Below are 57,671 nucleotides of genomic sequence, written 5' to 3'. Positions count from 1 at the left end.
CTGGTTTCCGTTAAAGGTAAAACCATGGTGGTGTACGGTACCCGCTAGTAACCGAATAAACACACCGCATAAAAAAAGGGCGATTTTTACATCGCCCTTTTTTATTTCTACTACTGGAGTAAGCGGTCAGTTAAACATTTCCATCAGTTTCCTGCCCGGTTCCTCCTCCCGCATAAAGGCCTCTCCCACCAGGAAAGCATTGACGTTATGACCACGCATCGCCGCAACATCGTCTGTGGTATGAATACCACTTTCCGTGACCACAAGACGGTCGTCGGGGATCAAGTCCAGTAACTTAAAGGTATTTTCCAGCTGCACATCGAAAGTGTGCAGATTGCGATTATTGATGCCGATTAAGCGGTTAGGTAATGCCAGGGCCCTCTCCAACTCCCTGTGGTTATGCACTTCCACCAAGACATCCAAACCCAACTCCAAAGCGAGCCCGTTGAGATCCGCCATCTGTGGATCTTCCAGGCAGGCTGCAATCAGCAAAATACAGTCGGCCCCAATCGCGCGAGCTTCATAGATTTGGTAGGGATCAACGGTAAAGTCCTTGCGCAGCACCGGTAGGCGTACGGCATCCCGGGCCTGCTGCAAGTAATTATCTGCGCCCTGAAAAAAGTCGACATCGGTTAGTACTGACAGACAAGCCGCGCCACCTTTTTCATAGCTGGTAGCAATTTCTGCAGGAAGGAAATCCTCGCGAATCACGCCTTTACTGGGAGAGGCTTTTTTAATTTCGGCAATTACTGCAGCCTCACCAGTGGAAATCTTGCGATCCACTGCATCGACAAAGCCTCTCGCCGGTTCCTGATCCCGGGCGCGAAGGCGAACTTCGTCGGTGGAGCACTCAGCCTTGCGCTCGGCAACCTCTTGCCACTTGCGCTCGACAATTGTTTTTAAAATGGTCGGTGTACTCACGATTGAATTTCCTCTGGGCGAAACGCACTGGTAAACGCGGCAAGATCGTTAATTTTCTCTCCGGCGAGACCGCTGTCGATAGCATCTTGTGCCATAGCGACACCTTGCTCTGCAGAGTGCGCAACGCCGCTGACATAAATTGCCAGGCCTGCGTTAAGCGCAATAATATCCGCGGCTTTTTGCCCCGCCTCAGTATTGCGCTTACCCAGCGCATCGCGAATCAGGGCCAGGGAGTCCTCGGAACCAGAAACACTAAGATCAGAGAGGTCACGGCGCTGCAAGCCAAAGTCTTCAGGCTTGAGGGTATATTCCTGCAATGCACCATCCTTTAATTCCACAGCAAAGGTATCCGCAGCAATACTAGCTTCATCGAGCCCATCATCACTATGTAAAACCAGCACATGCTCTGAACCGAGCTTTTGCAAAACTTCAGCCAACAGGCGGCAGTAGCGCTTGTCATAAACACCGATTACTTTGCGCTTTACTCCCGCCGGATTTGTCATCGGCCCGAGTAAATTGAAGATGGTACGCAGTCCCAGCGCCTTGCGCGATGGGCCAACGTGGCGCATCGCATTGTGAAAGCTGGGCGCAAACATAAAGCCAATACCGATAGTCTCTACGCAACGCGCCATCTGCGAGGGACTCAATTCCAAAAATACGCCGGCGTGCTCAAGCAGGTCCGCAGAACCACTACTGGACGACACCGAGCGATTGCCATGCTTGGCTACCTTAGCTCCGGCAGCAGCTGCCACAAAGCTGCTCGCACTGGACACGTTAAACAGATTGGCGCCATCGCCGCCGGTGCCGACAATATCAACTGTGTTTTCCAGGTCGAGCTCAACCTTTACCGCCAGCTCACGCATGGTTTCCACTGCGCCGACAATTTCATCGACTGTCTCACCGCGTATACGCAGTGCTATAAGGAGTGCGCCTATCTGTGACTCCAGCGCTTCGCCACGCATAATCTGGCCCACGGTTTCGCGCATTTCTTCACGAGTAAGGTGTTCGCCATCCACCAGTTTGGCAATGGCCTGTTGAATATTCATTTTTCCCCCTTTGCCCCACTCTGGTTATTGATTCTGGCGGGACCTGCCCGCCGCGCACTTGTTCTTCCGGCCCTCAAGACTCGATAAAGTTTCTCAACATATCGTGACCGTGCATGGTGAGAATTGACTCAGGATGAAATTGCACCCCTTCTACTGCTAATTCCCGGTGCTTCACGCCCATGATCTCGTCAATTTCACCATCCTCTGTCTCAGTCCAGGCAGTGATCTCCAGGCATTCCGGTAAACTGCTTTTCTCCACTACCAGTGAGTGATAGCGAGTCGCCTCAAATGGGTTGGACAAACCGTGGAACACCCCCAAATTGTTGTGCACTATAGGGGATGTTTTGCCGTGCATAACCTGCCGGGCACGGACTACCCTGCCACCGAAGACCTGTCCAATACTCTGGTGCCCCAGACAAATACCCAAAATAGGGATACTGCCGGCAAAACGGCGAATGGTATCGAGAGAAATACCCGCCTCATTGGGGGTACAGGGACCCGGCGAAATCACGATTTTCTCTGGCGCCATTGCCTCGACTTCATCCAAGGTAATTTCGTCGTTGCGTTTTACCACCACTTTTGCACCCAGCTCTTCCAGGTACTGCACTACATTCCAGGTAAAGGAGTCGTAGTTATCGATCATTAAAATCATTGTGCGGCCCCCTTAGCCTCTGGTTGATAAGTGGATTCTTCCATTCTTTTTTGTAGGCGTGCGAGAGAGGCCTGGGTTGCGCGGAGTTCGCGCAGGATTTCGGTCTGGCTTGGAGGCAGACACATTTCATCCATTCGTCGCAATTTGGCCTCTTCCAGATTATTCAAGACTACACCGATAAAGAGGTTAATCATTACGAACGCCCCCATGACCACAAAGCTGACGAAGTAAAGCCAGGCCCAAGGCATCGAATCCATCGCTGTATACATAATATCCGTCCAGTCCTCAAAGGTGACTATGCGGAATAAACTCAAAAATGCGATGGGTAAAGTGCGCCAGTGAGTTGGATCAATATCGTGAAATAGGAAATAACCCGCTACACCATAGATATAGAAAATGATGCTCATCAACAAAGCAATGTGCATCATGCTTGGCAAACTGCGCAAAAGCGTGTCCACCAGTGTGCGGAGTTCCGGGAATGCAGACACCAGCCGCAAAACCCTTAATACCCGCACCAAGCGCGCCAGGGTAGCTAGCGGCCCTGTAGCAGGAATCAAACTCAGTGCAATAATAGTAAAATCAAAGCAATTCCAACCACTGGCAAAGTAACGCCAGGGACGGGCCCCATGGGCAAAAATTTTAACCAGCGCCTCAATAACAAATGAGGCGAGAATCAGTTGATTAATAGCGCCCAGCAGCGTACCAAAGCGCTCCGTCACCCAAGAGGAAGTCTCCAACCCAACAGCGACAGCATTGAGCAGAATCATTCCGATAATGATTTGGTTAAATAACGGCGCTGCGACGAATCGCTCGCAGCGTTCAGCCAGGGTCAACTTTTGAGAAATACTAACTTCGCTCATCTTGCTCGATCTTTAAAGGGTCACTACTCTTGGCCAGCGCCATACCGGCAGCGCGAAAAAGCGCTCGGGCCTTATTCATTGTTTCATTCCACTCTGACTGTGGATCTGAGTCCGCCACCAGGCCAGCCCCCGCCTGCACATATAGTCGGCCATCCTTGATAACTGCGGTACGAATGGCGATAGCGGTATCCATATTGCCATTCCAAGCCAGGTAGCCGACCGCCCCACCGTAAATGCCACGCTTTTCTGGCTCCAGCTCATCGATAATTTCCATAGCGCGAATCTTGGGGGCGCCCGACAGGGTACCGGCCGGCAGTGCCGCGCGCAGAGCATCCATTGCGGTGAGGCCCGGCTTTAACCGGCCGACAACATTGGAGGTGATATGCATCACGTGGGAATAGCGCTCGACAAACATTTGATCGGTGACTTTAACACTGCCAGTATCAGCCACCCTGCCGATATCATTGCGCCCCAGGTCAATCAGCATCAGATGTTCGGCGAGTTCTTTGGGATCTGCCAACAGCTCTTCCTCCAGGGCAAGATCCTCCTCCTCAGTGGCTCCCCGATGGCGGGTTCCCGCCAGAGGTCTCACAGTCATTTCTCCCTCTTCTAAATGCACCAAAATTTCTGGGCTGGAGCCCACGACATGGTGGTCACCCAGATCGAGGAAATACATATACGGCGAAGGGTTCAAACTGCGTAAAGCACGGTAAAAATTGAGTGGCGGCGCATCGAAAGGCGCAGACAGGCGCTGGGAGGGCACCACCTGCATCACATCGCCGGCAAGCACATACTCTTTAACCCGGTCTACTGCGCGCTTAAAGTTGTCCTCGCCAAAGTGGGACTGGAATTCGCTCTCATCAATGCCGCGCCCATGCAAATCGAGGGGTACAGTATCCGGCAGCGGTTGTGCCAACTGGCCAACCAATTGGTCCAGACGCTGCTGGGCTTTTTTATAGGCTGCTTCTTCAGCGGTATTTGCGTGGACAATCAGAATTACCGCACCGGCAAGATTGTCAAAAACCACTAATTCATCGCTGACCATCAACAGGATATCCGGGTTTCCCAGGGTATCCGGCGGAGTACTGACGGCCAGACGCGGTTCGATATAGCGCACGCAGTCATAGCCAAAATAGCCCACCAACCCGCCGTTAAAACGGGGCAGATCCACTAATTCAGGCACCTGATAGCGCTGCTGAAACTGCTCAACAAACTCCAGAGGGTCGGCGACGCTGTAGCTCTCTACAACCTCACCATCAGTTTCCACGGTGATGTCAGTGCCCTTAACCCTGAGCAGAGTCCGCGCAGGTAAACCAATAATGGAATAGCGTCCCCACTTCTCCCCGCCCTGGACCGATTCCAGCAAATAGCTGTAACGGCCTCCGGCCAGTTTCAAATAGGTGGACAGTGGCGTTTCAATATCCGCCAGTACGCGCCTTACCAGGGGGATACGGTTATAACCCTCAGACGCAAGTTGAGCGTATTCAGTAGGGGTCATGGAGACTCCGATCAATTTTTCATTCTTTATGATTGGCGCCAGAGTATAAGCAGCGCCCACGGGAAAGGTGCCTCAATCGCCAAATTCGATTGGGCCTCAGCAGGTCAGTGGCGCCATCGCCAACTGTTTGTCAGGGAGAAAGAGTGGTTCACGGAAATTCCCTCAGTGCAGGCGCACAAGTTAACAAATCCCGTCTATGGCGGGCAAGAGATTGCCCGCCAGTTTTGTAAATTAAGCCAAACTCTTACGCATGGCTGCAATCACTTCAGCGTAGTCCGGGGTATTGAATATGGCAGACCCAGCGACAAAGGTATCTGCTCCAGCTGCAGCAATTTCGGCAATATTGTCACGATTCACACCGCCGTCGATCTCAAGGCGAATATCAAACCCAGACTCATCAATCAACTTGCGGGCTTCTTTTAACTTGGTCAGGGTATTGGGGATAAACTTCTGCCCACCAAAGCCCGGGTTCACCGACATCAGCAGGATCATATCCAGCTTATCCATTACATACTTGGCCGCATCGAGGCCACTAGCTGGATTGAACACCAGCCCGGCTTTACAGCCGAGACTGCGGATCAATTGTAGGGAGCGGTCCGGGTGACGAGAGGCTTCTGGGTGGAACGTAATATAGGTAGCTCCGGCATCGGCGAACATGCGAATCATTTCATCCACCGGCTCCACCATCAGGTGCACATCAATCGGAGCCTCAACACCGTGTTTGCGCAGGGCCTGGCATACCATAGGGCCAATCGTGAGATTTGGCACATAGTGATTGTCCATCACATCAAAATGCACCCAGTCCGCTCCGGCTGCCAACACATTGTCCACTTCCTCACCCAAACGTGCGAAATCTGCGGAGAGAATAGAGGGGGCGATCTTGTAATCTGACATCAAAATATCCTTTGGTAACTCAACTTTCGCCAGTCAGTCGGCGATCTAAATTTTCCAGGCGCTCGGGGGTTCCCACATCGCACCAGTCCCCCTCATAGAGTTCAGCTTGTAGCTTATCCTCATTAAAGGTGAACACTTCCCCAAGCCCAAAGCATTCGCGACGCTTAGGGTATTCAGTGAGGGTTTCAGCTCGCAGCCAGCTAATACCCGCAAAGGTATAGCGGGGCTTGGCTGTACCCGACAGCAAGCCACCTTCTATGCCAAAATCTCCATCGGGGTTATGGGGAGGATTAAGGACCATCAAAAGGCGTCCAGGGCAAGACTCCGGCAGCGGCCTCTCGATCCATTGCGACAGGTCATAGTCACACCAGACATCACCATTAACCACTAGAAATGATGAGTCGCCGATCAGTGGCAGCGCCTTGAGAATCCCACCGGCAGTTTCCAGTGGCTCCTCCTCATGCTCAATGGAGTAGTGAATATCCAACCCCCAGCGGGAACCAGAACCGAGCTGTTGACGAATTTTGGGTCCCAAGTAGCCCAGGTTAATCACGACCTTTTGCACACCAATAGCTGCCAAGCGCTCAATTGCATATTCAATCAGAGGCTTACCGGCAATCGGTAACAGAGGCTTTGGAGTTTGGTCAGTCAGTGGGCGCATACGGCGCCCAAAACCTGCTGCCAATACCATGGCAGTCAAAGGGGAATTCTCTTTGGGTTTGCTCATTAAATTAATCTGTACAGTTTTCGTACGGCCTACTTCGGCTAGTCACCGGCACAGCGGTAATCGCTGTACCAGGGCAAAGGCTCTATCTGCGGCAGTAGGGTGCCGCTGAACCAATCAGTAAACGGCTCCAGCTCTGGGTAGCGCTCAACGGTTTCCAAAACATAGCGAATCACTAGCGGCAGGTGCTGCAAGTATCCCTGCTTTCCATCACGCAGACTGAGGCGCGGGAACAGACCCAGCACTTTAATATGACGCTGTAGCCCCATCCAGTCGAACCAACGAAGATAAAGTTGTGGGTCCACAGGCTGCATAACACCCGCCGCTTCAGCGGTCGCAACGTAAGCTAGCACCCAACGCTCTACCCGCTCGCGGGGCCAACGGATATAACAATCTTTGAGCAGAGACACCAGATCGTAGGTGGCGGGCCCCCACACTGCGTCTTGAAAATCGACAATCCCCGGCCTTTCCCCGTCGCGAATCATCAGGTTGCGACTGTGGTAATCCCGGTGAACAATAGTGTGAGGCTGTTCCTCCGCACTGTTAAGCAACAATTCAAAGGTTTGCTCCAGCAGCTTTTCTTCCCGCTCTGAAAGCTGGTAGCCAAGTAGCTCTCGCATCAGCCACTCAGGCATAACCTGCATTTCCTTATGAAGTAGCTCCCGGCTATAAGCTGGGAATAATTGTTCCTCAAAAGGGATTTGCTGCAGGCACAAAAGTTCACTCATCACCTCTGCGTAGAGTCCTTCAACACTGTCGCTGTTGAGCACGCTATATAACTGGGTATCCCCCAAATCTTCCAGCAGCAGGTACCCCTCCGCGGTGTCTGCAGCAATCACCATCGGAGTATGGATACCGTTGCGGCGCAAGTAATCAGCCAGAGCCACAAAGCGGGCGGGGTTAGTCAATTGGGGGGGAGTATCTACCGCTATCAGTGACGGCTCGGTTAGAGTGCGAAAATAACGGCGAAATCCAGCATCCCCCGCCAGGCTCGATAAATCAGCCGGAGCCTCCATACCCAGGGCCACGCCAACCCACTCACTCAAGGCATTGCGTCTGGGATCGGAGTCGATCTCGCACCCTTGCTCAACTTCACTGCTCGATCTTAGGCTCATCTTATATTCCAACTGTTTCTAGCTGCATTTTAACCCCGAGCCTCTCTGCGTCCAGAGACGCCATCACTATATTAATTGGAGCCCCTACTTTGCCTCAGGTAAAAACAGAACACGAGTTCCAGGTAATTTGCGTTTCGAAGCTGAGCCTCTAGCTGTAACATTACGGCTTCAGTACGGCTATTAACCACATCTACATTCAAGTAGAATCGGACGATGATTTTGCGCGCCCCGGCTCGAAAGCTGTCGCACGTATCTATCGATAAAGAAACACTAAAAGATAGCTGGAACATATCGTTTGATGCTTGAAGTCTCCCGGTGGCGTCGCCTCGCTCTGGCGATTGCTAATAACTCCCAAGCCCGCTCCATCGCTCTCGGTCTGATCGCTGCTCAGCCCTTGTGGGCGCAAGCCAATCAGGGCGAACCGTATCCTGATCCCGACTACAACCCCTATTTGTACTTGGACTGGTTGCCCCGCTCTGAGCTAACCCCGGAGGAGCTAGCCAATTTACCGGCGGTGTGCTCTGGCGCCTTTGTGGCGCCTCCGCGCAACTATCCCGGTTCTGACCTGCCCCCTGGGGAAGCCCCGCTCAGAGCAACTGCTGAGAAATCCCAGTGGCTGGAAGATGGTTCAGCCGAGCTGAGCGGGAATGTACATATTACCCAGGGTTACCGGCAGCTCTTCGCCGACCAGGTCAAACTGAATCGCCCGGAAAATATCGCCACTTTAGATGGTGCGATTGAGCTTCGGGAGCCCGGTTTGCTGATCCGTGGTTCCTCCGCCGAAGTTCACACCGAAAGCGAAGCGGCTTCTGTTGAGGATGCCACCTATGTGGTGCACGATGCTTTTATCCACGGCGGGGCCGAGCTGGTTGCGCGTCAAACCAGTGGTGAATTGACCCTGACCGAAGGGACATATACCCGCTGTGAACCCGGTCGTGAGTTCTGGCAACTCACGGGCCGCGAGATCAATATTGATGAAGTAGAAAGCCAGGGTACTGCACGAGATGTGCGCCTGAAGATTCTGGACGTACCTGTCTTATACCTGCCGTATTTCCGCTTTCCTGTGGGCGATGCACGCATGTCCGGCTTCCTGTTTCCCACACTCAGCAACAGCGACAAGAATGGCTGGGACCTCGCCATTCCCTACTACTGGAATATTGCCCCGCAGATGGACGCCACCATTTCCCCGCGTTACATCCAATACCGTGGAGCCGGGCTGGAGGTAGAGTTCAGGCACCTGGCAGAAATGTTTAGTACGGAAATCCGCCTGGCCGATCTGCCCGACGACGATGGCGGCAATATTGACCTTGCTCAGGAGCTGATTGATGAGGGCTTTCCAGAAGACCTAGTTTTACCCAACAAAGGGGAAGATCGTTGGTTAGCCAGTATGGAACAGCAAGGCGGATACAGCGGCAGTATCTGGCGCACTGACATCGACTACACCAAGGTTAGTGACCCGGACTACTTTCGCGACCTAAGTCCCGCCAGCCTAGATATCAATGCGGAAACTCAAGTCAGCCAGAAATTCCAAGGACTTCTGCGTAGCGAGCACTGGCAGGCGACGCTGCGTACCCAGGACTATCAAATATTGGAAAACGACAAATTCGACGAATTTGCCCAATACCCCCGCTTTGATATTGACGGTACTTACCGCTGGGATGACTGGCTGCTGACTATGCAGAACGAAGTCACCAGTTGGGATCACAGTGATACACAAACGATAAGGTTTATTGAAGACACCGATGATCCCGATAGTGTCATAACCAGGACTCGAGACTTTATTAACGCTGATCGGCTGCGCCTCGACTATGAGTTCTACTGGGATAAAGAGTGGCTCTGGGGATATTTCAAGCCAGGACTAGCTGGGCGCTACTTAGCATACAGTGTCAGCGATCTATTTCTACCCGAGGATGCCGACGATACTCCAGATGCCTCTGCCGCCCAGTTTATTCTGGATACAGGTCTCTACTTTGAGCGAGATAGCCACTTGTTTAATCGGGACTTTATCCAGACGCTGGAGCCACGGCTGTTTACCCTAATTAGTAGCAATGCTGATCAAAGTGATTTCTTTGATATTAGTGATGATGCCGAAGATATCGACCCAGATAGTAACAACCTGCTGTACGACACGTCACTTTACACTTTCAGTTACGACCAGTTATTCCGTGATAGCCGCTTTACCGGGAATGACCGGATCGATGATGCAGACAGACTTGCCCTGGGCCTGACAACCCGCTTTCTAGATCCAGTCAGTGGCCGGGACCTCTTCTCAGCCAGTATCGGGCAGGTCTACTACTCCAGTGACAGGCAAATTGGTCGCACCGCTTACATTGAGGATACCCAACGGTCAGAATTGGCTGCGCGAATCGAGAGTCGCCCTTTCGAATCCCTGCGTCTGGGGACTGAGCTGGTCTATGAAGATAGTGAGCACAATATTAATCGCGGCAATTTCAGCCTGCGCTATCTTGACGACGACTTCCGCATTTTTAACTTGAGCTATTACTACGAACGCCCCGACTCGACGGATGACGAGGATGAGGACGAAGATGAAGATGAAACCGTAAGCCAACTAAATGCCTCAACCGTCCTCCCGCTTGGTACTCATACCTCACTCATGGCTGGTGCCAGCTATGATCTTACTTTAAATCGGGAACTGGAGTACCTTGCAGGTATCGAATATGACGACTGCTGCTACCGTACCCGATTGGTGTGGCGACGCACACTGGACAACTATCTAGCAGGGGTTGTATCTGCTGAAGACCTTGAGTATGACGAAGGTATCTATCTTGAAGTCGAACTCAAAGGATTAGCGGGCTTTGGTTCAACCGTGACAGAAATGCTGACCCAGGGGATTGCCAACTTTGATCAGAGAGAAGAGCTGAAACAGTGATGAGAATAATTAAGAAATTCGTACCGAAACTGGGCCTGGCACCCGTACTAGCAGCTGGCGCTCTGATCGCCATCACTGCCACCGCACAAGTCAGAAACCTTGACCGGGTAGTCGCTGTTGTTGACGACGATGTTGTAATGGCCAGTGAATTGGCCCAGCGCATGAATACCATCGCCAGCCAAATCCAAGCACAGCAGGTGCAGGCTCCTCCAGTGGATGTTTTGCGCCGCCAGGTTCTCGAACAACTCATTATCGAGCGTTTGCAACTGCAGATGGCCTCTCGCGCAGGTGTTACCGTTTCTGAATCGGAGTTGGACCAAGCTATCGCCCGTGTCCAACAAAATGCCGGAGTCAGCCCCGAAGAATTCCGCCAGCGGCTGCTCGCTGACGGTATGAGCATGAAGAGCTTTCGTCAGCAGATTCGCCAAGAGCTGATGATTCGCCGGGTCGAGCAAGGCAGCGTTAACCGCCGGATTCAGATTACCGATCAAGATATCGATAACTTCCTACGCTCCAAGGAGGGGGAGTTTTGGAAGTCCCCTCAATTTGAGCTGGGCCATATTCTGATCCCCGTAAGTTCCAGTGCCCCCAGCAGCGAAGTTACCCAGGCACGGGAAAAAGCTGAAGACCTAGCTCAGCAAGCCAAAGACGGCGCTGACTTCCGCCGCCTGGCGATCGCAAACTCTGCCGGCCAAAATGCACTTACCGGTGGTGACCTAGGTTGGCGCAAAACCGTCGAGCTTCCCACTCTTTTTGCCGATGCCCTTACCGACTTAAAAGCCGGTGATGTTACCGAGCCTTTCCGCAGTGATGCCGGCTTTCACCTGTTAAAGATTCACGCGCAGAAAGGCGCCAGCGAGCAGTTGGTGGAACAGACAAAAGTTCGCCATATCCTGCTTAAGCCGTCCGCTATTCTTACCGATGACCAAGCTTACAATAAGCTGATTGAGTTGCGTGAAGAGGCCATGGCCAGCGATAACTTTAGCGAGCTCGCGCGCGAAAACTCAGAGGATATAGGTTCTATGCTATCCGGTGGCGATCTTGGCTGGTCTATGCCCGGACAGTTTGTGCCAGAGTTTACCCAGGCTATGGATGCAACTGAGATTGGCAGCATTAGCCTGCCTTTCCGCAGCCAGTTCGGCTGGCATATCCTGCAGGTTGAAGATCGGCGCAAACAGGATATGACCGACAAATATATCCGCAATCAGGCAGCCAATTTGCTGCGCAACCGCCGCTATGAAGAAGAACTGCAAAACTGGCGCCGTGAGATTCGCGACCAGGCATACGTTGAGATTAAATTGCCGGACTCTGAGACCACCGAGGACTCAGGAAACCAATAGTAAGCCGCTTTTTCAGCGGGAAAGACCGGGCCCTGTGCCCGGTTTTTTTTTGTAGCTACAGGAAAGTTATATAGCAATGGCTCCTAAAATTGCCTTCACCCCCGGAGAACCTGCAGGTATTGGCCCTGAGCTCGCTGTGAAGATTGCACAAGAGAGTTCTCCAGCACAGATTGTCGCAATTGCTGATCCCCAACTACTGACAGAGACCGCTGCGGCATTGGGGTTGCCTCTTCAGCTCCTTCCTCTGTCCACAGCAGGCAAAGAGGGGACACCTGCCGGTGCTCTCTACATACTACCGGTCCCCATAGCCGAGTCAGCTAAACCAGGCCTACTGAATGCAGTCAATGCACCCTATGTATTGGAAACTCTTACAGTTGCGGCAGAGGGGTGCCTGGCCGGCCAGTTTGATGCCGTGGTTACAGGGCCCGTACACAAAGGCATTATCAATGGTGCCGGTACTCCATTTAGCGGCCATACAGAGTTCTTTGCTGAAAAAGCCGGTGTTGAGCGTGTCGTTATGATGCTAGCAGCAGAGGACCTTCGAGTTGCTCTAGTGACAACTCACCTGCCCCTCAAAGAGGTGAGCGCTGCTATCACCCCCCCGCTTCTAGAGCAGATTATTACCATCCTCGACGCCAGTTTGCGGGAACATTTCTGCATCTCCAATCCTCGTATTAGCGTTTGCGGCCTCAACCCCCATGCTGGAGAGGGGGGACACTTAGGCCATGAGGAAATAGAAATAATTGAACCCACACTCGAACACTTGCGCCACCAAGGTATATCACTGAAAGGTCCACTTCCCGCAGACACTCTTTTTACCCCGCCGCATTTGTCGGAATGTGACGCCGTTTTAGCTATGTATCACGATCAGGGGCTTCCAGTGTTAAAATTCAAGGGTTTTGGCCACGCCGTCAATATCACTTTGGGGCTACCCTTTATCCGCACTTCAGTAGACCACGGCACAGCTCTCAATATCGCGGGCACAGGCATTGCAGACTGCGGCAGCCTCAAAGCCGCACTGTCTCAGGCTGTGGCGATAGCTAAATTGCGCAGTTCCTAACCAGTGCCTAAAACCTGCTTGGAGAAAGTGTAAACCATGCCCTCACCACGTGAGCGCAGTGAAAGGCCCTAAAGGGTATCCAACTGAAATGCTCACTAGCACCCCAAGGCTTAACCGCAAAATTAATCATCCAGGTTACAGATATATCAATGGATAACTTCTTTCAACACAAAGCCCGCAAACGCTTTGGACAAAACTTTCTCGTCGATGAAAATATTATCGAGCGCATTGTTCGTGCGGTAGGCCCTAAAGAATCAGATACGCTAGTGGAAATTGGCCCGGGTCAAGGGGCAATTACAGAGTTACTACTAAAACGGTGCCCGTCTCTAACCGCTGTCGAACTGGATCGCGACCTGATTCCGATGCTGGAATTTAAATTTAGGGAATACTCGGAATTTAGCATCATTGAAAAGGACGCATTAAAATTTGACTTTGGCACCTTTGCTGGAGATAAGCAGCTACGCATTGTCGGTAACCTTCCATATAACATATCCACACCGTTACTGTTCCATCTGCTCAGTTTTCGCGGGCAAGTCCAGGATATGCATTTTATGCTGCAGAAAGAGGTGGTAGATCGGCTCAGCGCCACGCCTTCGACTAAATCTTATGGGCGACTTAGCGTGATGGTTCAATATTACTGTCGCGTACAGGGCCTGTTCCCTGTACCCCCGCAGTCTTTCCGGCCCGCCCCTAAGGTGGATTCTGCCATCGTGAGATTGGTTCCCCACAGCACTCTGCCATTTACCGCAAAAGATGAAGGATTATTGGAAAGAATCGTCAATATAGCCTTCCAGCAGCGCCGTAAGACCCTGCGCAATGCTTTAAAACCCCTATTCCCGGATCTCGACCCCGAGCTGCTACCCATTGATGCCGGCCGCAGAGCAGAAACCTTAAGCGTCGAGGACTTTGTTAAGCTGGCCGACTACTGTACAAACTTGCAACAACAATAATTATTTTTCACATTATTGGGGGGAACCTTGGCAACTTACGCCATCGGAGATATTCAAGGATGCTTTGCAGCTTTTCAAAGCCTTCTCAAGAAAATCAATTTTAGTGCTGACCGTGACAAACTCTGGCTTGCCGGAGACTTGGTTCACCGGGGTGAGGATAGCCTGAGCACCCTTCGCTATCTCTATGAGCACCGCCAGCAGGTTACAGCAGTGTTGGGCAACCATGATCTCCATTTACTGGCGATCGCCCATGGCACTAAATCTCTGTCTGAAAAAGAGCACGACCTTGCCAAGGTTTTAAAAGCAAAAGATTCTGATAAGTTACTGGAGTGGCTACAAAGCCTACCCCTTCTAGTACATAAGAAGGGGTACACCATGGTGCATGCGGGTATCCCCCCCATTTGGAGCGTTACTAAAGCGCAAAAGCTCGCCACTGAAGTGCATAAGGCCCTCGCCGACGAAGCTATGGCAAAGGCATATTTTTATGGCATGTACGGTAATGAGCCACACTGTTGGGATGATCATTTGATCGGCATCGAACGCCTGCGGTCCATTACCAATTACTTCACAAGAATGCGATTTTGTAAGGCTGATGGCACTCTGGATCTAATCAATAAAAAGGGGGTCCAGGCCTCTCACGGTGAATACCAGCCATGGTTTAGCTTTCCCAACCGAAAAACCAGAAATGACAAGGTTATTTTTGGGCATTGGGCTGCCCTGGAAGGCCGCGCAGATACTGAGAATATCTATGCCCTAGACACAGGTTGCGTTTGGGGAGGATACCTGACTGCAATGCGATTAAGTGATGAAGAATTTTTTTGTACAGACTGCAGCTTATAAAAATCACTTCGCCCTGAAGCCTAAAAGAAGAATTTAAACCAACCGAATCTAAAAAAATAAACTGACAGTTATTATCTGGGAGTTTAACTGTCAGTTTACCTAGCTTGAATAACCTTATAAGCCATAAGTTAATTGATCCAAAGCAACTCCTACACTCGACGGTTTCCCATCAAGTAAAAGCTCAATAGAGTTAACAAGTTCCGCTGCTCCTTCCCTCTGGCTAAGAAGCACCAAGAAAGTATCAGCGCCTTTTTCTCCGCCGCCCTCGACCTCTTGACGAAAACTGCTCCACATTGAAAAAATATTTGACGGATCAGTATTTTCACTTTGCAGAAACAGATCAATTGCCCGATGTATGAGCAGACCACAGCTATAATACAGATCAAACCTGCCCCGGTTAGCGGCCTCAACCAAAGGAATCTCTTTTACACCTTTTGTACAACTTTCCTTAAAAGCCTTAATTTTATTAGAGACATATTTTGATGACTCGGGATACAAATCTAATAAAGCCAGCGCTGCTAACCAATCCGCATTCCCTTCATGTAACCACGATTCATTCGCATCACCATACAATCCTACTTCACTACCCTGCTGGTATAAATGTGCGACCTCATGAGCAAAAAACCAAATGGTTTCATTAATAAAGTTAGGGTCGGCAAATTTCCCATCAAGTTCATTCATATTCCAATGCATAAAAACCTGATGTGGCAAGGTCCCCCCTTGCCAAGAGTTATCATCGACATTCGCATATGATGCATACAAAGCGGGCTTTGTTCCACTTAGTGCCCCAAGCTTTTGCTCAAAATAACTCATTAACCTGGGAATATCTGACTCTAAAGACAATCTCAATTTTTCTGGCAAACCTCTATCAACAACAGCCACAACACTTGCTGTATTTATAGGTTCTTGAGTTCCAACATAGACATTCATTCCATTATCACGATCAATCCAGCTGGCTGTCCCAACATTTATCTTCCCGTTAATGATCATATGCTCACCTGGGGGAACCTGCATAGTTATTCGCCAGGCTTTTGCTTTATCATCACAGTTATCAATACAAGCAAAAAAGCGGCCTGTGTATATCAGACTTCCACCATCTGAATAGGGGGAGAAAGGTGCATAGTCTTTAGGAAGGGATATATAGCTAGTCGTCAAAAAAAATTCAATGTGTTCGAATGAACTTCTATCTTTTCTAACCAGAAACTCTTCACCTTCCATAGAAATTATTTCAAATTCTGGTGACACAGGCTTCCAGCGTTTTATACGAGAGGCATCCGGGTTACGTACAAAGCTAATCCGACTTGCCGGCCTATCCATTTGATAGGTAAGCTTCCAGAGCTTATCGCCCTGCTTCTCAATCGCGATATCCACCTCAGATATATCTTCAGCTAAAGCTGAAAAACCAGTTAAAACTAACAGTAAAAACTGAATATATTTCAATCTTAACTCCTTTTAGATTGAGAAAAATAAACAAAAATTGAAGTAATAAATGCTTCCATATATTGATAACTATAAATAGAGAGTTATAAATACAACCAGACAGACAAATAATTCTTATTCTTCACTAATCAGAAACGTTCAAGTCAATCAACAGGATTGTATCTATCGGTAGAATAATGGCCCCTTAACACAGGTGCTGTTGATATAATTTTATTTAGAACATGAAAGAAACTCATTGCCTGCAATATCCGCATGGAGCTGCGCAAGCAATGAGCATTATCAGGTTGATAGAAAAACCTAATCCTCTGTGAGGCAAAAAATAGGATCAAATTTCCTCAACTTAATTTTGCCTAATCTGCACTGTAGCCTTTAGGATTTTTATACTGCCAACGCCAGGTATCTTTCACCATACGTACTAAATCATACTCAGCTTTCCACCCCAGCTCTGTTTCAGCCAGCTCTGGATCTGCGTAACACTCTGCAATATCTCCGGGTCTCCTCGGAGCAATGTTATAGGGAATTTCCTTCCCACTGACACTCTCGAAAGCACGAACGACTTGTAAAACAGAACTGCCCTGTCCCGTCCCCAGATTATGGGTATAACAACCCTCAGAAATTTCTTCTTTACATATTAAGTTTAGCGCCGCCAAGTGTCCGCGAGCCAGATCAACTACATGTATATAATCTCGAACTCCAGTACCATCGACGGTATCATAATCACCACCAAAAACCTGTAGCTGCTCCAATCTACCTACTGCCACTTGGGAAACATAGGGTAGTAAGTTATTGGGGATACCACTGGGATCTTCACCAATAGTCCCACTTTCATGGGCTCCAATCGGATTGAAGTAACGCAACAAGCTCACTTTCCACTGGCTGTTCGGCGCAGCACAAAGATCGCGCAACATGTTTTCCACAATCAACTTACTGGAGCCGTAGGGGTTGGTTGCGCCAGTAGGGAAATCTTCTTTAATTGGTACTGTTTCAGGATCACCATAGACTGTTGCCGACGAACTGAAGATCAGGCGATGAACCCCAAACTCCTCCATCACCTCACATAAAGTTAAGGTCCCAGCTACATTATTCTGGTAATAGCGCAGAGGCTGCACAACAGATTCACCAACTGCTTTTAACCCCGCGAAGTGAATTACGGCGTCAATCTTATGATCAGAGAATACTTTGCGTAAACCTTCCTTATCACTAATATCCAGATGGTGAAAAGGGATATCTTTGCCAGCAATTAACTCGACCCTCCGTAGGGCTTCCTCACTGCTGTTCGATAGGTTATCCACAACTACAGGCTCAAAGCCGGCAGCAAGCAACTCGATACAGGTATGACTGCCAATATATCCGGCACCTCCAGTCACCAAAATCGCCATTTAGGTTCCTCAATATTTCTCTAATACCCAATATGGGCTGTAGTAAAGCGTAAAACAGCCGCCCAATTCAACCTATATAAGTGACATTCCACTGTCTCATTCAAAGGGAAAGCTATGCTGGAAAAGCTGGAGAGCATTCAACACTTACTCCAGCAAAGAACAAGGTTCACAACGGCAATAACGATAGTGCTTCACGCCAAGCGTATCCCAAACACGATCTGGACTTTACAGCTCATACATCGCTCGTCCCATTTGGGCAAGAGAAGCCAAGGGCGTACGACATCCTAACCAAAGCAGGAAACTGAGCTAATTCCAGTAGGCTACAGGGAGGTAGACACCATGACAATTTTCAATCACTACTTGGAAAGATACGAATCTATCCAGGACGAAGAACTCAGTATTCAGGAATACCTGGAGCTGTGTAAGACAGACCGCAGTGCCTATGCGTCACCAGCTGAGAGGATGCTGATGGCCATTGGCGAGGCCGAACTGGTAGACACCTCACGGGACCCGCGCCTGTCACGTATTTTCTGTAATAAGGTTATTAAGCGATACAAGGCCTTCAGTGAATTCTATGGTATGGAGGAAGCCATAGAGCAAATTGTCTCTTTCTTCCGACATGCCGCACAGGGTCTGGAAGAAAAGAAGCAAATCCTGTATTTGCTAGGTCCTGTTGGTGGCGGAAAGTCATCCCTTGCAGAGCGGCTAAAAGCCTTGATGGAGCAGGTGCCCATCTATGCAATTAAGGGATCGCCAGTATTTGAATCTCCCTTGAGCCTTTTCTCTCCTACTGAGGATGGCCGCATCCTTGAAGAGGACTACGGAATTGCACGTCGATACGTTAACACTATTATGTCTCCCTGGTCTGTTAAGCGATTGCATGAATTTAAAGGGGACATCAGTAAATTCCGTGTCGTAAAAATTCGTCCTTCTATTCTCGATCAAGTTGCCATCTCAAAAACAGAGCCCGGTGATGAAAATAACCAGGATATTTCATCACTGGTTGGCAAGATCGACATTCGTAAGCTTGAGGATTTCCCCCAGAATGACCCTGACGCCTATAGCTTTTCTGGTAGTTTATGTAGGGCCAACCAGGGGCTGATGGAGTTTGTCGAGATGTTCAAAGCGCCTATCAAGGTGCTTCACCCCCTACTAACTGCAACACAAGAAGGAAATTACAACAGTACAGAGGGATTGGGGTCAATTCCGTTCAACGGTACAATCCTCGCTCATTCCAATGAATCGGAATGGCAATCCTTCCGCAATAATCGCAACAATGAGGCTTTCCTGGATCGTATTTATATCGTCAAGGTGCCCTACTGTGTAAGAGTGCAGGAGGAAATACGAATCTATCAGAAACTGCTAGAAAATAGCTCCTTGTCAAAAGCGCCCTGTGCACCAGACACCCTACGGATGTTGGCGCAATTCTCTGTATTGTCGAGAGTTAAAAACCCTGAGAACTCCAGCCTTTATTCAAAGATGCGTATCTATGACGGTGAAAACCTAAAGGATACCGACCCCAAAGCAAAAACCATTCAGGAATACAGAGATAATGCAGGGGTAGATGAAGGCATGAACGGACTATCCACCCGTTTCTCCTTTAAAATCCTCTCAAAAGTTTTCAATTTCGATGCTACTGAGGTGGCGGCAAATCCAGTCCACCTACTCTATGTTCTGGAACAGCAAATAGAGCAGGAGCAATTTCCACCGGAAGTGCAAGAGACTTACCTCGGGTTTATCAAGGAATATTTAGCTCCAAGGTACGTAGAATTTATCGGCAAGGAAATCCAAACAGCTTACCTGGAATCCTACGCTGAATACGGCCAAAACTTGTTTGATCGCTATGTCACTTACGCTGATTTTTGGATACAGGACCAGGAGTATCGTGACCCAGAAACCGGTGAAATACTGGATCGCGGCGCCCTTAATGAAGAGCTTGAAAAGACAGAAAAACCTGCAGGAATTTCCAATCCGAAAGATTTCCGCAATGAAATAGTCAATTTTGTGCTCCGTGCCAGGGCTAACAATCAAGGAAAAAATCCCGACTGGAGATCTTACGAGAAACTACGTGCCGTTATCGAGAAAAAAATGTTCTCCAATACGGAAGATCTTCTGCCAGTTATATCCTTTAATACCAAGGCATCAGCAGATGATAAACGCAAGCATGCAGACTTCGTTGCGCGTATGGTTGAACGCGGCTATACCGAGAAGCAGGTTAGATTGTTATCCGAATGGTATCTACGCGTGAGAAAATCTCAATAGTAAGGTTTTCCTCCATTAAGGTCACTGGAAAAACACGAGGAAGCCAAACCCGGATACTGATTAGATCATTAACTTTTAGTGAGCACTTGAGTGATTTCACAGCATCTCATCGGGACCCTCAATGGCTCGCTATAGTGAAGATACCAATAATTGTGTTTGGTGGATTCAGCAGGAAATATTCTGAATAGATTTATGGCGATGAATGCCTGTGAGCTTTATTCAGAACAAAGGCAGAAATATGAGCTATATCATCGACCGCCGCTTGAATGGAAAGAAAAAGAGTACCGTTAATCGGCAGCGATTCTTAAGGCGCTATAAGGCTCACATTAAGAAAGCTGTCGGCGACGCCATGAATAGCCGCTCTATTATGGACATGGATAAGGGAGAGCAAATCAGTATCCCTACTCGGGATATCAGCGAACCCTTATTTTCTCACGGTAGCGGTGGGCACGTAGAGCGAGTTTTACCCGGAAACAAGCAATTTACTGCTGGTGATCGTATCCCTCGTCAAGGTCAGCGAGGCGGTGATGGAAATGGTGGTGGTGCCAGTGATAGCGGGGAAGGGGTTGATGAATTTGTCTTCCAGATATCACAAGAAGAGTTTCTGGACTTTATGTTTGAGGGGCTCCAGCTGCCCAATATGATCAAGCAACGCCTGGCCGGCAACGAGTCTTTTCAAATAGTACGTGCCGGAATTAGTAATGAAGGAACTCCAGGTCGTCTCAATGTGATCCGCTCACTCAGGGCTGCCCATGCAAGACGCATAGCCTTGACCAGTAATAAGCGAAGAAACCTGCGTAATTTAGAGGAAGATCTATCCCAAGAAGAAAACAAAGATACTGCTCTGCGAGATCAGCGCAAAATTGAGGCTCTTAAAAACCAAATCGCCGAACTTCGCAGCCGTATCAATCGAGTCCCTTTCCTTGATGATTTCGACCTGAAATATAACCTGCTGATTCGACAACCAAAACCTCGATCTAGGGCGGTGATGTTTTGCCTGATGGATGTATCCGGCTCGATGAACCAAGCCACAAAGGATATGGCCAAACGCTTCTTCTTACTTTTATATTTGTTCCTACAGCGCAGTTATGAATATACAGAAGTCGTTTTTATTCGACACCACACTAGCGCCAAAGAAGTTGATGAAGAGGAGTTTTTCTATTCACGGGAAACTGGTGGCACCATTGTCTCAAGCGCGCTCAAATTAATGCGACGCATTATAAGAGATCGCTACCCCGCCAGCGAATGGAATATCTATGGAGCCCAGGCCTCAGATGGTGATAACTGGAACGACGACTCCAGTACCTGCCACCGAATCCTTATCGACGATATTATGCCCCATGTGCAGTATTACTCTTATGTGGAAATTACTCCCAGAGATCACCAGGCCCTGTGGGAAGAGTATGAAAGTGTCCGCACTTTATTCCCCGATCACTTTGCTATGGAGCAGATTGTCGATGTACAGGATATTTATCCGGTGTTCCGACAACTATTCCGCCAAAAGGTGACTGCCTGATGCTCGACAAATTTGCCAGTGGCGCTGAAGCATCTGAATCTGAGTCGCGTCAGCCCATATCAACAAGCTCAGAATGGACTTTTGAATTAATTCAGGAATATGATCGCGCCATCGGCGCACTGGCAGAAGAGTTTGGGTTAGATACCTACCCAAATCAGATTGAAGTTATCTGCTCAGAGCAGATGATGGATGCCTACTCCTCGGTAGGAATGCCAGTGGGTTATCACCACTGGTCTTTTGGCAAGCAATTTATCAGCGTGGAAAATAATTACCAGCGCGGATTGATGGGGCTGGCTTATGAAATAGTCATTAATTCTAATCCCTGCATCGCTTACCTCATGGAAGAAAATACCATGACAATGCAGGCTTTGGTGATTGCTCACGCCTCCTATGGGCACAATTCTTTCTTTAAAGGGAATTACCTGTTTCGCTCCTGGACAGATGCCAGCAGTATTATTGACTATCTGATCTTTGCCAAAAATTATATTTCCCGCTGTGAAGAGCGCTACGGGCTTGATGAAGTCGAGGCCATTCTCGACTCCTGTCATGCCCTAATGAACTACGGTGTAGACCGCTATAAACGCCCTTACCCAATCTCGGCTATTGAAGAAGAACGCCAACAGCAAGAGCGAGAAGAGTACCGCCAGAGACAGCTCAATGATTTATGGAGGACCATCCCAAAACTCGGTGACGGTATAGAGGAGACAAAGGAGAAACGTTTCCCCGAAGAGCCTCAGGAGAATATCCTGTACTTTGTTGAGAAAAATGCCCCTCTCCTGGAAAACTGGCAACGGGAGCTGGTGCGTATTGTACGTAAGCTGGCCCAATATTTTTATCCACAGCGGCAAACCCAAGTAATGAATGAGGGCTGGGCTACCTTCTGGCATTACACTCTCTTAACCGAGCTGTACAAGCGCGGGCGGGTGACTGAAGGCTTTATGATGGAGTTTCTTCAAAGCCACACCAATGTTATCTACCAACCCTCTTTTGACAGCCCTCACTACAGCGGTATCAATCCCTATACCCTGGGCTTCAGTATTTTTACTGACTTACGGCGTATCTGTGAAAGCCCCACTGAAGAGGATCGCCGCTGGTTCCCAGACATTGCTGGAAGTAACTGGCGTGAAACCCTTCAATTCGCCATGCGCGACTTCAAAGATGAAAGTTTTATTTTACAATTCCTGTCTCCCAAGGTTATGCGAGACATGAAACTGTTTTGTATCAGCGACAACGATAAAGAGAACGATATCATTGTCAGCGCAATTCACGATGAGAGCGGTTATCGCCAGTTAAGAGAGAACCTTGCGGGACAGTACAACCTGGGCAATCGGGAACCGAACATCCAGGTATATTCAGTAGATACCCGTGGTGACCGTTCACTGACCCTGCACCACACACAACACCGCCGTCGCCCTCTTGGTAAAGATACAGCAGAGGTATTAAGGCATCTTCACCGGCTATGGGGCTTCGATATTCACCTGAACAGCTTGAACGGGGATCAAATAACGGCCAGTTGTCACTGCCCAGAGCAAGGTCGGGACCGACCGGAGGGTGAAGAAGAGTCTATGTTAATACCAAAACCCATATAGGTTTCAGCGCGGGAACTGTTGAAATACCAGCCCCGCACAGAATGGGGAAATAATACCCACTTGCGAATCGCGCTACTTAGGCATCAGCTTCCAACAAAAGCTTGGCCTTTGCAGAAAGTTCACCGTGCTCAGAACGGTGAGTTAAAAGAGCATCAGCTCCAGCATCCAGCCAACGGGCTTTCTCGCCATCGTCATCAGAAGGCACAACCAGAATGCTCAAATTTGAATACTCACTGCGGGATCTGAGGTAGTCCAGCACCTGAAACCCACTCTCCCCAAGCAACCCAGTGTCAACCACTAACAACGCAGGCTTGGCACTCGCCATCAAGATACCGGCGGAAAAACTATCACTAGCTACTTCTACTTCACACCCCATCTGCTGAAGCGCCTGGCGTCCACCTGAAGTCAGCTCAGGATCAGTCGTTAACAAAAGCACTTTTCGACTGGGAACTGCCAGGTCGTTCGGAACTGGCATTGAGTTGTCCCGCAGGAAGCCCACGAAATCCTCAACACAGATACGGTGGTCACCACGCCCTGGAAGTTTGTATGCCTTGAGCTGGCCACGCTCAATCCAGCGAATCACCGTTCGGAAGTTAACACCGCAGTACCTGGCTGCTTCCCCGGTGGTTAGCACATGTAATTCGCTCATCTTTATTCTCCCCAACAACTGCGATTAAAAAGAAGAACAGTCAACTTCCCGAAAGTATCCTCTGCCCCACAGAGTTACACGTGAAATTATCCTGCCCAGCTGAACCGCCCCTATAAATTATGCTGTTTAATGCTGCAAACCCAGCCCGAAATTCGGTCCATGTAATTTATTAACGAACAGCGGAACAACCCCCTCAAAAAATACTAATAGATATAGTTGACAGGTAAGACAGGTTTCTTAGAATGACACTAGATTCGTGACTTGGGACTTGTCACGCGATCCTTTCCAGTGGTGTGGCCGTTAAGTCAGAGCCCCCACAGTTGGCAAAGAAATGTTTGCTAAGCGAATACCCTAAGACCCTGGGCCCCCTTGTTTTTTCGGGGCCTTTTTTTTATCTTGCCGAAGCTTCTTACACTCCTACCGCTCATCCTCCGTCCAGCAGACAAACCTGGAACAACGCCGGAACAAATGGACTTATGGCAGTACAATCACCTATCAGATCACTGGACCCTCCAGCTCTGGAGCAAATGTTTTGAAGATTTACCTTGTTGGCGGCGCAGTGCGCGACAGACTTTTGAATCGTCCAGTCACCGAGCGCGACTGGGTAGTAGTTGGGGCAGATGCAGATAGAATGCAGGACCTCGGATACAGCCCAGTCGGCAAAGATTTTCCAGTATTCCTACACCCTGAAACCGGTGAAGAATACGCTCTCGCTCGAACCGAAAGAAAGAGCGGCCACGGCTATGGCGGTTTTACCGTTAACGCCGATGCCAATATCACTCTGGAAGAGGATCTCCTGCGGCGAGATCTCACTATTAATGCCATTGCAGAAGACAGAGACGGCAATCTAATTGACCCCTACGGTGGGCAGGAAGATCTTGAAGCTCGGCTTTTGCGCCATGTTTCCCCTGCATTTGCCGAAGACCCGCTAAGAGTACTGCGAGTGGCCCGCTTTGCCGCCCGCTACCATCACCTTGGCTTTAGCGTTGCCCCTGAGACCATGATACTCATGCGCCAGATGGTAGAAGCAGGTGAAGTGGAATACCTGGTGGCCGAGAGGGTCTGGAAAGAGGTAAGCCGGGCACTTACCGAGCCAGACCCCGATATTTTTATTCGGGTACTGCGAGACTGCGGCGCCCTCTCGGTACTGTTACCAGAGTTAGAGAATTTGTTTGGTGTTCCCCAGCCGCCCAAACACCACCCCGAAGTGGACACTGGAGAACACGTACTGCTAGCCCTGCGCGCCGCACCGCCAGAGCTCCCCTTGCGTTTTGCAGTACTGCTACACGACCTGGGCAAAGGACTGACTCCCGAAGAGATTCTCCCCAGCCACCACGGCCACGAGGCCGCAGGCGTACCTCTTGTAAAGGCCGTCTGTGAGCGCTGGCGTACCCCAAAAGACCTGACTGCACTAGCTGTCGGGGTCTGCGAATATCACCTGCATTGCCACAGAGCCTTCGAATTGCGCCCACAAACCATTATGAAAATGATCCGCAGTCTGGATGCCTTGCGACGTCCCGAGCGATTTGAAAACTTTCTTCGCGCCTGTGAGGCAGATGCCCGAGGTCGTGAGGGGCTGGAGAATCGAGATTATCCACAGGTGGAATTTTTGCGCGCCGCTCGAGATGGGGCAGCGGCAGTAACTGCCGAGGAGTTGATTAAACAGGGCTACCAGGGTGCGAAACTGGGGCAAGCACTGGACCGGGAGCGCATCAAGGCAATCGCCAGAGTAAAGGATAACTACATTGCGTAATGTGTTGATTACCGGTGCCGCCGCACGCCTGGGCCGTGCTATTGCTGAAGAGCTGCATAGAGATCACAGAGTTGTTATTCACTATCGCAACTCGGCTGATGCTGCCAAGGCCCTGGCAAACGAGCTGAACCAACGTCGCCCCAACTCTGCCATAGCGTTGCACAGTGAGTTGAATAGCGCCGAAGCCTGTTCCAATCTGGCCCAACGTGCACAAGAGGCCTGGGGCGGTATTGATGTTCTGGTCAACAATGCCTCAGCATTTCACCCCACACCTGTGGGAAGTGCAACCGAGGAGGACTGGGATCGGCTGGTAGGCAGCAACCTCAAAGCCCCCTTCTTTCTCACTCAGGCCCTGAAAGAAACACTCTGCCAACAACAGGGTTGCGTTGTTAATATGGCGGATATTCACGCCGAGCGCCCGATGCCCAAGCATACTATTTACTGCGCCGCCAAGGCTGGACTGGTAATGCTGACAAAAAGCCTCGCTCTGGAGCTATCGCCCCAGGTGCGGGTCAATGCAGTCGCCCCCGGTGCCATTCTTTGGCCGGAACAAGAGGCAACTAACGAAGCCAAGAAAGCACAAATCACCCAGCGCATTCCTTTGGCCCGAACCGGTGACCCCAGCGATATCGCCAAAACCGTGCGCTTCCTGATCTGTGACGCCCCCTATATCAACGGCCAGGTTATTGCCGTTGACGGCGGCCGCAACCTCAATATCTAGGGCGGTCCAACCAATATCTAAAACAGTCCAACAACGGGGCTTCACTTCAATTTCACCGGCACTCTGTCAGAATGCTTTGTAACTTCCTCTGCCACAAGAGATTTGCCGGTGCGCTCACTGAAGATATTGTTGATTGAAGATAACCCCACTATCGCCCGCCAGCTTGCCGAATTCCTGCACGCTGAGGGCTGGCAGATAGATTATGCCCAGCGGGGCCGCCAGGGCTTACAGCTGGCCCTGGAACAAATCTTCGACCTGATTATTCTCGACCTGGGCCTGCCGGATATGGACGGCTTAGAGGTCTGCGAAAAGATCAAGGCACAAGCGCCAGTTAACATGCCAATTCTGATGTTAACTGCCCGAGATGCTCTCGCAGATAAAGAACGCGGATTTGGTATCGGTGCCGATGACTACTTATGTAAGCCCTTCGAACCAAGGGAACTGATACTGAGATGCCGCGCCCTGGCACGTAGACACCAGCTGCATACCAGTGAAGAAATTAAGGTCGGTGATTTACAGATAAACCAGCGCCAGCAAACGGCCTACCGGGATAAACAACCTCTGCCCCTGACAACTATCGGTTTTCGCATTCTCACTATGCTCGCCCAGGCGTCGCCAGCACCAGTAAGTCGCTCGGCAATAATCCACCATATTTGGGGTGATGAACCCCCAGAAACAGACGCCTTAAAATCCCACATTTATAGTCTTCGCCAAACACTGGATAAGCCTTTCCAGGCCCCTATGTTGAAAACCATCACCAATCTCGGTTATCAGTTGGAAACTCCCAATGCGCGAAACCAGTAATTTACAGAGGAAGGTCTTCGCTATTTTTGGCAGTTTTACCCTGCTGCTATGCTTGGTGTTTTTTGCCATTTGTATGATGGTGGCCTATGTAGTTGAAGACCATTTATTCGATAACTTATTGGCCGGAGAAGTCCGCTACCTCGAACAGCAGGCAAGACTGACTAATACGACCCCAGAGCCACGCCTACCCTATTTAACGCTATACACTGAAAGCAAAGTAATTCCGGCCGAACTGCGCACAGCCTTACCAAGCTATGCAGAAAAGGCTGAGTGGTTTAGTGATACTGAACATCACTTCCATTTACGCAGAGTACATTTTCCGGACAACCATTCCGCCGTTCTCGTAGCTGAAGTCAGTGAATTGCTCACTGTTACCCGACAATCTTCAAAGCTTCTCTGGCTCTTTGCCAGCGCCTGTATCTTGACCCTACTCTTAGCCCTCTATTGTGCTTTTCGTATTTCCCGTAAAACCATCGCGCCTGTAGTAACCCTCGCTAAAGCAGTTCAGCAGCAGAGAAACTGCGATTCTCAAATTTCCCTGCCCTATAACAATGAACAAGATGAAATCGGTTATCTCGCAAGTACGCTGCAAGATACACTTAACCAGCTCAAGCTAACATTGCGCAGGGAAACTGAGTTTACCCGGGATACAAGCCATGAGTTGCGCACCGGACTAACCATTCTGAAAAGCACACTGGCTCTCAGTCAAAATCGGGAAATGACTTTAGCTGAGAAAAATGAGCTCTTAGAAACTGTTACCGGTATGGAAAAAACCGTTAAGACACTATTAGCCCTCGCCCGCTCTGAGTCTCTACAGTCGGAAGATATCCCATTGTGCGCTTTACTAGAGGAACGTCTTTTAGCTCAACACCAGTTAATTGTACAAAAGCATTTTAATGTTGATTTAAAGTTAGGGCACAAAGTCAGAGTCCTGGCCAATCGACACCTGGTAAGTCTGCTCTTCGACAACTTGATCAGCAATGCATTACAGCACGCTACCAGCCCTGAATTGGTTATTACCTATAAGGGGGACACACTCTTTTTTGAGAACGCCACAGACAACCAATTAGATCTAGAAACCTCCCTCTTACCCGGCCAAAAGAGGGAAGGCAGTGACGGCATTGGTCAAGGCCTTTTCCTGGCCAAGAGAATCTGTGAAGCCTTAAATTGGACCATCTCTATCCAGTGTAAAAAAAATATTTATCAGTGCTCTCTATCTTTTACACAGTAGCGTTCTAAGATTCAAATTTTTACCGTATGCGCTCGAGATGCACAGTGAATCAGCATCCATACCTTATACGATCTCGAGCGCAGCTTTTTCTTTCTTCCTAAATAGCAATTGTAATCTCACCTGAATTTCACCTTCCATCCCTTATTCTCCTACGAACTCACTAGAAGATTTTCCGTCTGCTACTGCAATTTTGGAGATTAATATGTTGAAGAAAATTGTTATTTCCCTGGCTCTGACTTTGTCCATATTTTTTGGTTTTATTATTTGGATTAAGGGCCTAATTCCACCCCAAGAGCAGGACTTTTCCACTACGACAGTAAGTGACCTGCCGTATTTACAACAATTACCCAGGGAAAGCCGAGGAAAAATCTTAGCTGTTGTCACCAGTACTGAAACGATGGGAGATAATGGCAAGGCAACTGGTTATGAATTAACTGAACTGGCACGCCCCTATTACATCTTTTCAGCCAACGGATTTATTGTCGATATTGCCAGTCCCAAAGGCGGCAAACCGCCTGCGGTGATCGATAAAGATGATCTGGGGCCTTTCGACTATGCCTTTCTCAATGACCCGGAGGCACAACAAAAGGTCAATCACAGTATTCCTATCGATCAGGTATCAGCAGAAGATTACCAGGCCGTATTTTTTGTCGGCGGTAAAGGCACCATGTTTGATTTCCCCGACAATCCCCATATTCAGTCCCTGGTGCGGGAAATCTATAACAGCGGCAAAATTATCGGAGCGGTATGCCACGGGCCAGCAGCCCTTGCCAATGTCACCCTGGATAATGGCAAGCCCTTAATCGCCGATCGGCAGATCAGTGCTTTTACTAACGAAGAGGAGCTTTTTCTTATCCCTGACGCCGAGCAACGATTTCCATTCCTGCTTGAGGATCGCTTACGTGAGCAAGGCGCGTTTTTTCAGGCTGGGCCCACTTACCTGGAACAAGTCAGCGTGGATGGCCAGCTTATTACCGGGCAAAACCCCTGGTCCACCTGGCTGGCGGCTGAGAGTATGGTAAGCGCGATGGGGTATACCCCTGTTCCACGCCAAATCACTCCGGTGGAGCAGACCGTCAAATTACTACTCACTTATGAGCAGCGCGGCTTTACCGAGGCCACAGAGAAATTACACAAGCTTCAGGAGAAAGGGGAAATAGACCAGCGCCTACTGGCCATGCACGGCGTTGTCTCTGTTATGCGTTGGGAGCCGGGCAGGGCTCTGGACATAATCAGACTGCTGTCCAAGAGCCAGGATTGATAGAGCCCCTCAAAAAGCCAGCTAGCCAGCCTGCTCTAGGGGCTGGCCATTTTCATCCACAAATAATACATCGCGAATACTGAGTTTTTGTCCCTGGGCATTCTGAACAGCCACTTCGGAGATAGGCTCACCACTGTTTTTATCGACCAGGTGTATCCCATCTTTATTGCCGTTCCAGCGCAGATTCCACTGGCGCAGGGCGATTACCACCGTAAACAGGTCCCGGCCTTTTTCCGTTAAGCGGTACTCGTAGCGAGTACCGTGTTCACCCGCATCAAAGCGTACCAGCACCTCGTTATCCACCAGACGTGATAACCGATCCACAAGGATATTTTTGGCAATTCCCAGGTTTCTTTGGAAATCCACAAAACGGCGGGTACCCAGCATCGCCTGCTTAATTATCAGCAGGGACCACCAGTCCCCCACCTCATTTAGGGCGCAAGCCAGGGAGCAATCAAGATCATCAAAGCGTTTACGTGACATACCCCTAGTATACCGACAAAAGGGTTGCAATACGAAACCAGATATTGAACTCAGCCTCGAAATAAGGTCTTATAACGCAACCGTTTTAATTGTGACCGAGCGGGACCATTGAGTCCCAATTTTGAATCGAGACATTCAGGAGAGAGATATGAGTGGTTCCCTGGACAGCCTGCTGCGTCCTTTCGAGCATAAATCCCTAAAACTGCGCAACCGGGTTGCGATGGCTCCCATGACCCGCACCATGTCACCGGGCTATTCAGCCAATGACCAAGTGGCCGGCTATTACCGCCGCCGTGCCGAGGGCGAAGTGGGACTAATTATTACCGAAGGCACCTTCGTTAATCATAAAGCCGCAAACGGCTACGAGAATGTTCCGGCAATCTACGGTGAGGCCGCTCTCGCCGGCTGGAAAAAAGTGGTAGACGAAGTACACGCTGCCGGTGGCCAGATTATCCCGCAGTTATGGCACGTAGGCTCCGTGCGCAAAGAGGGCATAGGCCCGGATAAATCAGTGCCCGGCTACTCCCCCTCAGGTCTGTTCAAACCCGGCAAGCCCAATGGCCAGGCGATGAGCAAAGAGGACATCCAGGAAGTTGTACAAGCTTTTGCAGACGCGGCGAAAGCAGCCAAGGAAATTGGGTTTGACGGTGTAGAGATTCACGGCGCCCACGGCTACCTGATCGACCAGTTTTTCTGGGAAGGTACCAACCAACGCGATGACGAGTACGGTGGCTCCATCGAAAATCGCACCCGCTTTGCAGTGGAAATTATCAAAGCGGTACGTGAAGCCGTAGGCGAAGATTTCGCCATAGTGCTGCGCTACTCCCAGTGGAAGCAGCAGGATTACGAAGCCAAGTTGGCGCAAAACCCGGAAGAACTGAAACGCTTCCTAGCACCACTGGTTGAAGCCGGCGTTGATATTTTCCACGCGTCGACAAGACGCTTCTGGGTGCCAGAATTTGAGGGTTCTGATCTCAACTTGGCAGGCTGGACCAAGGAATTGACGGGAAAACCGGTAATTTCTGTCGGCAGTGTCGGCCTCGACGATGATTTTATCGGCGGCAATAACCAGGGCATGGGCGGCACTGCCAATCCTACCGATTTAGCCGAACTGACCCGCCGTATGGACAACCAGGAGTTCGACCTGATTGCCGTTGGCCGCGCGCTATTACAAGACCCACACTGGTTCGCCAAGGTGCGTGAAGATCGCGCGGAGGAAATCACTCCGTTCACCAAAGAAGCGCTAATGAGCCTAAGTTAATTATTCCTAAAAAAAAGCAGCCGCAAAGGGCTGCTTTTTTATCTACATTTTTTAAAAATTTATTGGAATCACGGCCAAATAAATTCTACCGGCCACAATTTTTGCGAGTCCTGGTCGTACTCATTCCACAGTTGACGGTATGTTTTCTGCTCGACCGGATGCAGTACTTCCGGTGCTATCTCTGCCAGAGGCTGTAAAACAAAGGCATTTTTTACAATTTCACCTCGAGGCAATTTTACCCCGTCGACAGTTCCGGTCAGGTGGTCGTAGGTGAGGGTATCAATATCCAGGGTGCGCGCGCTGAACTTAGGCCCGGAGCGCAGGCGGCCGTTGGCATCTTCAATACCTCGCAGACACAGGGCCAGCTGCCCTACCGGCAGGTCAGTCTGTAGCCCCACAACCAGGTTGTAAAAGTTATCGCCCTGGAAACCCACCGCTTCACTTTCGAAGACCCGGGACACCTGTAATTCGCCAAACCGCCCGGTCAAGGCATCCAGCGCTGCGCGGATATATTGCGCACGATTGATATTACTGCCGAGGCTGAGATACACCTGAGCCACGTTTACACTCCCGCAGACATCGCTGCTGCACCTTTTGCCGGCCTCTCGCCGCGCTCAATAATGACACCCACATCCCTGGACCCTCTGACCGCACCCGGCTTGGACAACCGCAGTCGCAGCCAGCTTACAGAAAACTCTTCCCTAACAATTGCCGCAGCCTGCTCTGCCATGGTCTCCACCAACAGAAACTCACTGCTTTCAATAAAAGCGATCAAGCGCTTGGCCACCGCTTTATAGTTAAGTGTGTACTCGATATTGTCTGTGCGCGCCGCCTCACTAATATCGAAGGCCATCTCCAAATCGAGACTGACCGTCTGGCGCACTTCCCGCTCCCAATCGTAAATACCAATAATGGTATTCACCTTTAAATCCCGTATATAAACAATATCCATTTATCGGCTCTTTTCTTTTTACTGCCAGGCTATTCCTGGGATTTTTAAAGTTCGGTCTTGGGCAATTCTGTCATAGGCCAGCGCGGACGCACATCTACCGCAAGGCTCGTCTGCTCCCCTGCTTTTAAACGTAAACTACCGGCGTAGGCGATCATGGCCCCGTTATCAGTGCAGAATTCATGGCGGGGATAGTAGACGCTGGCCTTATCCTTTCGCAGGCTCGTTTCCAAACGCTCACGCAATAATTTATTTGCGGAAACTCCACCGGCAATCACCAGGGTTTTATAGCCGGAAGCCTTAATAGCGCGACGACATTTAATCACCAGGGTATCCACTACCGCCTCCTGGAAGGCCGCAGCAATATCTGCGCAAGTCTGCTCGTCCGGTAAACCATCCTCCAGGGCGTGCTTGCGCACCGTCGTCAGGGTGAAGGTTTTAAGACCTGAAAAACTGAAATCCAACCCCGGTCGATCAGTCATAGGACGCGGGAAGGTAAAACGTTTGGGGTCTCCTTTCTCCGCCAGGGCAGCCAAACGCGGGCCACCGGGATAATCCAGGTCGAGCATTTTGGCGGCCTTATCAAAGGCCTCGCCGGCGGCATCATCCAGGGATTCACCCATCAATTCGTAATCGCCGAGCCCCCGCACCTCCACCAGCTGGGTGTGTCCGCCGGAAACCAGCAGGGCCACAAAAGGAAAGGCGGGCGGATTATCCTCCAGCATTGGAGCCAGCAGGTGGCCTTCCATATGGTGCACCGCCACCGCCGGGATATCCCAGCCATAGGCCAGTGCACGGGCCGCGCAGGCCCCGACCATTAGCGCTCCCACCAGACCGGGGCCCGCGGTATAGGCGATACCATTGAGGTCTGAAGGGCTGGTCTCGGCCTTCTTCATTACCTGGCAAATCAGCGGCAAGAGTTTGCGCACATGATCACGGCTCGCCAGCTCAGGGACTACGCCGCCATAATCGGCATGCAGGTCCACTTGACTGAACAGGGCATGGCTGAGCAAACCGGACTCAGAATCGTAAATAGCGACGCCAGTTTCATCGCAGGAGGTTTCTATACCAAGGACGCGCACTTGATCTCATTCTCGTGACTACTTCGAGGGGTGGTTATCATACTGGAAAATGGGGTTGCGATCCCGTATAGGAGTGTTTAGAATTTGCGCCCTCGCTGTGAACCGGCCACCGGATGCAACTGCGAGAGCATTGCCGGAATGGCCGAGAGAAACGAATTTTAACAGGTATCCTAATGCCCTCTGTACGAATCAAAGACAACGAACCTTTCGATATCGCCCTGCGCCGTTTCAAGCGCTCCTGTGAAAAAGCAGGCGTACTGTCTGAAGTACGTCGTCGCGAGTTCTACGAGAAGCCCACCGCTGTTCGTAAGCGCAAAGCTGCTGCCGCTGTAAAGCGTCACGCTAAAAAGCTTCAGCGCGAAAACCGCAAGTTCCAGCGTCTCTACTAAGAGCCGCAGGCTGCATAAGCCTGTCGCAGCGAGGCGGCCGGACGGGCTTAGCCCGTAGCGGAGCTATAAAGAACGGCGTGCGAGCCATACTCGCGCGCCGTTTTTCGTTTGGGCTAACGCATTTCCCCCGCCCAACAGACAAGCTATCCTAAGCCCCTGATCCAAAATTCATTGCCAACAATCTCGGAACACTCACTATGAGCACTCTCAAGGAAACCCTGACTCAAGCCACTAAAGACGCAATGAAAGCGCGAGACAAAGAGCGCCTGGCCACCCTGCGCCTGATCAACGCCGAGATCAAACGCGTTGAAGTCGACGAGCGCATCGACCTGGATGACGCCCGCATCCTCGCCCTGCTGGACAAAATGACCAAGCAGCGCCGCGACTCCATTACCCAGTACGAGAAAGCTGGCCGGGCCGAACTGGCAGCAGTAGAGCAGGCTGAAATTGAAGTTATCCAGGAATTCCTGCCGAAGCAGCTGAGCGAAGCTGAGATCACCGATATCGTTGCCTCCGCCGTCAAAGACACCGGTGCCAACAGCATGGCGGATATGGGCAAAGTCATCGCCCAGGTTAAACCCCAGGTGCAGGGCCGTGCAGATATGGGCGCGGTGAGCAAACTGGTGAAGGCCCAACTGGCCTAAGCTGAGCGAATCCCCATGGCCGGCAAGATACCCCAGCACTTTATTGACGATCTGCTCGCAAGGGCAGATATCGTCGAGCTGGTGGACAGCCGGGTCAAGCTGCGTAAAACAGGCAAAAACTACTCTGCCTGCTGCCCCTTCCACGACGAGAAAACCCCATCGTTTACCGTGAGTGCGGACAAGCAGTTTTATTATTGCTTCGGCTGCGGTGCCAATGGCAATGCCATCGGCTTCCTCATGGAGTACGACCGCCTGCCCTTCCCAGAAGCGGTGGAAAAACTCGCGGCCACCCGTGGACTGGAAGTTCCCAGGGAACAACTGGCACCGGGGCAAGAAAAGCGCCAGCGGGAGAGTCAATCTCTCTACCAGCTCACAGAGAAAGCCGCCGACTACTACCGTGAACAGCTGCGTAACCACCCCGCCGCAGGCAATGCGGTGGCCTACTTGCGCAATCGCGGCCTCTCCGGTGAGATTGCCCGGGACTTTGGTATCGGCCTTGCGCCCCCGGGCTGGGACAACCTGCTCAATGCATTAGCCGATACCCCCGAGAAAGCGGATCAACTGGAACTGGCAGGCCTGGCCATTCGCCGCCAGGACAGTGATGGCAATACCAAGCCCAACGCGCGCCACCACTACGACCGCTTCCGCAACCGTATTATTTTCCCGATCCGCGACCAGCGCGGGCGCGCCATCGCCTTTGGCGGGCGGGTACTGGGCGACGACAAACCCAAGTACCTGAACTCCCCGGAAACCCCGATTTTCCACAAGAGCCGCGAACTCTACGGCCTGTGGGAAGCGCGCCAGGCCAACCGCAATTTAGAGCGCCTAATTGTGGTTGAAGGCTATATGGATGTGGTGGCACTGGCCCAGTTCGATATCCGCTGCGCCGTCGCCACCCTGGGCACCGCTTGTGGCGAAGACCATATTCAACTCGCCTTCCGCCACACCTCGGAACTGCTGTTTTGCTTTGACGGCGACCGTGCCGGCCGCGCTGCCGCCCGCCGCGCTCTGGAGTCGGCCCTGCCGCAGATGCAGGACGGACGCAGCCTGCGCTTCCTGCTGCTGCCGGAAGGCGAGGACCCGGACACCCTGGTACGCCAACTGGGCGGTGAACGTTTCCAGCAGCTAATTAAGGAGCAATCCCTACCGCTGGAAGATTTTCTCTTCGACCTACTGAGCGAAGATATCAACCTGCAGACCATGGACGGCCGCGCGCGCCTGTCCAAACTCGCCGCCCCCCTGCTGGACCTGCTGCCCGATGGCGTCTACCGCCAGCTGATGTTCCAACAACTGGCCTCGCGCACCGGGCTCGACAAGGAAACCCTGCAAGAGGTTATCCGCACAGAAAAAGCTCGCACGCCGCAACAGCCCCACCCGCAACCTACAGCTGCACCGGGAGAGCCAAGCCAAGCACCCTCCCCTCACGAGGAGCTGGAGCACCGCACACCGCCGGAACCCTGGCAGCGCGACAACAACTTCAGTGAAAGTGCAGCACCGAATTACGACAGTCCGCGCCGCCAAAGCCAATATCTCCTGCCGCCAGAGCGCATGCTGATCGCCCTGCTGTTGCACCACCCGGAGCTGGCAACACAAATCGAAAATCCACAGCAATTCCCCATCGACGGCAATGCAGACCTGGCATTGTTTATCCAACTGGTGGAACTGTACAAAAGCCGCCCCCAATTAAATTTCTATCAATTGATCGGCCACTGGCGTGCACACCACAGCGCAGAATCTTGCGATACCCTGGCCAAGCTCGCTATATCTCCGCTGGTATCGGTCGCGCGGCAACTCGCTCAGGATGACAGCAACCTGGAATACGATCCGCACACCGAATTTAACGACTGTCTGCTGCGCCTGAAACAAGCTGCAGACAAACAGCGCAACCGCGATTTACTCGATCAACTCAAGAACAGCGCCCAGTTGAGCCCCGAAGAACAACTGGCTCTATTAGCCAATTGGCGAAAAAAGCAGAATTAATAAGCGCCAACCCCTTGAAAACTGCGGGCTCAGCACTATATTCACTCACCCCCGCCGGGCGGGATCGGGAACCCCAGCACCCTAAACATCGCACCTACGCCGTTACTTGACAGCTAGAGTGGTTATTGCTAGTGCAAATACGCTATAATCCCGCGTCTTTGTCCCGTATTTTCATTCCCAGAATTCAGGGTTGTGCATGACCGACAAAACCCAGCAACAGTCCCGCATTAAGGAACTGATCGCCCGCGGTAAAGAGCAGGGCTATCTGACCTATGCCGAGGTAAATGACCACCTACCGGAAGATATTTCCGATCCCGATCAGGTGGAAGACATTATTGGCATGATCAACGACATGGGCATCAAGGTGTTTGAAACCGCACCGGATGCCGAAGAGTTGTTGATGGCTGAAGGCGACAGCTCCGCTGATGAAATCGCCGCAGCCGAAGCTGCCGCTGCCCTGGCAGCCGTAGAGTCCGACGTAGGCCGAACCACCGATCCAGTACGCATGTATATGCGCGAAATGGGCACCGTAGAGCTGCTCACGCGCGAAGGCGAGATCGCCATTGCCAAGCGTATCGAAGAGGGCCTGCGCGAACTGATGGCCGCCCTGGCCTACTGGCCGGGTGCAGTGCAGCAGATCATCGATGAGTACGCTCTGATCGAAAAAGAAGAGCGCCGCATCCCCGATATTATCTCCGGTTGGCTCGACCCCGCCGACGAGGTTCCGCCCGGAGCCCAGGCCGGCCAAGCCGCCGCCGCTGCCAGCGCGCCGGAGTCATCAGATTCCGATGACGACGCCGAAGACGACGACAGCGATGACGACAGCAGCGAAGAAGAAGAAGAGGAAGCTACCGGCGGTATCGACCCCGAAGAGCTCGCCGAGCGCATGAACGCGCTGATCGCCGCACAGAAAGCTGCCGACGAAGCCATCGCCGCCCACGGTCGCGATTCCAAAGAAGCTGGCCAGGCCCTCGAAGCCGTTGGCGATGTATTCCGCTTCTTTAAACTGGCTCCCCGCCAGTTCGACCCGCTGTACGGCGAAGTTCGCTACGTACTCGATAGCGTGCGCGAGCAAGAGCGCGTGGTTATGGCCATGTGTATCAAACGCGCCCGCATGCCGCGCAAGACCTTTATCAAGGAATTCCCCGGCAACGAGACCAATGATGATTGGATTCCCGCAATCATCAAGAAAAAGCGCGATTATTCCGATGCCCTGCGCCACGTCGTAGACGAGGTTGTTCGCGCCCAGCGCAAACTGGCTCAGTTCCAGGAGCGCGCTAAGCTGGACGTAGGCCAGATCAAAGAGATCAACCGCCGCATGTCCATTGGTGAGGCCCGTTCACGCCGCGCCAAGAAAGAGATGGTCGAAGCCAACCTGCGTCTGGTTATCTCTATCGCCAAGAAGTACACCAACCGCGGCCTGCAGTTCCTGGACCTGATCCAGGAAGGCAACATCGGCTTGATGAAGGCTGTGGATAAGTTCGAATACCGCCGCGGTTACAAGTTCTCCACTTATGCCACCTGGTGGATTCGCCAGGCCATTACCCGCTCTATTGCGGACCAGGCCCGCACCATCCGTATCCCGGTACATATGATTGAGACTATTAATAAGCTCAACCGTATCAGCCGCCAGATGCTGCAGGAAATGGGTCGCGAGCCCACTCCGGAAGAACTGGGCGAGCGCATGGAAATGCCGGAAGACAAGGTGCGCAAAGTCCTCAAGATCGCCAAAGAGCCGATCTCCATGGAGACGCCTATCGGCGACGACGAAGACTCCCACCTGGGTGACTTTATCGAGGATCAAAATCAATCCTCGCCGGTGGATACCGCCACTCAAACTGGCCTGCACGACGCCACCCGCTCCGTGCTTTCCGGCCTCACCGCCCGTGAAGCCAAGGTACTGCGTATGCGTTTCGGTATTGATATGAATACCGACCACACTCTGGAAGAGGTGGGCAAACAGTTTGACGTAACCCGCGAGCGTATCCGTCAGATCGAAGCGAAAGCATTGCGCAAACTGCGACACCCCTCCAGGTCGGAGCATTTACGCAGCTTCCTCGACGAGTAAGCGCTAGACTAAAGCCCGGTTCAACCGGGCTTTTTTTTGTGACATAAAGATGACCTCCCAGCGCAGGCTTAGTGAAAGCAGGAGATAAGCATGCAAAAAGAAATGGCGAATAAGCAGGAAAAATCTGAAGAGATTGCCAACAAGCCCGGCAAGAAGGGGTTTGCTCGCCTCCTGGCTGCCACTAGCTACTCCAGTCAGGGGCTCGTCGCTGCGTGGCGCAATGAGGAAGCTTTTCGCCAGGAAGTAATTGCCGCCTGCCTAATGGTGCCTCTCGCACTCTGGGCCGGGGAGACACCTACTGAGCGCGCCATATTGATTGCAGCCGTGATGTTTGTCCTCCCAATAGAACTTATCAACAGCGCTATTGAGGCGACCGTGGACCGCATCGGCCCCGAGAAACACCCGCTGGCCAAGATTGCCAAAGACACAGGCTCCGCCGCCGTCGCCGTCGCCCTCTTCGCTGCATTCCTGGTTTGGTGCTGTATCCTTATCCCTAAACTGCCGATTTAAATACTTTAGTATGAGATTTTGACCTCCATTTCGCATAAACAAGACAACTGTACCAATTACAGCTTCCAATTAAGACTACCGAACCAATTAAGGTGTTTGGCAGCTTTCGCAAGGTGGACGTCTACCCCATAAAGATTCAGTTGTTGGCGAAAGCTTGAGCAACAGGGGAAGAAGATTTCTAGAATTTGCCCATATCAGCCTTGAGTGCTAACAAAGGCATTGATTTACAAGGGAAAATCTTGTACTTTCCCAACCGCTTGCAACGATCCTCGCAAGCAATGTGTGGGCCCTTAGCTCAGTTGGTTAGAGCATCCGACTCATAATCGGCAGGTCCTGGGTTCGAGTCCCGGAGGGCCCACCATTTTTACTCCACTCATATTCCTTGTATCGACATCAGTCTTTATCTCTACTTCGAAGCGATCGCACCAATTGGATGTTAAAGAAGATAGCGAGATAGATGTGTATAGCAGCAGTTTTTTACAATAATGTTAAACCAGCCTGAAACTTATATTGAGTTCCCCTAACACAAAGCAGAACCGAGTATATTTGCACAATGGAAACAACACCTTCTTAAATTGATCCAATAAACATCAACACAATAATAAAACCTCATAATTCTGCTCATTATTAGGATTTGTATAAATGGGATACTGGACCCCAAAGTCTTGTCTTTTGTTACCCGTGATTATCACCACTATCCGCAATAGAAAATCATTACACAAATTCATACATCAAATATTTTTACATATCTTTCAAGTTAAAAATCTACATCTTTTTTACATTAAACCAACTTATATTTTATTTTAAAATTCACTTTACATAAAAATTACTCGACGCAATCAGCCACCAAAGTTATTCCTTCTACAAACAACAAAACACAAAGAAATCATATTTAGATTAATTTAATATAATCAAATATCAACATAAATATCTATTCTGGAATCACAGTATCTCGAAACAGCGGCTGATCATTCATCCAAGGAATTTTTTCAGCAACATGGCAAGTCATACAAGCAGAACGTCCAGCAGAATATCCTTGCCATGCTCGCCTGACATCCCGACTTTCAAATGACTTCAGTACATCCGCATATATACTTTTCATAAAAATGGCATCGGCATTCTTTTTACGAGCCGGTCGCCTGACATAACCATTCTCTATTGCTGTTTTGATTTTCTTCCAATGATAAATTGCAAGGTCAAAATTCTCACCTTGCAAAGCAGAATAAATCGTTTTATAACGTGCTCCAACCTCCCACATCGAAGCAGAAAACCCTCCAAGAGAGTCTTGTAACAAAATTAGACGATCCCTTTCACTTTCTGCATTTAGCAGCCAGTCACTTTCTTTACCAGTATCGTAACTCAGAGAATATGAAAAATTAGAAGCTACAACAGAGACAAATAAACAAACCAAAACCTTATTCTCGTGCATATTATTCACCGTAACTTTAACTAAGCTAGTATTTAAATAATAGAACGATAAATAAAACACTGAAAATGAAATCATATCAATCTAGGCGCATTTTTTGACGAATCAAACTAGGTAACTTTTCAAACAGTTAGACGACTACCCTATTTACTCGAGCCGGCTAGTTAAGTAAAAATTTACGACAATATTGCTATGATTTCCTATATTAAACATTGCCCTATTACAAGCGAAACTAAATTTCGACAAGCGCCTATACCCAAAGTCTGCTAAAACTGATCCTCTTAATCACAATATATAGCGGTATTACAAATAACGAAGGATAAGTAGCATGAGAGCATTAACACTAAAAACACCAGGCGGACTAGAAAATATTTCGGTTAGCGACATCGCTAACCCGGGAGCACCCGGCCCAGGCCAAATCCGTGTTGCAATTAAAGCCTCCTCCCTCAACTTCCACGATCTTTTGGTTGCCAACGGCGGTATTCCCACAGAAGACGGCCGTATTCTGATGTCTGATGGAGGCGGTATCGTGGATGCAGTTGGTGAGGGAGTTACCGATTTTCAGGTTGGCGATTCTGTTGTGTCGTGCTTTTTCCCACAGTGGCCAGCAGGTACGCCTATGGCTTCCGTGGGTAACTTTGCCAATACGCCTGGTGACGGTATCGATGGGATGGCCGCTGAGTTTGTTGTGCGCGATCAGAGCGCCTTTACCCTTGCCCCAAAAGGCTGGAGCCACGCTCAGGCGGCAACCATTACTACCGCAGGCCTTACTGCTTGGCGGGCATTGGTAGTAGACGGCAAGGTAAAACCTGGCGACACAATATTGACTCTAGGCACTGGCGGAGTATCTATTACGGTAATTCAGATTGCCAAAATACTGGGGGCCAAAGTTATTGTTACTTCTTCTTCCGACGAGAAACTGGAGCGCGCCAAAAAATTAGGCGCCAATCATGGCGTCAACTATCGCACGCATACACAGTGGTCAAAAAAGGTTATAGAGCTGACGGAAGGCAAAGGTGCGGACCATATTATTGAGCTCGGTGGCCCCGGTACACTAGAGCAATCGATCCATTCAGTCAGAGTTGGCGGCCATATTTCATTGATTGGTGTTTTAACGGGCCGCTCGGGAGAAGTGCCCACAGCACTGTTGATGGCCAAGCAGGCCCGGTTACAGGGCTTGATCGTTGGAAGCCGTAGGGATCAACGGGAATATGTCACCGCATTGGAAACCAACCAGATACAGCCAGTGATTGATAAGACTTACCCTATGGAGGAACTGGCTGCAGCATTTGAGTACCAGGCCAGCGGGTCGCACTTTGGCAAGATCTGCGTCGAGTGGTAATGGAATAGCTCTCAATCTCGCCGCACTCTTAAAACTAAGACACTTGTGAGAGCGCGGCTTAACGATTCCTACTGAAATATGAGGGGGACACACCAAATTGGCCATAAAAAGCCCGGCGAAAGCTATCATAGCTTGCAAACCCCACCTGCCGAGCTACCTGAACAAGGCTTGCTGATTCACAGGTGATTAAATCCCGCGCCCGGTTTAAACGGAGTTGGTTTAGATAATGTCCGGGGGTGCTATTAAGATGTTGCTTGAACAAGCGAGTTAACTGGCGATCGCTAACAGAAATACGCTCCGCCATATCGGAAACGCTGATTGATTTCTGGTAATTCTCCGACAGCCACTCCAATAGAGGATTGAGCCTCATACTGTCACTGGATTGCACTTTAAGCAGATCAGAGTACTGGGACTGCCCTCCCCTGCGCTGTAGATAAACCACCAGGTCTTTAGCCACACTGGCCGCAATAGTATTACCATAATCCTGGCGAATCACTTCCAGGGCCAAGTCGACTCCAGATAGAATTCCCGCTGAAGACCACAGTTTTCCGCTTTCAATAAATAAGGGGTCCTGCTCAACCTGATAATTGACTGCTTGCTCGGCAAGCTGCCGGCAATGCCGCCAGTGAGTGGTAATACGGTGCTTTTGTTCCGGAAATATATCTGTTAGCAAGAATGCACCTGTACAGATACTCAAGACACGCTCTGCTTTGTCTGCGATTGCACGTAGCGCATTTACCTGCTTAGGGCTTAAGCGCAGCTGCCGCATCCCAGTACCGCCAGTAATGACCAGGTAATCAATTTCCCTATCCTGGTAAATATCAAAATCCACAGATAGGGCTTGGCCGTACGCGGTTTTAACTGATGCATTGGTTAAACCTATCAAACAACTTTTATAGGCCTCACTAACGAAACTATTAGCCTCCATAAAGGCATCCAAGGGCCCAAAGAGGTCTAAAGCCTGGAATCCATCAGCAACAAAAAAACCTATCTTCTTGGTCATAGCATCTCCTCCACACAGGGAATTGTACTCCAGTGGGCGCGTCTGCTATGACACATTTACGACACAAAACGACATTGGTACTTCACCTGAACTAGTTCAACATAGAACTACCTCCATGAAACTGAACCACCCAATCTCATAAGGCTGACAGAAAATTAGCTAGTCAGTCCAAATCCCACAGCAATTAAAACTCTACCATTCAGCTACTCAATGTTTGTAAGGTTTGTATTACCTAAACCGTTTGTACCAAATTGGTCAGCTCTTATCCTAAGTAGGAAGTTTTACTTAATAAAAAATAATCTTTAAGAAAATACTCAATATGCAAATGAACCAACCATGATGCCGGTCAAGTAATAAAAATTAATTTAGAGTTAACCTTCAGTTTTATTTACCAAACAAACTGCAGTTGCATTTTGCACCCACACTAATTTCCCAATCTATAAAAAACAACTTATTACTCCAAAAGTACCAATACCTAAAGCACAAGAAATACAGTAAGGATGTATTAAATGGCGTTACAGAAGTCCCCCGGACAAAAAAGAAAATCGATGGTGCGTACAGTATGTATTTTAGTTTTCCTTATTCTGACTTACTTTCTGTCAAACTATTACTCTCGTGCCAACAATGAATCATTAAGTTGGGTCGAAAATCATCAAGCTCTAGATGCTGAAGTAGTAGCGTTAAGAGAGGAGGAAGAAGAGTACCGGGGCCGCAAAGGTAAAAAGCGCTATCGTACAAATTACTATATTGACTATCAGTTTAACTATGAAGATGAGGACTTTGAATCCTCCGCAGAGGTTTCAAAAGGAATTTATAGTCAATATGAACAAGGTCAACCTATCGAAGTATGGTTTCCAGAGGGCGACATCTACGGTCATGTATTGGCGCAGAATGCTCAAAGAGATATCGAAAGTAACACACCTGTAGGAAACCTGATTCAAGCAGCACCTATCACTATAGGTATCTGCCTCGTCTTATATTGGATTTTAAGCTTCTTGTTTGTAAGGGAATCAAAAAAAGCACTACCCGAGGGCTTTTATACTGAGACGTCCTGGCTTGATATTGATGATAACTACCTCGTCGCCTTAGAAGGAGATGAACTCGTCTATTTTGATATCCCGAAAAAGCAGGCTTTAACTGCTCAATCTGCCTACCAAGCGGGGAAATCCCCTGAAGAAATATATCACTTGTGTAAACCTGAGACCGCAGCCCGAATCCCTCTCAATGAAATAAGTTCACTTAGCAGTGACCACAATTCGGATGTAATAACTATCAAGCACGGGGGTAAGACCTATTCTGTTGAGTTCTTAAATCAAACAGTAAAAGCGCACGCATTAGAACGTATCGAGAAACAACTACCTGAGACAATGGATTATCAGCATATTCAGCGGTCTCGTTTGCAAGCCACCCTACCGTCACTTGTGATAGCAATACTGTTAATAGGCCTTATCTACTGGCTTGACTCATTTATTTTCCGTGCGATAGTTGGTTTTATTGGGCTAACCTCTGTGGCCCCGAATCTTTTGTCCAAATTAATTAGTCCGACAGAGACACGCCTCTGGGAGAAAGTCGAAGAAACCTCTGTAGAGCACGCATAGTGCAGAAGATGGCCAGCTTCAGCTGGCCGCTTTAATAGAGCTATCTGTTGCTCATAATCAAGCTCAGCTATACTGTCCCCAGAATAAACATAACGTCAGTCTGAAGACCCATTGGGATAGCGGAGATTATGAACTTCTCTTCATTAGCTTTTGCCATGCTCACCACAGCTACTACTCCTAATAGTTGCACAGATGGTATCGCTTTACTCCGTGGAGTAACAGCCATTGCCGCTGAATACCCTTGGCTGAGTGCAGATAAAAAAGATTATATAGTCCGAGACTACCCACGAATGTATCTCGTTCTACCTAAAATACCCGGGGAGCAAACAGTCGGTAGTGAACAGCCTAATGCTGCGGTGGATAAAGAAAGCTGCCAGGTTATTAATGTATTTCTTTCGAGCTAATCTTATTTAATATCTCAAAGCTCCCTACGGCTTAGTTCCGGGAGCTTCTCCCCTATCTACTACTACCCTTGCTCGGCATAAGTCAGTGTATTGTTATTTTCGTTACACTCATCGACGAGATTGGTAAAGTCAGCAGTTACCTCTAAAACCGCATCCGGATCAAAAACCCAGTAACCCAAAGTAAATACAATACTTACAGTGCCACCTGCTGGAACTGCAGGCGTCGCCTGTACATCATTGGCTAGCGTATCAATATCTAAAAGGCGAGCCTGGCTGATTGGCGCTGCCAGAGCACCTATATTAGTGATATCGACCACGATAATGGATTGCCCGGTTCCAGGATTCCAGATCGGATCATAGATTTGGCTCACTATCAGGTCAGGTTTATTACATACACACAGACACATATAGTGATCATCTTCTTTGACACCATAAGGAGTTCCGACATAGCAAACCGGTTTATCGTCAAACTGATTACCGTATAGCCAGTGAGATGATGGGTCATTGACAGGTTTCTCGATTATTTCAGGGTCGCGAGTTACCTTACAAACACTGGTAGATTCAAAATCATCTATCAGGTCAGTAGCAACCTCTGACTCAGGCACCCCTCCAACCCAAATTGCACAAGTCCGACGACATGTCAGTGGACCCTGTCCCTGCCAATAATTTGGAAACCAACCCGCTTCATAGTTTTGCATACTTAAATCTTGAATTGGATCTGCATAACTGCTAGAAGCTAAAATCCCTAAGATAACTACACGCAATATAGATTTAAACATAACGCCCTCCATTTAAGTGAATACACCTATAAATTTACCCATTCCAGATTCATGTAACTTAGACTGAATTTATGGGCAGAGCGATTGTAAACTGTGCTTAATGAATATCTATGGAGACAGTAAAATTCTGGCGGGCATTAATTTTGCTTGCTATTGAATGAAAACAAAAAACAAACACCTTCAAACCGCGTATTTCTAATAACAATTAGAATAGAAATCCATCTATCATACAATTATAAATAGCAAAATAACGCAACTGAATCAAGAATCACAAATTGGAATAACTAGAAATTTATAATTTAGCCAAACTATAAAATGCTGCCATTACCGTACAGAGTATAATTAGTGGCAGATAAACAAAATTTAAAACCGAGTATTTAATACAGGTCGAGACCCACCCCTCTTTATAAATATTCTTTTGCATCAATAGTAAATTTATTGGCATCCAAAGGAAAAGCAGTAGCAAAACCCCATAACATAAAATTTCCATCCAGAACAAAGGCTCAACAAATTCTTGCAAGAGAAAAATAGCAGTTCCTAGCAGCAACGTTAGGCTCACATAGGCATGGCTATGGAGCGATACAATAACATGCTCCATATACAATTTTTCTCTACACGCATAAAGTACCCACAATATACCTGAGTATATTGGCAGCATAAGTAACAGCATTGTAGGAAGAGATCCGAAGAAAGCCTTAGCAAAGATTGTAGGGTTTTCCGACACTCGCTCAATATTACTTCTCGCCTTTTTGAATTCGATATCAAACCAATGACGCCATGACTGCGGCATAAATTCTACGGTATAGACTTTTTTTTCAAAAATTGAGAGTACCCGATTAAAAGATATCGACCATACTTCTTGCTTATTTTCTGCTCCACGAATGTCCAATTTCCTGCCACCAGGTAAATCCCAGTCAAATTGTTTTTCTGTCTCACCTGTGGACGACGGAGCCATTTTGGCGGCAACATTATCGCTAGTGCGGATAGGCTGCTCTTGAGCAATACTCCAATCACTACTAATACGAATCAGAAAAAAGGCGCTTACGCAAAGAAAGATAAACAACTTTACCGGGCTTACATATCGTGCTCGCCTTCCAGATAAGTATTCTATCGTTAAAAATCCTGGAGATAACAGTAAAGCCGGCAGGGTTCTCCACAAGCGTGAATCAAATGCCACAAGGGTATTTAGAAAGTCTCTAATTACACTTGATAAGCGTCTCACAATACCTTCTGCTGACTGTCCACAGCCATAACAGAAATGCCCCAATAAAATTGTATTACAGTTAGAGCAATAATCTTGCCTCCCTACCGAGGCTTCCTTTCGACTTTTAATACCCACTATATCTTCCGATTATATATAACTGTAAACTTTAAATGTCCATCAATTTATATCGCTAAAACTGTTATTACAATCCAGCCAAGCTCCAAACGATGGCAAAAACCGCTCCAATTGATAATAGACACAAGTAAGCCATCCCCAATACTGAATATTTACAAAAGGTTACAAACCAGCCTTGCCTATATATACGCTTTTGCATCCAAAGGAGATAAACCAGAACCCAAAAAATCAATAAGGTTATCAGGGCCTCTAAAGCTAATGTTATAGGAGTATACCCAGCCATGTTAACACTTAGCACGTATAAGATATTTCCAATCAGGATACTTAGAAATATAAAAGCATGACTATGTAAAGCTACAATTAAGTGCTCCATATATAATCGACGCTTAAAGATATAGAGCACCCATAACATCATGGCAAACATTGGCAACATAATTAACAGTGCATAAGGAAGCGTCTTAAGAAATGCTTTCTTGAACCGATTTGGATTTTCAGTAACTTGTTTAATATTCTGGTTGGCATTTTCAATCTTGGCATCCATCCAGTCTTGCATGGGCTTTGGCAGGCCTTTGATATCCATTCTTATTAATTTATTATCTGGATCATTGGCTGATGACTGCCAAACTGGCTCCGAATCCTCTTGGGAAATTATTCGCCCCTCATTACTGCCTTTAGCAATCTCATTTTTAATACCTCTTTTAATACCCTCTTCAACCTCCTCTTTAGCTTCGATAAGACTTACTTCAGCCTTCTTAATTTCTTCTAGCAGGCCTTTTCGTTCAGGAGTTTCAGTATGTACTGGCCGATCCCCCTGCAAAAGGAGGTCGACACCCGATGCTTCTAACTGAGGTCCTTCGTTTGAAGCATCAGCATCCATAAAATTGATTGTCCAGTCTCCACTCAAACGAGTTACAAAAAGACTGGTGATACAGAGAAAAATAAATAGCCGTACAGGACTTACATATCGAACACGACGACCAGAAAAATACTCTGTTGTTAAAAACCCTGGTCGGAAAAATAGCGCAGGTATGGTTTTCCATGTTCTGGAGTCAAATGCCAACAAGGTATCTAAGAAATCACCGATTACAGATGAAAAATGCCGCACTATACCTTTAACGGGCTGACCACAAGCATAACAATGGGGACCTAACAGCTGTGTACAGCAGTTTGCGCACTTATTATCTTCATTACAAACACTTGCTATTGATGTCGTACTACTCAAGACCTACTTCCTTCGACATTCCCTTTAACTACTTCCCACCAGTAATCCGAAAGTCCAAATTTCTGAACTGAATTACGGATATTAAAATTTGCAATACAATATTCTGAATATAGACGGTGCTGCGAGCGAACTCCTTAGCTTTAATAACTTAACATCTAAACAGCACAGTTTCACCAACACCAACCATTAAACGCTTATGCGTTTAATGGTTGGAATCCTATTAGGATATATCCTTATAACTCTGCCAGGCTCCAAAATACAGTAAGAGCCGCACCAACAGATAATAAAACTAGATAGGCTAACCCCAAAAAAGAATACTTAAACAAGGTCATGATCCAACCCTGCTGATATACACGCTTTTGCATCCAAAAAAGATATACAGGAACCCAAAGAACTAATAGTGCCATCAGGCTATTGAGAGATGAGGATATAAATGCGTATCCTTCCAGTTGGCTGCTAATACTATAAAACAGGTTGCCAATCAGAATACTCAGGCAGATAAAAGCCTGGCTGTGTAACGCTACAATCAGGTGCTCCATATAAAGTCTGCGTTTAAAGACGTAAAGCACCCACAGCATCATGGCAAATATTGGCAGTATGACTATAAGAGTTGACGGAAGAGCTCCCAAGAATGCTTTTTTGAAACGATTTGGATCATCAGTCACCCTTTCTACATTTTTATGGGCGCTCTCTACCTTACGGTTAACCCAATCTTCTAATGGTTTGGGAAGCCAATCAACTTGAAGAAACTCTCTATCTAACTCACTAATAGTCTCATTCAATCCTGAGGCCAGTTCCTCTTTAGAAAGGTTTTCCGATCCATTCTGGCCTCCATCAATCTCACTTAAATCTTCATTGAGTTTATGCAAACCACCGGTAAGCTTCTCTTGTTCGCTAATCAGATTTTTCTCAACATCTTCCAAAACAGCGACAGCATAACTATTGTTAACGTGCTTTTCTTTGCCTTTTCGAATATCTTCGATGGCGTCGTTATAACCTTGGCTCGCTTTTTCAACATCGACTGACTCAACGTCTACATTTCCAAAATTAATAGCCCAATCACTATTTATCTGGGTTACAAAGAAGCTGGTGATACATAGAAAGATAAACAAGCGTACAGGGCTGACATAACGCACCCGTCGACCAGAGAAATACTCAGCGGTTAAAAATCCAGGTCTAAAAAACAGAGAGGGTATTGTTTTCCATGTGCGGGAATCAAAAGCAAGCAGGGTATCAAAAAAGTCTCCAATTACTGAGGAGAAATGACGAACCATGCCTTTAACCGGCTGACCACAGGCGTAGCAATGGGGCCCCAATAGCTCTGCATGACAATTGGCACAATGGTTTGGATTATAATCCGAATTATTTGTAGAGGTTGCAGTGCTCATTACCGCTCACCGAATCACTGATTATCTTATTTACCTGGCAAAAGCTTCCAGGCCCAAGTATCTGCTAACGAACCAGAACCGAAATACCTCAATTAGCAGAACCCTACTAATATCCCGAATATCAGCTGGAGTACAATTTTTTTAATGACTTATAGGTATTAAGGGAGAGGTAAAAGAAACGCGCCGACTATTAGGCGCGTTTCGAAGGGAATTTGGCATAAATTGCCGGTTGCTAATTATCCAAAAGGAAGCGTGCAATTGTACGCAGGCCGTGCCCTTTAGCACCTGGCGCCCACTGATCATTGCCACTGGTCTGGTAAGAGCCGGAAAGGTCCATATGCACCCAATTGCGACCTTCATCCCGTACAAAGCGCGCCAGGAAGGAGGCTGCCGTAGATGCACCAGGACTTCCCTCAATACCAACATTGGCGATATCGGCAAAATTGGACGGGGTTTGCTCAAGGTGGAAACGCTCTAAAGGCAGTCTCCACGCCTTTTCATTTTCCTCAGAAGCTGCAGACAATACCTTTTGGGCTGCTTCATCTTCAAAACTAAAGACAGAGTTGAAATCCCGACCTACAGCCATCTTTGCTGCACCGGTCAGAGTAGCGGCATCCAATAACCAGCGAGGCTCTTCTTCCGAAGCTGCAATTAAACCATCGGCCAGCACCAGGCGCCCTTCAGCATCGGTATTCAGTATTTCTACACTCACTCCGTTTTTATATTTAATAATATCGCCCAATTTAAAGGCATGACCGGAGATCAGATTTTCTGCGCAGCAGAGATAGAGTTTGACCCGCTTGTTGAGACCTCTGGCTATTGCAAGAGCCAAACCTCCAGTTACCATGGCCGCGCCACCCATATCGGATTTCATTGTGGCCATGTTGTTGGAAGGCTTAATGCTGTAGCCGCCGGAGTCAAAAGTAATTCCTTTACCTACCAAACACATATCAACCGGCGCCTGGTCATCACCCGTCGGGTTGAAGTCCACTTGTAACATCACGGGCTCACGTACACTACCACGCCCAACGTTGTGGATACCGACAAACCCTTCACGCAGCAGGTCATCCCCGGCAACTATACGGTAAGTTACCGCACTGGGAGCCAGCTTTTGCAGCATTTCTGCAGCGCTCTCCGCCAATACACGCGGAGACACATCATCAGGAGTACCATTAGTAATTTCACGAACCCAGCGACTGGCATTTTCACGGGCGGCGAGTTCTTTTAACTCGGCGCTGTCATCAGTCCCCCAGTCAATTTTGTTGGATTTACGCGGGTTAAAAAAACCTGCCCAAAATGCCCAGCGGCTTTCAATGCTCCAGCTTTCTCCTTTGAGGACAACATCGTTGACCCCCATACCATCGAGCTTTCGGGCAGCTCGCTGCGCTGCAACCAACACAGCGCCTTTCGCAGCGCTAATATGAATATTGGCAGCGCTACCATCAAAGCTCAGCAGTGCTGATTCTCCCCAGGGTTCCGGCGCAAAGCCCTCAACCAAATGAATATGCATAGCCTTTGTCATACAACACCTATTTTGAAACTTGTGTACCAATTTTATCGGTATTTCTCCTGCATTCTAACAGGACATTAAAAATACTTGATGATTGCACCGCAACCGAGTCGACAGATAAACTGTGAACCACGACAAAATAACTATTAAGTAGAGAAATTCGTTAGGGAAGAATAAATGGCTGATTCCTGCCACTATCACACTAGCAAGACTGCATCCTGGCAGTGCCAGCCCTGCAACCGTCAGTTCTGTGGCGAGTGTATTCCCGGATCCAGCGCAAATTATCACGAGCAAGGGCCCGACTGTCCCCTCTGCCGGAAGAGCCTGGAATATATTGGGGCCAGTAACAGTGCAAAACCATTTTGGCAGATGGGGCTGTTTTATTTCCTCTATGCCCTCAAACCAGGTCCATTAACTCTGATGGCGGTAGCCGCTGCCGGAAGCCTGGCAATTACCTCCATTGGGCTTCTCAGCCTCATTGCATTAGTGGCAGTTGTGGCGGTGGTAGTCCGTTACAACCTTTTAGTGATTGAAAAGCTCGCCGCAGGCCAACGGGAAGCCCCGGCTCTTACGGAGGCCCTGGACGGAAATGGGGCTGTATTACTCCTCAAAGTCGTCGGAATGACGCTGATTGCAATATTTGTCGGTTACAAACTTGTGCAATCTACCGGCAGCCTTGGAGTTTTAGCTATTTATATGGCAGTGCTTTCTTTTTTAACGCCAGCTTCTATGATTGCCCTGGCTATCACACACAGCTTGAAGGCAGCAATCAATCCACTTAAGTTACTTGAATTTACTTTGGTTATAGGCTGGCCTTATTGGTTGTTATTAATTATTACTAATGTCATATCTTTCGCTCCAACCATTTTAATGGCTATTGTTAGCGACAAGCTTCCCTCCTGGGCAATTATGCCAACAACAGCAGCTACTGTTACTTACTTTTACATAGTCTCAAGTGCAGTAATGGGTTATATCTGCTTGACTCGACAACAAAAACTCGGGGTAGCTGCACTGTACGAAGATGACGACAATTACTTAGAGGAAAATGAATTCCTATGTAAACGAGCTCAGGCAGAAGCACAAATATTTTTGCGTGAAGGAGATTTCACTAGCGCTCGTCAGGCTTTAGTCGAGGGACTGCGCCGCTTTCCTAGCGACGAAATACTAAACGAACGCTATTACCGTCTGTTATTAGCAACCAAAGATAAAAAAGCCCTACTGGAGCTGGGGCCACATCTTTTAGAGAAATTTGTACAGATAAATCGTCCACACAAAGCGGCGGAGCTTTATATAGCTACAGAGCCCACTCCAGCTGTGCGCAAGTCTGAAGTTCGCCACGCTATCGCGCAGGTACTATATCATCAACATAAATACCAACTTGCTGCACAACTATTAAATAATCTACACAAAGAAGCCTATCCACAGCTTGACGCCGCCTACCTGTTATTAGCTCAAGTCTATATCGATGGATTAGGCCGGGAAGACTTAGCAAAAAAACTGCTTCACTTTCTCCGACAGAAATTCCCCGACAGCGCCTTTCGCTCTCAGATCAACACCTTGTGGAACGTATTAAACTCGACAGCAGATATACATTGAGCACGACTACCAGTGCTTGAAAGCTCGATTCCAGAGATACAACCCTCTTGCAAAAATATTGTAAAGGATATTTAGGCACCACCTCAGGCCAGGGAGCTTCGACACCTTGGCCTTCCACAATTCCTTGGGGGAGTTCTCCCAAATCGTAATAAAAGCTTCGTAGCCTACTTTCAGATTTCCATCCGCATCCAATACATGCAACCGCTCACGGACAAACTCTAAATCTGTATTCAGTTCCTTCGCTTTATCTTCATCAATATGAACATCCTCCCAATCCACTTGGCAGGAGTTGGACTTTTTCTTTTGTGCTGAAATTCCTGCGTTACAGACTGGACAAGCAGAATTATAAAAAACCCGAATCTTTTCAGGCATAAGCTAAAAATCCACTCTTTTCTACCGGCGAAAACTACTTCGGGTGGTCAATATCATCGCGGTTCACCAACTCCCAAGGTAAACCACTATTTCGGTAGATCCGCTGATTTTTTTCTGGGTAGTCGGCAACATCATGTTGCAGTCGCTGGCCTACAACTATGCAACGCAAGGTCACTTCTCCCACATTGCGCATCACATGAGCTGGGCCGCCAGCGGGGTAGCCAATAAAATCCCCTGCAGAAACCTGGTGGTGATCGTCACCAATACGCACCTCGGCCCTACCCTCCAGGATATAAACACATTCGTCTTCAAAATAGTGACAATGGAATTCTGTGGATTCATAACCTGGCTCGATTTCAATCATATGGAAACCAAAGCCGGATATGCCGGTAAGATCACCCAGGGACTTGTTTTTACGCACCGCATTGGCATTGAGGAAATGTACCTTGCGCTCCCCCTCCATCCCTGCAATTTCGGTCCCGGTCAAAATATAGCGACTCACTCTGCCCCCAATACATTACTTAATTATTTATAAGACATACCGAATTATGTTCTTCAACCTGAGGCAGCCATATCTTGGGTCATCTCTTTCACCTCGCGCGCGCGGCCTTCCTCACCCAGGCGACGATAGTAATTGACCAGAACCATTCCCAGCTTCGGAATCAAGGGGTGATTCACTCGCTGCTGTTTCAAGTGGCGCAGTAATTCCTCTAGCCACGGCCAGTCCTTTTCCTCCGCTGCACGCCGTGCCATCAATAAGTTTGCCTTTCCGGTGAGCGCCTTTGGACTTTTTGTTGCCGCCAAGTAGCGGCGATAGCCACTTGCCAGGGTATGGCCATCGATCTGCAGATTTCCTGCCTGGGCAAATAAAGCGAGATTGGCCCGGTGGTAACCTTCACTCTCTGGCGCCGCTGAGGTCAGTTCTATATAGCGCTCAATCAGTGTTAACGCCTGTGGATATTGCCGCACCGCTGAGGCTGCCGCTTCAGTGGCTTCCAGGATTTTTCCCTCTTCCAAAAAACGATCAATCCGCGCCAAGGCTACCCTTTGGGGGGACGGGGCCTCCTCTTCCTCCGGCATAGGTTCCACCATCGGGCGCCAATACAACACCGCCAAAGTCAGGGCAAAACCCGCAAGTAAACCACCAGTATGGGCCCAGTAGGCAATGCTGGCATCTCCATACAAATAACCGAAAATCTCTTTACCCAACCACAGCGGTAACACCAGCAGCGCCGGTGCACTGAATTCGCCAAACATGAAACCAATGGTGTAAAAGAAACGTAGCCGGCGCACACCGTAAACCGCGACGAACATGCCCATAATTGCCGAGACCGCACCGGAGGCACCCACCATCGGTACATGACTGCCGGACTCCACCAGCACATGCAGACCTGCTGCCGCCAATCCTCCCACCAGGTAGAGCCCTATAAACCACAACCCTCCCAGGGCTAGTTCAACAGACAAGCCAAACAACAGCAGAAACACCATATTGCCTATAAGGTGATCCCAGCTTCCGTGTAGAAACATATGGCCAAAGGCCCCAGCAATACTCGGGTCTGCCGGTATCAGCCCCAGTGCGTTGCTACTGACCCTATCCCGCAGTTGGGCAAACTCCTGCCTCTGTCGTAACCACTCGGTCTCACCCTCTGCTTCGAGCTTCGGCAACAGCCAGTGGTGGAACTCAGGGTTACCGAGGGATTCCCGGTAAAAAAACTCTTCCCCTTCCACACCCATCTGAGCTCTCCACTCTGGGTGCATTTCATTGACATACACAAGAAAGCGTTGCTCCTCGAGGTCCGGTAAGTCACTCTCAAAATAGTAATCTTCAGCTTCCTGCCAGCGTGCTTCATCCCCCCCTTGATAGAAAACAAACATCAGCAAGTTAAGGGCAATCAACGCAAAACACATTAATGGCGGCCGGCGCCAGTCGGGTTTGTTTTGGATGGGGATGATCAGCACGGGCTTCCCTTATTGTGATTTCATCAGCGCCCTGTGAGAAAACGCAGTAACACCGGTAAATGAACTTGCACCAACACAAAGGCCAGTGGGCTGAAAATACTATGAAATCCCGGAGGTGTCATGCCAGCCGGACCTCACTTACTTCCTGGCAGTACGGCCAATGATCGCCGGAACATCCCAACTGCGCAGATGCAGATCTCTCTGAGGGAAAGGTACCTCAATACCCTTATCGCGAAATTCCCGCAACAACTCCAAGTTGTACAGGGCATAGGAGTCTCCCAGGGAAGTCACCATATTGCTGTTGACCCACACCACCAACTTGAAGTCGAGGGCATTATCCCCGAACCCCATCAGCCACACCTCGGTTTTTCGCTTCCAGTCGGTATGGGTGATATTGACTCGAGCGGCAGCTTCCAGGGCAGCTTCCCGCACCAAGTCTGGGTCCGAGGCATAAGACACACCAAAGGGTACGTGAATACGGCGCACAGGGTCATCCAGTGTGTGGTTAATAACCCGGCCCGCAACAAACTCAGTGTTGGGCACCAAGATATCCACATTGTCCCGCGTGGTAATACGGGTTGAGCGCACGCTGATATCCCGGATACGGCCAAAAACGCCCGACTCCAGCTCCACCAGATCACCCACTTTGAGAGGGCGCTCAAACAGCAGAATCAAACCAGAGATAAAATTCGAGAAGATCGCCTGAAGCCCAAAGCCAATACCTACTGATAGGGCTCCAGCGACCAGGGCCAACTTGGAGGTATCCAGGCCCAACATGCTGAGCACCACAATCAGGGCCGCGGAAATAAAGATGTAGTGCAACACCCGCCCAAGATTGTACATAGAGGATTCACTGGCATGCTCCCTGCGCACAAGCCGGCGCAGGAAGGCCTGGGTGAGTCCAGACAATAGCCAGGCCCCCACCAAGACCACAATCATCTTGGCGATCAACCGCAGGGTTATCGGGTTCTGGGCAACAGTAAATAGCTGATAATCCGCCAACTTACGCCAGCGGTTATAAGCTTGTCTTGCGCCCAGTGCGACTCGTTCGCGCACTGTTGCCCACCAACCCTGGCGCTCCTTGTAAACCTCCAGCTGGGCCTTTTCATAGCGCTGAATATCCTGCTCGAGGTCATTGGCGCGGGCCAGGCCACTGCCAATACGCTCAAAGTAAGACCACCAGCGACTCAGGTCTTCGTTCTCTTCATCTTCGCGCCAGGCCACCACCTGGCGCTGGCGCACCGCCAGCTCCCGCGACGCACTTTCAATCACAGAGTTGGCATTTTCCAATAAATCCCGACTGATAATCAGGGGGCGCTCTTCGCCCTCTTCATTCAGGACCTCATTGATGGATTGCAGCAATTCACTTTTGCGTTTTTCCAACTGCTCCTCCAACAAATCCACTTCAAGCTGCATCAGGGTGAGGTCTTTCTGCATATTGATGGTGGGGTCAGTGGAGGGTTCTGTAGTGCTTTGAATACTGGTGCGGGTCGCAGAAATACGTTCGATTTTCTTTTCGTTCGCCGCAATATCCTTATCTATTTCCTCTGCATCTTTACTGGAGTAGACAAGGGTATCCAGAAGTCTCCGCAATTTGATTTCTGCGCTGTTAATCTTTTCCCGCCAGGTTCCCAGGAAAGTATTAACGGTACTCAACTGCTCAATAATATTCAGGTGATTTATTTGAGCTAAAAGTAGGGCCTGCGCCGCCTCATCCTCCTCTCGTCCACTGGAATCGCGCAGTACAATCACTTGTTTACGCAGTAAAGATAGAGACTGGGACTGGGTTGATTTAAGTTGGCGAGCCTCCAGTTCTACACCTTTCAACCTACGTCGGCCACGGCTGATGGCAGAATCAGCCTTGGCCCAGTTCAATACCGTTGGGTTCTCTGGAAAATCCACATCCGGCATTAAAGGGACTTTCAGGTACTCCTCTCGTTTTTTCCAGGTAATTGCGATCCCTTGTAAACTTTGGCTAATCTTTTCTGCACCGTCCTGTAAGGCCTCATCCTCCGGCAAATCCTTTTCCCACTCCTCCCAGCTCTTTGTGACCAAGCTAAGCCATTCTCGTCGCTCTTCGGGAGAGGCACTGGTCCATCCAGTCCACCAATCTGCAGAGGGGTCAGCAAAATCCGGAACCTCCGGCTTAAACTCCTTGGGTTTACTACCGGGAAGCTGGGCGACACTGGAAACAGAGAGACAGGCGACGCTAAAGAAAAGGAGAAATGAAAGGGCGAGGTGAAGAAAAGGAAATTCTTTGCCGGCACTACAACGAGAGATGAAAAGGCTGGCACCCGGCATAAAATACTTCTATCCGTGAAAAAATCCGGCACTAATAAAATAGGCGCCTACTGGGCCATATTGTTCAGTGTAGCCCAGGGACTTCCCTGCCCCATGCATTTACCTGAAGCGGCGACTTTGACGCAAACATTTCCTGTATACTTTGCGATATTCACGCATAGCCCGCCTTGCTGTTTTTCCAGGCTCCCCCGTACTGCGCAACAAATTTGCCGCCCGGGCTTCACAGTAAATACCCCAATCCTTACGATCGACTCGTTTACCCTCTGAGCGGTGCCGCAAATGGCGGAGCGGATACGCTCGGGGGTATATTTTCTTTTTCGGAGCTAGGGGATTGCGATTAACATGCTGCCAATTGGGAGGGGGCGTGACCACCACATATTGATTGTCCCTGGGGTCTAATAAGAAAAAGGTACCATTACCCGCAAGCATATAATGCTTGTTACCCAAGTTAATGGGGGTTCCAAAAGGTACTCGGGAGACCCGAGCTCCCAGAGGCGGCTCAATCCGGGTATAGACGTCGGGGCCTTTGCGGTAGAAATAACCATTTATATAAAAAACTGTCTGGTTATTCACTTCGATAGGCTCAGCTCCGGGAGGCAGGTGGTCCGATCGAACCTGAGACTCCGAAACAGAACAGAAGAATACAAGAAATAGGGTAAGCAGGGATCGCA

Annotated in this window: 51 protein-coding genes and 1 tRNA gene (2 of these 52 cut by a window edge); 25 read left to right on the top strand and 27 right to left on the bottom strand. The window is 49.2% G+C overall.

Translation table 11 applies throughout. From position 1 onward, the window contains the following. On the top strand, positions 1-48 hold the 3' end of the coding sequence (crp, locus tag ACJJIY_RS07445; RefSeq protein WP_051089460.1) for a cAMP-activated global transcriptional regulator CRP. It extends 603 nt beyond the left edge of the window; 48 of the gene's 651 nt are visible here — the last part of the coding sequence; its start codon lies off the left edge, out of view; it ends in the stop codon at positions 46-48. 78 nt (positions 49-126) lie between these two features. On the opposite strand, the gene trpC is transcribed toward crp, so the two are convergent. From trpC to ACJJIY_RS07405, 8 genes are all read right to left on the bottom strand, one after another. Continuing rightward, positions 127-924, bottom strand: a complete 798-nt coding sequence (trpC, locus tag ACJJIY_RS07440) for an indole-3-glycerol phosphate synthase TrpC (protein WP_445359655.1) — start codon at positions 922-924, stop codon at positions 127-129. Then, the gene (gene trpD, locus ACJJIY_RS07435; protein WP_445359383.1) at positions 918-1,967 is read right to left on the bottom strand and encodes an anthranilate phosphoribosyltransferase; all 1,050 of its coding nucleotides are present in this window, start codon (positions 1,965-1,967) and stop codon (positions 918-920) included. The genes trpC and trpD overlap by 7 nt, the downstream gene beginning before the upstream one ends. A gap of 73 nt (positions 1,968-2,040) precedes the next feature. Continuing rightward, positions 2,041-2,619 (bottom strand): anthranilate synthase component II, encoded by a 579-nt coding sequence (locus ACJJIY_RS07430; RefSeq protein ID WP_444912048.1) that lies wholly within the window; start codon positions 2,617-2,619, stop codon positions 2,041-2,043. Further along, a complete protein-coding gene (locus ACJJIY_RS07425; RefSeq protein WP_445359382.1) occupies positions 2,616-3,479 on the bottom strand; it encodes an ion transporter in 864 nt (287 codons plus the stop codon). The genes ACJJIY_RS07430 and ACJJIY_RS07425 overlap by 4 nt, the downstream gene beginning before the upstream one ends. Further along, a complete protein-coding gene (trpE, locus tag ACJJIY_RS07420; protein ID WP_445359381.1) occupies positions 3,466-4,977 on the bottom strand; it encodes an anthranilate synthase component I in 1,512 nt (503 codons plus the stop codon). Before trpE ends, ACJJIY_RS07425 begins: the two co-directional genes overlap by 14 nt. A 231-nt stretch (positions 4,978-5,208) precedes the next feature. Beyond that, a complete protein-coding gene (gene rpe / locus ACJJIY_RS07415) occupies positions 5,209-5,871 on the bottom strand; it encodes a ribulose-phosphate 3-epimerase (RefSeq protein ID WP_444892691.1) in 663 nt (220 codons plus the stop codon). A 19-nt stretch (positions 5,872-5,890) separates the two neighbouring features. Then, positions 5,891-6,598, bottom strand: a complete 708-nt coding sequence (locus ACJJIY_RS07410) for a nucleotidyltransferase family protein (RefSeq protein ID WP_445359380.1) — start codon at positions 6,596-6,598, stop codon at positions 5,891-5,893. Between the two features lie 38 nt (positions 6,599-6,636). Beyond that, positions 6,637-7,710: an aminoglycoside phosphotransferase family protein gene (locus ACJJIY_RS07405; RefSeq protein WP_444895317.1), complete on the bottom strand. Its 1,074-nt coding sequence runs from the start codon at positions 7,708-7,710 to the stop codon at positions 6,637-6,639. A 298-nt stretch (positions 7,711-8,008) separates the two neighbouring features. On the opposite strand from ACJJIY_RS07405, the gene ACJJIY_RS07400 reads away from it, so the two are divergent. The 5 genes from ACJJIY_RS07400 (at position 8,009) to ACJJIY_RS07380 (ending at position 14,790) form a co-directional block, all read left to right on the top strand. After that, positions 8,009-10,600 (top strand): LPS-assembly protein LptD, encoded by a 2,592-nt coding sequence (locus tag ACJJIY_RS07400; RefSeq protein WP_444895318.1) that lies wholly within the window; start codon positions 8,009-8,011, stop codon positions 10,598-10,600. After that, positions 10,600-11,940 (top strand): peptidylprolyl isomerase, encoded by a 1,341-nt coding sequence (locus ACJJIY_RS07395; RefSeq protein WP_444898264.1) that lies wholly within the window; start codon positions 10,600-10,602, stop codon positions 11,938-11,940. The genes ACJJIY_RS07400 and ACJJIY_RS07395 overlap by 1 nt, the downstream gene beginning before the upstream one ends. A gap of 76 nt (positions 11,941-12,016) precedes the next feature. Beyond that, a complete protein-coding gene (pdxA, locus tag ACJJIY_RS07390) occupies positions 12,017-13,000 on the top strand; it encodes a 4-hydroxythreonine-4-phosphate dehydrogenase PdxA (protein WP_445359379.1) in 984 nt (327 codons plus the stop codon). Between the two features lie 149 nt (positions 13,001-13,149). Next, positions 13,150-13,950 carry a 16S rRNA (adenine(1518)-N(6)/adenine(1519)-N(6))-dimethyltransferase RsmA gene (rsmA, locus tag ACJJIY_RS07385; RefSeq protein WP_444895320.1) on the top strand — a complete coding sequence of 267 codons (801 nt, stop codon included), beginning with the start codon at positions 13,150-13,152 and terminating at the stop codon, positions 13,948-13,950. A gap of 27 nt (positions 13,951-13,977) precedes the next feature. Beyond that, a complete protein-coding gene (locus tag ACJJIY_RS07380; RefSeq protein ID WP_444895321.1) occupies positions 13,978-14,790 on the top strand; it encodes a symmetrical bis(5'-nucleosyl)-tetraphosphatase in 813 nt (270 codons plus the stop codon). Between the two features lie 114 nt (positions 14,791-14,904). Here the strand turns inward: ACJJIY_RS07380 and ACJJIY_RS07375 are convergent, their stop codons facing one another. Both ACJJIY_RS07375 and galE read right to left on the bottom strand, forming a co-directional pair. Continuing rightward, positions 14,905-16,230 carry a M1 aminopeptidase family protein gene (locus ACJJIY_RS07375; RefSeq protein ID WP_444895322.1) on the bottom strand — a complete coding sequence of 442 codons (1,326 nt, stop codon included), beginning with the start codon at positions 16,228-16,230 and terminating at the stop codon, positions 14,905-14,907. A gap of 350 nt (positions 16,231-16,580) precedes the next feature. Further along, positions 16,581-17,609 (bottom strand): UDP-glucose 4-epimerase GalE, encoded by a 1,029-nt coding sequence (gene galE, locus ACJJIY_RS07370; protein ID WP_444895323.1) that lies wholly within the window; start codon positions 17,607-17,609, stop codon positions 16,581-16,583. A gap of 339 nt (positions 17,610-17,948) precedes the next feature. On the opposite strand from galE, the gene ACJJIY_RS07365 reads away from it, so the two are divergent. From ACJJIY_RS07365 to ACJJIY_RS07355, 3 genes are all read left to right on the top strand, one after another. Beyond that, positions 17,949-19,871, top strand: coding sequence for a PrkA family serine protein kinase (locus ACJJIY_RS07365; RefSeq protein ID WP_413664238.1), 1,923 nt, complete (start codon positions 17,949-17,951; stop codon positions 19,869-19,871). A 238-nt stretch (positions 19,872-20,109) separates the two neighbouring features. Then, positions 20,110-21,387, top strand: a complete 1,278-nt coding sequence (locus tag ACJJIY_RS07360) for a YeaH/YhbH family protein (RefSeq protein WP_413664237.1) — start codon at positions 20,110-20,112, stop codon at positions 21,385-21,387. After that, entirely contained in the window at positions 21,387-22,976 is a 1,590-nt protein-coding gene (locus ACJJIY_RS07355; protein WP_444895324.1) for a SpoVR family protein, read from the top strand. The genes ACJJIY_RS07360 and ACJJIY_RS07355 overlap by 1 nt, the downstream gene beginning before the upstream one ends. A 76-nt stretch (positions 22,977-23,052) precedes the next feature. On the opposite strand, the gene ACJJIY_RS07350 is transcribed toward ACJJIY_RS07355, so the two are convergent. After that, positions 23,053-23,625, bottom strand: a complete 573-nt coding sequence (locus ACJJIY_RS07350) for a helix-turn-helix domain-containing protein (protein ID WP_413664235.1) — start codon at positions 23,623-23,625, stop codon at positions 23,053-23,055. Positions 23,626-24,157: 532 nt separating this feature from the next. On the opposite strand from ACJJIY_RS07350, the gene ACJJIY_RS07345 reads away from it, so the two are divergent. The 5 genes from ACJJIY_RS07345 to ACJJIY_RS07325 all read left to right on the top strand — a co-directional run bounded on the left by ACJJIY_RS07345 (position 24,158) and on the right by ACJJIY_RS07325 (position 29,395). After that, a complete protein-coding gene (locus ACJJIY_RS07345; RefSeq protein WP_445359378.1) occupies positions 24,158-25,378 on the top strand; it encodes a multifunctional CCA addition/repair protein in 1,221 nt (406 codons plus the stop codon). Beyond that, the gene (locus ACJJIY_RS07340) at positions 25,371-26,099 is read left to right on the top strand and encodes a pteridine reductase (RefSeq protein WP_445359377.1); all 729 of its coding nucleotides are present in this window, start codon (positions 25,371-25,373) and stop codon (positions 26,097-26,099) included. Before ACJJIY_RS07345 ends, ACJJIY_RS07340 begins: the two co-directional genes overlap by 8 nt. Before the next feature lie 108 nt (positions 26,100-26,207). Continuing rightward, positions 26,208-26,903: a response regulator transcription factor gene (locus ACJJIY_RS07335; RefSeq protein WP_413664232.1), complete on the top strand. Its 696-nt coding sequence runs from the start codon at positions 26,208-26,210 to the stop codon at positions 26,901-26,903. Beyond that, on the top strand, positions 26,887-28,134 hold the full coding sequence (locus tag ACJJIY_RS07330; RefSeq protein WP_444895326.1) for a sensor histidine kinase: 1,248 nt from the start codon (positions 26,887-26,889) through the stop codon (positions 28,132-28,134). Before ACJJIY_RS07335 ends, ACJJIY_RS07330 begins: the two co-directional genes overlap by 17 nt. Before the next feature lie 202 nt (positions 28,135-28,336). Beyond that, positions 28,337-29,395 (top strand): type 1 glutamine amidotransferase domain-containing protein, encoded by a 1,059-nt coding sequence (locus ACJJIY_RS07325; protein WP_445359376.1) that lies wholly within the window; start codon positions 28,337-28,339, stop codon positions 29,393-29,395. Between the two features lie 21 nt (positions 29,396-29,416). Here ACJJIY_RS07325 and ACJJIY_RS07320 read toward each other — a convergent pair whose 3' ends face one another. Next, positions 29,417-29,878, bottom strand: a complete 462-nt coding sequence (locus ACJJIY_RS07320) for a winged helix-turn-helix transcriptional regulator (protein WP_445359375.1) — start codon at positions 29,876-29,878, stop codon at positions 29,417-29,419. Positions 29,879-30,026: 148 nt separating this feature from the next. Between ACJJIY_RS07320 and ACJJIY_RS07315 the strand changes: the two genes are divergently transcribed. Beyond that, the gene (locus ACJJIY_RS07315) at positions 30,027-31,139 is read left to right on the top strand and encodes an NADH:flavin oxidoreductase (RefSeq protein WP_445359374.1); all 1,113 of its coding nucleotides are present in this window, start codon (positions 30,027-30,029) and stop codon (positions 31,137-31,139) included. A 68-nt stretch (positions 31,140-31,207) separates the two neighbouring features. On the opposite strand, the gene folK is transcribed toward ACJJIY_RS07315, so the two are convergent. From folK to tsaD, 3 genes are read right to left on the bottom strand one after another with little or no spacing between them, the layout of a single operon-like run. After that, on the bottom strand, positions 31,208-31,699 hold the full coding sequence (gene folK / locus ACJJIY_RS07310) for a 2-amino-4-hydroxy-6-hydroxymethyldihydropteridine diphosphokinase (RefSeq protein ID WP_445359373.1): 492 nt from the start codon (positions 31,697-31,699) through the stop codon (positions 31,208-31,210). Positions 31,700-31,701: 2 nt separating this feature from the next. Then, positions 31,702-32,091 carry a dihydroneopterin aldolase gene (gene folB, locus ACJJIY_RS07305; protein ID WP_020411528.1) on the bottom strand — a complete coding sequence of 130 codons (390 nt, stop codon included), beginning with the start codon at positions 32,089-32,091 and terminating at the stop codon, positions 31,702-31,704. A 44-nt stretch (positions 32,092-32,135) separates the two neighbouring features. Then, positions 32,136-33,170 carry a tRNA (adenosine(37)-N6)-threonylcarbamoyltransferase complex transferase subunit TsaD gene (tsaD, locus tag ACJJIY_RS07300; RefSeq protein WP_445359372.1) on the bottom strand — a complete coding sequence of 345 codons (1,035 nt, stop codon included), beginning with the start codon at positions 33,168-33,170 and terminating at the stop codon, positions 32,136-32,138. A 173-nt stretch (positions 33,171-33,343) separates the two neighbouring features. Between tsaD and rpsU the strand changes: the two genes are divergently transcribed. The 6 genes from rpsU (at position 33,344) to ACJJIY_RS07270 (ending at position 39,122) form a co-directional block, all read left to right on the top strand. Then, positions 33,344-33,559: a 30S ribosomal protein S21 gene (gene rpsU, locus ACJJIY_RS07295; protein ID WP_020411530.1), complete on the top strand. Its 216-nt coding sequence runs from the start codon at positions 33,344-33,346 to the stop codon at positions 33,557-33,559. Positions 33,560-33,756: 197 nt separating this feature from the next. Then, on the top strand, positions 33,757-34,203 hold the full coding sequence (locus ACJJIY_RS07290; protein ID WP_108731584.1) for a GatB/YqeY domain-containing protein: 447 nt from the start codon (positions 33,757-33,759) through the stop codon (positions 34,201-34,203). 15 nt (positions 34,204-34,218) lie between these two features. Beyond that, complete coding sequence (gene dnaG / locus ACJJIY_RS07285) at positions 34,219-36,183, top strand: DNA primase (protein ID WP_444895332.1); 1,965 nt, start codon at positions 34,219-34,221, stop codon at positions 36,181-36,183. A gap of 196 nt (positions 36,184-36,379) precedes the next feature. Continuing rightward, on the top strand, positions 36,380-38,251 hold the full coding sequence (rpoD, locus tag ACJJIY_RS07280) for an RNA polymerase sigma factor RpoD (protein WP_445359371.1): 1,872 nt from the start codon (positions 36,380-36,382) through the stop codon (positions 38,249-38,251). 90 nt (positions 38,252-38,341) lie between these two features. Further along, positions 38,342-38,761, top strand: a complete 420-nt coding sequence (locus tag ACJJIY_RS07275; protein WP_444912029.1) for a diacylglycerol kinase — start codon at positions 38,342-38,344, stop codon at positions 38,759-38,761. Positions 38,762-39,045: 284 nt separating this feature from the next. Beyond that, positions 39,046-39,122: transfer RNA gene (locus tag ACJJIY_RS07270), tRNA-Ile, on the top strand. Between the two features lie 570 nt (positions 39,123-39,692). Here the strand turns inward: ACJJIY_RS07270 and ACJJIY_RS07265 are convergent. Then, positions 39,693-40,190, bottom strand: a complete 498-nt coding sequence (locus ACJJIY_RS07265; RefSeq protein ID WP_445359370.1) for a hypothetical protein — start codon at positions 40,188-40,190, stop codon at positions 39,693-39,695. A 325-nt stretch (positions 40,191-40,515) separates the two neighbouring features. Between ACJJIY_RS07265 and ACJJIY_RS07260 the strand changes: the two genes are divergently transcribed. Next, positions 40,516-41,529: a zinc-dependent alcohol dehydrogenase family protein gene (locus ACJJIY_RS07260; RefSeq protein WP_445359369.1), complete on the top strand. Its 1,014-nt coding sequence runs from the start codon at positions 40,516-40,518 to the stop codon at positions 41,527-41,529. Positions 41,530-41,587: 58 nt separating this feature from the next. Here ACJJIY_RS07260 and ACJJIY_RS07255 read toward each other — a convergent pair whose 3' ends face one another. Continuing rightward, positions 41,588-42,532, bottom strand: a complete 945-nt coding sequence (locus ACJJIY_RS07255) for a GlxA family transcriptional regulator (protein WP_444918891.1) — start codon at positions 42,530-42,532, stop codon at positions 41,588-41,590. 509 nt (positions 42,533-43,041) lie between these two features. On the opposite strand from ACJJIY_RS07255, the gene ACJJIY_RS07250 reads away from it, so the two are divergent. Further along, positions 43,042-44,130, top strand: a complete 1,089-nt coding sequence (locus tag ACJJIY_RS07250) for a hypothetical protein (RefSeq protein WP_445359368.1) — start codon at positions 43,042-43,044, stop codon at positions 44,128-44,130. Positions 44,131-44,258: 128 nt separating this feature from the next. Further along, positions 44,259-44,534, top strand: coding sequence for a hypothetical protein (locus ACJJIY_RS07245; protein WP_444959227.1), 276 nt, complete (start codon positions 44,259-44,261; stop codon positions 44,532-44,534). 62 nt (positions 44,535-44,596) lie between these two features. Here ACJJIY_RS07245 and ACJJIY_RS07240 read toward each other — a convergent pair whose 3' ends face one another. From ACJJIY_RS07240 to pepB, 5 genes are all read right to left on the bottom strand, one after another. Continuing rightward, positions 44,597-45,313, bottom strand: a complete 717-nt coding sequence (locus ACJJIY_RS07240; RefSeq protein WP_445359367.1) for a CARDB domain-containing protein — start codon at positions 45,311-45,313, stop codon at positions 44,597-44,599. A 292-nt stretch (positions 45,314-45,605) separates the two neighbouring features. After that, a complete protein-coding gene (locus tag ACJJIY_RS07235) occupies positions 45,606-46,652 on the bottom strand; it encodes a DUF3667 domain-containing protein (protein WP_445359366.1) in 1,047 nt (348 codons plus the stop codon). A 67-nt stretch (positions 46,653-46,719) separates the two neighbouring features. After that, entirely contained in the window at positions 46,720-47,874 is a 1,155-nt protein-coding gene (locus ACJJIY_RS07230; protein ID WP_445359365.1) for a DUF3667 domain-containing protein, read from the bottom strand. Positions 47,875-48,107: 233 nt separating this feature from the next. Beyond that, positions 48,108-49,262 (bottom strand): DUF3667 domain-containing protein, encoded by a 1,155-nt coding sequence (locus tag ACJJIY_RS07225; protein WP_444895344.1) that lies wholly within the window; start codon positions 49,260-49,262, stop codon positions 48,108-48,110. A 232-nt stretch (positions 49,263-49,494) separates the two neighbouring features. Continuing rightward, positions 49,495-50,784 carry an aminopeptidase PepB gene (gene pepB, locus ACJJIY_RS07220; RefSeq protein ID WP_444895345.1) on the bottom strand — a complete coding sequence of 430 codons (1,290 nt, stop codon included), beginning with the start codon at positions 50,782-50,784 and terminating at the stop codon, positions 49,495-49,497. A gap of 357 nt (positions 50,785-51,141) precedes the next feature. Here pepB and ACJJIY_RS07215 point away from each other — a divergent pair, with 357 nt between their 5' ends. After that, the gene (locus ACJJIY_RS07215) at positions 51,142-52,368 is read left to right on the top strand and encodes a tetratricopeptide repeat protein (RefSeq protein WP_444895346.1); all 1,227 of its coding nucleotides are present in this window, start codon (positions 51,142-51,144) and stop codon (positions 52,366-52,368) included. A gap of 6 nt (positions 52,369-52,374) precedes the next feature. Here ACJJIY_RS07215 and ACJJIY_RS07210 read toward each other — a convergent pair whose 3' ends face one another. The 5 genes from ACJJIY_RS07210 to ACJJIY_RS07190 all read right to left on the bottom strand — a co-directional run. Next, a complete protein-coding gene (locus ACJJIY_RS07210) occupies positions 52,375-52,740 on the bottom strand; it encodes a thiol-disulfide oxidoreductase DCC family protein (protein WP_444895347.1) in 366 nt (121 codons plus the stop codon). 34 nt (positions 52,741-52,774) lie between these two features. Continuing rightward, positions 52,775-53,242 (bottom strand): cupin domain-containing protein, encoded by a 468-nt coding sequence (locus ACJJIY_RS07205; protein WP_413664211.1) that lies wholly within the window; start codon positions 53,240-53,242, stop codon positions 52,775-52,777. Between the two features lie 53 nt (positions 53,243-53,295). Then, on the bottom strand, positions 53,296-54,699 hold the full coding sequence (locus tag ACJJIY_RS07200; RefSeq protein ID WP_413664210.1) for a rhomboid family intramembrane serine protease: 1,404 nt from the start codon (positions 54,697-54,699) through the stop codon (positions 53,296-53,298). A 138-nt stretch (positions 54,700-54,837) separates the two neighbouring features. Then, positions 54,838-57,000, bottom strand: coding sequence for a mechanosensitive ion channel family protein (locus ACJJIY_RS07195; RefSeq protein ID WP_444895348.1), 2,163 nt, complete (start codon positions 56,998-57,000; stop codon positions 54,838-54,840). Between the two features lie 99 nt (positions 57,001-57,099). Then, positions 57,100-57,671 carry the 3' portion of a DUF6515 family protein gene (locus ACJJIY_RS07190; RefSeq protein ID WP_445359654.1) on the bottom strand. It continues 1 nt past the right edge of the window, so only the last 572 of its 573 coding nucleotides appear in the window; only part of the start codon is in view: it crosses the right edge, with 2 bases visible at positions 57,670-57,671; its stop codon occupies positions 57,100-57,102.

It is taken from the genome of Microbulbifer maximicatervae (SeqCode), from assembly GCF_052468155.1.
This window is presented reverse-complemented; position numbering and strand designations above follow the sequence as displayed.

Coding starts and splice junctions, on each gene's coding strand:
- ACJJIY_RS07215 (WP_444895346.1), top strand. CDS start 51,142: ATGGGGCTGTTTTATTTCCTCTATGCCCTCAAACCAGGTCCATTAACT.
- ACJJIY_RS07425 (WP_445359382.1), bottom strand. CDS start 3,479: ATGAGCGAAGTTAGTATTTCTCAAAAGTTGACCCTGGCTGAACGCTGC.
- ACJJIY_RS07355 (WP_444895324.1), top strand. CDS start 21,387: ATGCTCGACAAATTTGCCAGTGGCGCTGAAGCATCTGAATCTGAGTCG.
- ACJJIY_RS07325 (WP_445359376.1), top strand. CDS start 28,337: ATGTTGAAGAAAATTGTTATTTCCCTGGCTCTGACTTTGTCCATATTT.
- ACJJIY_RS07290 (WP_108731584.1), top strand. CDS start 33,757: ATGAGCACTCTCAAGGAAACCCTGACTCAAGCCACTAAAGACGCAATG.
- ACJJIY_RS07395 (WP_444898264.1), top strand. CDS start 10,600: ATGAGAATAATTAAGAAATTCGTACCGAAACTGGGCCTGGCACCCGTA.
- ACJJIY_RS07360 (WP_413664237.1), top strand. CDS start 20,110: ATGAGCTATATCATCGACCGCCGCTTGAATGGAAAGAAAAAGAGTACC.
- ACJJIY_RS07365 (WP_413664238.1), top strand. CDS start 17,949: ATGACAATTTTCAATCACTACTTGGAAAGATACGAATCTATCCAGGAC.
- ACJJIY_RS07400 (WP_444895318.1), top strand. CDS start 8,009: ATGCTTGAAGTCTCCCGGTGGCGTCGCCTCGCTCTGGCGATTGCTAAT.
- pdxA (WP_445359379.1), top strand. CDS start 12,017: ATGGCTCCTAAAATTGCCTTCACCCCCGGAGAACCTGCAGGTATTGGC.
- rsmA (WP_444895320.1), top strand. CDS start 13,150: ATGGATAACTTCTTTCAACACAAAGCCCGCAAACGCTTTGGACAAAAC.
- ACJJIY_RS07405 (WP_444895317.1), bottom strand. CDS start 7,710: ATGAGCCTAAGATCGAGCAGTGAAGTTGAGCAAGGGTGCGAGATCGAC.
- ACJJIY_RS07315 (WP_445359374.1), top strand. CDS start 30,027: ATGAGTGGTTCCCTGGACAGCCTGCTGCGTCCTTTCGAGCATAAATCC.
- ACJJIY_RS07350 (WP_413664235.1), bottom strand. CDS start 23,625: ATGAGCGAATTACATGTGCTAACCACCGGGGAAGCAGCCAGGTACTGC.
- rpoD (WP_445359371.1), top strand. CDS start 36,380: ATGACCGACAAAACCCAGCAACAGTCCCGCATTAAGGAACTGATCGCC.
- ACJJIY_RS07330 (WP_444895326.1), top strand. CDS start 26,887: ATGCGCGAAACCAGTAATTTACAGAGGAAGGTCTTCGCTATTTTTGGC.
- ACJJIY_RS07410 (WP_445359380.1), bottom strand. CDS start 6,598: ATGAGCAAACCCAAAGAGAATTCCCCTTTGACTGCCATGGTATTGGCA.
- ACJJIY_RS07250 (WP_445359368.1), top strand. CDS start 43,042: ATGGCGTTACAGAAGTCCCCCGGACAAAAAAGAAAATCGATGGTGCGT.
- rpsU (WP_020411530.1), top strand. CDS start 33,344: ATGCCCTCTGTACGAATCAAAGACAACGAACCTTTCGATATCGCCCTG.
- trpD (WP_445359383.1), bottom strand. CDS start 1,967: ATGAATATTCAACAGGCCATTGCCAAACTGGTGGATGGCGAACACCTT.
- ACJJIY_RS07225 (WP_444895344.1), bottom strand. CDS start 49,262: ATGAGCACTGCAACCTCTACAAATAATTCGGATTATAATCCAAACCAT.
- ACJJIY_RS07240 (WP_445359367.1), bottom strand. CDS start 45,313: ATGTTTAAATCTATATTGCGTGTAGTTATCTTAGGGATTTTAGCTTCT.
- ACJJIY_RS07260 (WP_445359369.1), top strand. CDS start 40,516: ATGAGAGCATTAACACTAAAAACACCAGGCGGACTAGAAAATATTTCG.
- rpe (WP_444892691.1), bottom strand. CDS start 5,871: ATGTCAGATTACAAGATCGCCCCCTCTATTCTCTCCGCAGATTTCGCA.
- ACJJIY_RS07245 (WP_444959227.1), top strand. CDS start 44,259: ATGAACTTCTCTTCATTAGCTTTTGCCATGCTCACCACAGCTACTACT.
- folB (WP_020411528.1), bottom strand. CDS start 32,091: ATGGATATTGTTTATATACGGGATTTAAAGGTGAATACCATTATTGGT.
- ACJJIY_RS07210 (WP_444895347.1), bottom strand. CDS start 52,740: ATGCCTGAAAAGATTCGGGTTTTTTATAATTCTGCTTGTCCAGTCTGT.
- ACJJIY_RS07320 (WP_445359375.1), bottom strand. CDS start 29,878: ATGTCACGTAAACGCTTTGATGATCTTGATTGCTCCCTGGCTTGCGCC.
- ACJJIY_RS07195 (WP_444895348.1), bottom strand. CDS start 57,000: ATGCCGGGTGCCAGCCTTTTCATCTCTCGTTGTAGTGCCGGCAAAGAA.
- galE (WP_444895323.1), bottom strand. CDS start 17,609: ATGGCGATTTTGGTGACTGGAGGTGCCGGATATATTGGCAGTCATACC.
- trpE (WP_445359381.1), bottom strand. CDS start 4,977: ATGACCCCTACTGAATACGCTCAACTTGCGTCTGAGGGTTATAACCGT.
- pepB (WP_444895345.1), bottom strand. CDS start 50,784: ATGACAAAGGCTATGCATATTCATTTGGTTGAGGGCTTTGCGCCGGAA.
- ACJJIY_RS07430 (WP_444912048.1), bottom strand. CDS start 2,619: ATGATTTTAATGATCGATAACTACGACTCCTTTACCTGGAATGTAGTG.
- ACJJIY_RS07265 (WP_445359370.1), bottom strand. CDS start 40,190: ATGCACGAGAATAAGGTTTTGGTTTGTTTATTTGTCTCTGTTGTAGCT.
- ACJJIY_RS07255 (WP_444918891.1), bottom strand. CDS start 42,532: ATGACCAAGAAGATAGGTTTTTTTGTTGCTGATGGATTCCAGGCTTTA.
- ACJJIY_RS07275 (WP_444912029.1), top strand. CDS start 38,342: ATGCAAAAAGAAATGGCGAATAAGCAGGAAAAATCTGAAGAGATTGCC.
- dnaG (WP_444895332.1), top strand. CDS start 34,219: ATGGCCGGCAAGATACCCCAGCACTTTATTGACGATCTGCTCGCAAGG.